Below are 57,671 nucleotides of genomic sequence, written 5' to 3'. Positions count from 1 at the left end.
GAAACTTTAAGCAGAGTGCGGGAAAAATTTGCAAAAGCTATCTGATTTCTTGATTTGAATCAAGCAGCCGGTATGGCACTGGTTCTTATTTTTGTTCAAAACAAATACAATGAAACAAAACGCGGTATCAATAAGGCCATTCATCGGTGCAAAGGATTTCGAAACTTCAAGAAGTTTCTATCGCGATTTGGGCTTTGAGGAAACGATCTTGACGCCTGCAATGTCCCTTTTCAGAATACAACAATTGGCTTTTTATCTTCAGGATGCTTTTGTGAAAGACTGGATAGATAATACTATGGTATTTTTAGAAGTTGAAAACGTGCAACAGTTCTGGAACGAATTATTAACCTTAAATTTAAAAGTTAAATATCCGGGAGCAAAACTTACCCCAATAAGGGTAGAACATTGGGGACGAGAATGTTTTTTGCATGATCCCTCCGGAGTACTTTGGCACTTTGGTGAATTTCACCAATCAAATTAGGCGCTCAAATGTCAGGTTAAATTTATCTACTTATATACTTATCAACCATCTATGAAAACTAACCGCAGAAACTTTATTATTGCAGCAACTGCAGCTACTGCCAGTACTACCCTACCCGCTATGGCTACCACTAAAAATACTTACCCGATTGTCCACCACGTTTTTTTCTGGTTGAAGAATTCGTCATCCACTGCAGACCGCGACAAACTGGTGGAAGGTGTTAAAACCCTTTCTAAAATAGAGACCATCCGGGAGTTGCAGGTAGGCATAGTTGCTGCCACGGAAAAGCGTGATGTTGTCGACCAAAGCTGGGCAGTATCTGAACTGATGTTTTTCGACAGTCTCGAAGCGCAGAAAACCTATCAGGATCATCCCGTACACCTGGAATTTATCAAAAACTACAGTCACCTTTGGGAGAAAGTGGTGGTATACGATATCCAAAATGTATGACAACCCTTACTTAGGCGAGCTGGCAATTAAAACTTTTCCTTCGGCGTAGCCAATGTTTCCTTGCAGATCGGCCCCCTCCACTATAACCGTATATTTATCTGGTGTGCCCGCAGCATAAAACGACACCTTTGCTTTGCCATTATAATCGGTGATGATATTGGGCTCCCAATGTATGGTAGAACGAAGGTCTGTAGCAAGTAGTGCGGGATTTTTAACAGGGTACCTCGGTTTATAAAACTGTTTTACCTGTGCAAATGGCATAGGCTTATACAAATAAGTTCCGACGGTAAATGGAATGATAGGTCCCTTTCCTGCTCTGGTAGTAATTTCTATAAATGGTATCTGATTTGATGGCAACAAAGAATGCAAATAAGTAACCTCATACTCGGCGGCATTTAAAAACACCTCTATTCCCAATACGTCTTCTGCGGTTTGAGACTGCAACCAACTGCGGTAATCTTCGAACAAAAGAGGCTGGTAAATAGCATTCAGGCTAACTCCGTCCACCACAACCATCGTCGGGCTATTATAGATCAGAAACCAGCGGAAGTTTGTTTTCAGTACTATTCCATCCATAAAACCGGGTATACGTTCTACAAATAAATCGTACAAAGTCTTTTTCCCGGCTTTCTCCATATCCTTCTGGTCGAAAGTATATCGTGCCCTTCCGGGTTGATACAGGCTACGGGACCCTTTGATTATTTTTGTAGCCTTGACCTTCACTTCTTTAAGCACGTTTGCGCCTTCGGGTATATGATCTTTTACCACCTGCTGCTGCTTGTTACTGTTCTGCACAAATCGGACTAATGTATTATCTGTATTCACATACCAAGGTAACCGTCGTACCGGATTTAAACTTACATCCGGTGCCTTAAATTCTTCCATTGCAATACCTACATTAAAGCTTTTACCCTTTTTGTTGCGCGCCTGGATATGATAGGCAAGTGTATCTGAAGAAGGCAGCGATGTAAAATAGAACTTTCCCTGGTCGTTTGTCAGGGTATCTCTGATCAGTGGGGGCTTGTTTGTAAACAACATCACCGGACTTTTAGCGACCGGCTTATTAAACATATTGGTCACCCTTCCTGCGATGGTGAAATCTGCTTCAGGCTGATAAAGCGGCTTATAAGCAGGGTTGAGCGCTTGTCCCCAGTTAAAACTGCTCCAGCCCTGCGTTAATAACAACAGATCTAACGCATTCCACATTTGAGGATCCGATGTCTGCCTATAACATCCCGGTTCTTCGATATTTCCCTTCACCCCACCCGCAATTAACAATTGCGTCCAGATATTCTCATTGGCTTTGTAATCAGTTTTCACAGTTGCATCCGCCGTTACCGCCATAGAAAAAGCTCCGCGCACAGGTTTACCATCTTTATCTTTTACCTGCAATACCATGCTTACACTATCGCCCGGATGATAGATCGCCGAACCATAGTCTAAAGTTAATTGCAGATCATCATGGTGATCTATAAAAGCAAGCCTGCTATTTAACAGGTTTCCCTTCCCGTTCAATAAAGTAAACTCCACAATGCCTGTAGGGAAAAGTGCTTTAGCAATAGGCTTTGCCATTGCGTTACCATTCAGGCTTAATTTTGCGGCATAATACACTTGCCCGCGGCTCCTTGCAATGAGCATGTAATCACCGGATAATTCAGGGCTGCAGTTTATTTTAACGTTGATTGAATCTGATAACGGATTGGCGATGCTTAAAGAAGTCCCGCTTTTTTGAACTTTTGGTAAGGCATAGCTCTTTTGCGTACCGTCTGGCATGGTGATGGTTACCGTGTAATTTTCATCTGCTGTTGGGTTGAGCGTAAAACTCCCCATTCCTTTGTAAGTGCTTACGAGGGAAGCTAGTATATTTTTTTTACTATCTGCTATCGTTCCATTAACAGCCACCCCTAATCCTTCCGCATTTAGCGCTTTAAAACCAATTCGCGTACGTAACCCGGCTACCAGCATCCCTCCTTCAGGCATAAACTGCAGATCCGCCACCTCATCCGTACTGAATCTAACGGGAACAGTGATACGACGCAGATTTCCTTTTAAAGTTTCAGCCCTTACATTCACCTCATTTGTATTCAGGGGTACAGGTATATTCATATCCAATGTACCGTCCAACCGGGTCATCATCTTTTCAGAAAAAAGCTGTTTTTTCCCGTTATATACTTTAATACGTAAATCCTGGTAAGAAACAGCTTCCTCATTAGGCTTTTTGAATTGCAGCGCTATTTTCAATTGTTCTTTGCCTGCCTCAGCAGAGGTATTGACGAACCAGCTATCCCTATTGGTATTACCGACGTAAAACGTCCGCGAAAAAAACTGGTTGTCGCCGAAATTGCGCATCCAGTTGGTGTAACATCTCAGTGTATAGTTACCATCAGCAAATTCAACATTATTTAAAGGTACAGCCGCTTGAGCGACCCCAGCATACAACCTCAGCATTAAACGTTTTACGACAATATTTGTATCATTCACAAACTCGAGATAAGCAATACCACTTTTTTCGGTTGCGCTTAAATAGTCAGTCAGCACATACGCTTTTAGCCATAAAGTATCACTTTGTGCATAATAAGATTTATCAGTATGAATATAAATGTGCTCGTTAGCTAACAGACTTTCATTCTTCTTCAGTGTGCCCAGCATAGTTTTAAGCCGTATCAGGGTACTATCCCGATCCTGGCTCTTTACAAAACAAGGTAATAGCAATAATACACATACCATGTAGGCAATTAGGCGGATTTTCATAGGGTTGATTGGTTAGGCAGCCAGATGGCAAAAACAATTGGTTATGTTTTTGATGAAGATAAAAAAATTTAATCAAACCGGCTTTTGCCTAACAGCTGAAGCGTATTTTTGACGCAAGGTTTTCCATGTTTTAGTAGCTTTGCAGCTTCTTATGAGTTTTGAAGCTATTACCACCTACGTTCAGCAGAATGCTGATATCGCCAAGATCATTTCCGCCTACCTCCCGTTGTCAGAAAGCCATAAAGCGTTAAGAGGCAAATGCCCGTTTCATAACGACCAGGGTAATTCATTAATGGTTTCGCCACAGAAAAATATTTTCAGGTGTTTTGGCTGCGGAAAAGATGGAGGTCCGGTTGAGTTCCTTTCAGAAATAGAACAAATGCCGCGTGCTGAAGTGGTGAAAAAACTTGCCGAAAAACTAAAATTTCAGCATACCAATATAACGGTATGACGAATCGTGTAAATCTGGTTGCCGATGGCCGGACGCGCGAGTATCTGATCTTTCAACCCGAAAACGATACGGAAGATCTGCTGCCAGTGATAGTTTCTTTGCATGGCACATTGGGAAGCGCTGCGCAGATGATGTCTTTTGCCGATTTCAGGCCATTGGCTGAAAAAGAGCCGTTTTTTATTGTTTGCCCTGAAGGTATTACCCAAACCTGGAACGACGGGCGCGCAACCAAAGCAAACCTGGCTGGTGTAGATGATGTCGCATTTATCAGCGAACTAATTGATCACCTTATCGCAACTTACCCTATAGATACTCGCCGCGTTTATATTACCGGCATGTCTAACGGCGGTTTCATGGCGAGCAGGCTGGCTTGCGAAATCCCAGAAAAAATAACGGCAATGGCTGCGGTCGCGGCAACGCTCGACAGGAACGCAGCAATCCATCAAATGACACCCTTACCGGTTTTGTATATCCATGGCACGCGCGATCCGATGGTGCCCTACAACGGCGGTCCAACAAAAGCAGCAGGGGGCGATGTTTACAGCCATCAGCAGATGATTGATATTTGGGTAAATGTTAATGCGTGCGATAGCCGCTCTACGCAAGAAATTACCGACCACGCGAAAGACAGTACCACTGTTACCGCTAAAATTTACACCAGCAGCTTAAATAAGATGCAGGTTTGCAGCTACACCATAAATAATGGTGGGCACACTTGGCCAAATGGCCCACAGTATGCCGATAAACACTTCATCGGGCTAGTATCGCACAACCTCGATGCCTGCCTCACCATCTGGAATTTCTTCAGGCGGTTTTCGCGATGAACCTATATGCTGCTTACAGTTCTATCAGGCACTTTGCAGCATCAGTAGTTCCTGCGCCTGTGCAGGGCTAAGCACCTGAAGGCTATTGGCGATAATTTCGGTAACATAACGCTTAATGTTTTGTTCATCTATGTATTTGCGGGTTTCCACCTTACCTTGTATATAAACCAGGTCGCCTTTTTTTAAAGCATACCTTTCATCGTTAACCCCCGCAGGCACTTTTACCTGGTGCCATTCATTGTGTTCCTGATTTTCGCCGTTCTTCTTGATAAATTCCTGTGTTACGAGTTGAAAACACTGCATTAACGGTTCATTGCTTGCAGAAGAGTTACAGGGTTCTTTGGCAATACGCCCCACTAAGATCACTTTGTTTACTCCCGAATTAGTTAGCATAAGTATGATGTTTAATAGATGTTTGATTGCTGTACAAGCTGTACGCCTGATATCCCATGTAGGTGAATTGCAGTACTTCTCTGAACAACCTATATCCCCGGGAAAACTAATCGCACAAACCTTACAGACTTTAATACGAAATTACTAAAGCTATTAAGTACCTCATACGTATTTATACGTGGAAACACACTGGGACTAATACGTGTTTTTATTTAATAGTTAAATTTTAATTTTTAAGAATAGAAATTTTGACGTTGCTTCTACTATCACCTGGCGTTTCAATTAGTTAACAAATTATTGGCATACCCTTTATGCCAAGTTAATCCTCTGGTAATAATTGCTTGGTAGATTTGTATATAAATAATTACCGATGCAGCCCGCAAGGAATTGCCCGAAGCACCTTAAATTATTAGCCTCACTTGCCCTGATCCTGTTCAGCTTAAAAGTCTACTCCCAGAATATTACCCTGCAAAATGCGTTCGCCCATAACGATTACTGGCACAAAAGACCCTTATTTGATGCGCTGGAAAATGGTTACAGTAATATTGAAGCAGACATCTACCTACGCAATAACAGGCTGATTGTCGCGCACCTGCTACCCATATTCCGAAAAAACAAAAACCTGGAAGATCTTTACCTGAAACCCTTATACGATTGCATTACCGGTGTCAGCAATAAAGCTGTATGCCCGCTCCAGCCGGTTACGCTAATGATCGACATTAAATCAGACGCAGAAAGCACCTATCTGGCCCTGGAACAATTATTAAAGAAATATAAATCTATCCTTTCCGGGTACGAAAACGGCGTGTACATACAGCGGCAGCTCACCATTGTAATCACCGGCCACAAGCCTTTACAATTGATGATGGCACAAAAAGAGCGATTGGCTTTTATAGACCAGGATCTGTTAAAAGTAAAAACAGATACCCTTGCTGCCTCCGTTTATCAGACGGCAAGCTGCCGCTACTCCCGCCTCCTAAACTGGAACGGTATCGGCGAGATTACGCCTTCAGAACGGCATCATCTTAAAACCTTTGTTTATGCAGCCCATCGGCAAGGCAAAAAAGTGCGGTTATGGGCTTCGCCGGAAGATCCGGTCGTATGGCAGGAACTATTGGATTGCGGTGTAGACCTGATTAATACGGATCGGATTGTAGAACTAAAAGATTTCCTCATCAGGAAGTTAAACTTAGCTAAACATCCGGTTAATGAAGCATTGACATTCAACCCTTTAACACAAAATTATTAACCATTCTAAAACTTAAACTTCATGTTAACTTCATACATGAGCTTTACCTTTAGCTAACAGCACCCCCTGCTGATCGTATGACTCCGGATATATCCGCGTGGGGCGCTGGGTTAAGTTGAAACTGTTGATGCTGAAGATATTATTTATTACCGGCTCGCTAAATCAAACTCAGCAAATGCATCAGATTGCTGAGGAGCTGCCGGAGTTTGACTGCTGGTTCAGCCAGTTGTTTTCGGATTCCCCTTTTGTTAATTTCCTGATCAGGAACACTACGCTTTTAGATGGCACAATACTCGCCGGGCAGTTCAGGAAAAACTCTGAGCAATACCTGCGAAAACACTACCTGCAGATTGATTACGGGGCACGCCTGAACAAGTACGACCTGGTGGTCTACTGTTCCGACCTGATCGTCCCACGCCGTATGCGCCAAACAAAGACCATCTGGGTGCAGGAAGGTATGGTTGACCGTTATACCCTCCTGAGCCGCGTCGTCAAGGCCCTGCATCTACCGCCATCATTACCGGGTAATACCTCGTTGAACGGCGCTTCAAATATCTGCGATATCTATTGTGCAGCATCAGAGGGCTATAAGCAATACTTCAGTAAAAGAGGGACTGATGCCAACCGGATTATGGTTACCGGTATGCCAAATTACGATAATCTGCAACAATACGAGGTAAATGATTTCCCGTATGAGGGTTATGTAATGGTTGCCACTACCGACATGCGTGAGACCTTCCGCTACGAAAACCGTCCCGCATTTATAAAAAAAGCGGTCGAGATAGCAAATGGTCGGCAACTGCTTTTCAAGCTTCATCCGAACGAGAACGTAGAAAGAGCTACCAGAGAGATCAAAAAATACGCACCTGCCGATACGCTGATCTTCCATCAGGGGAATACCAACGCCATGATTGCCAATTGCTGTGAGCTGATCACACAGTATTCTACGGTGGTGTATACGGGTATGGCGCTGGGTAAAAAAGTGCATTCCTGGTTTGATGTTGATGAACTGGACAAGCTTACGCCGCTGCAAAACGAAGGGACATCCGCAAAAAACATTGCCCATATCTGCCGGTCTTTCCTCAATTCGGGCATGGACCGCGATACCTTCCTGAGCTCTTTCAATTACGAGCCGCTGTATGCCCTGCACTACGAAGAAGTGATGTTTTGATATGGATAAGAAGCTATTAATTATCGTTCAGGCCAGGATGAGATCAACACGGCTTCCCGGTAAAGTGATGATGCCAATCCTGGGGCAAACATTGCTATCGCGGATGATTGAACGTCTGCAAATGGTTAAGCATAGGGCGACCATACTGGTGGCAACTTCGCTCGACCCGATGGATGATGCGATAGAGAACGAAACCGCACTATTGGGCCTACCCTGCTTCCGCGGAAGCGAAAACAACCTTCTGGAACGGCACTACCAGGCTGCCCTGCTGCACAAAGCACACGTTGTGCTTAAAATACCTTCCGATTGCCCGCTGATAGACCCTGCTGCCATAGACGAAGTATTAGGCTTTTACCTTGCCCATGCAGATAAATACGACTACGTGAGCAACCTGCATCCGGCTACCTGGCCCGATGGTAACGATGTGGAAGTGATGAGTATTGATTGCCTGGCAAAAGCCTATTGGGAAGCAGGAAAACCACTGGAATTAGAACATACCACACCTTATATATGGGAAAATCCGGATGATTTCAGGATCGGCAATGTGGTTTGGGAAACCGGGCTGGACTATTCGATGTCGCACCGATTTACCATAGACTATGAAGCCGATTATGAATTCATCAAACGTGTATTTGAAGAATTGTATCCCATAAACCCGCAATTCAGTTGTGGCGATATTTTAAACCTGCTTGAACAAAAACCTGAGATATACCAGATCAACGCTGCATACGCAGGGGTAAACTGGTACCGCAACCACCTTGACGAACTAAAGACCATTACCGCAGAACAAACCCGTGACGTTTCGACCGAAAACGGGAAGTCATAACCAAAAATTAAATGACAGTATCATCATTAGATTATAAAACATTAGAAGAACGGTCGCTGCGTGTGCGCGAACATGTGATCGGCCTTTCCACAAACGGGGGTTGCTTTATCGGCGCTTCCCTATCGGCTGTAGACCTTATCGTTTATCTCTACAGCGAGTTTCTGAACATCAACCAATCTAACTTGGCAGACCCCAACCGGGATTACCTGTTCCTTTCTAAGGGGCACGATGTACCCGCGCTTTACGGCACCTTTGTTGAACTGGGGTTGCTGGAAAAAACCAGGCTTCAGAATCACCTCTCTACCGAAGACCATATCTATTGGCACCCCAATACCAACATACCCGGGGTTGAATTTCATTCAGGTTCATTGGGTCACCTGCCATCAGTAGCTATCGGCGTTGCGATGGACCTCAAGATCTGCGGCAGCAGCAACAAGGTAGTATGCATCCTTGGTGATGGCGAACTGAACGAAGGTACGTGCTGGGAAGCTATCTTGGTTGCAAGTGCGCATAAACTGGATAACCTGATCTTTGTGGTCGACCGTAATTTCTTCCAGGCGAATGCCCGCACAGAAGAACTGATTCCGCTGGAACCCCTTGCAGATAAATTCCTGGCGTTTGGTGCCGCGGTAAAACGCGTGGACGGCCATAGCTTCACAGAACTGCATCAGGCATTTTCGGCCTACCCTTTCGAATCAGGGAAACCTAATGTGGTAATTGCCGATACCGTCCGTGGCAAAGGATTACCAAGTATACAGGAACGCGCCGACCGTTGGTTCTGCAACTTTTCTGCAGATGAAGTGGAGCAACTACTGCTTGAACTTCATGGCCAGCACCAAACCACATTAACATCAGAAACCCTAATTGTACGTTAACCATGACCTACGAAGAACTATTAACACAAACAGCGCTGGAGAACGAAAAGGTCATTGTGATGACGGCCGAAAACAGGGCGCTGATCCGCAACCTGCCTAACCTGTTAGGCAAGCGCTTTATAGATACCGGAATTACAGAACAAACGCTAATTGGTGCTGCGGCCGGTCTGGCGTTGCGTGGCAGAACTCCGGTAGTTCATGCCTTGGCTTCGTTTCTGACCATGCGTGCTTTTGAATTTTTCCGTACGGATGCGGGCATCGCTAACCTGCCCGTCAAACTAAGCGGTTTTATCCCCGGCTTTTTGTCTGATGCAAACGGCCCTACCCACCAGGCCATTGAAGATATTTCTTTAATGCGTGGCATTCCGAATGTAACTGTGTTCGCCCCGGCTGACGAAGACGACCTGGTGAAAATGCTGCCAACCATCTGGAATTCTGCCCAGCCTGCTTATACCCGTATCAATACCCGGCAGACAAATTTCGTTCACCAACCTTTTGAAATGGGTAAAGCCGAAGTAGTGTCTATCGGTACGGATGTTACCATACTTACCTACGGCCTGCTGTTTGAACAGGCGTTAGTCGCGGTAGATATCCTGAAAAAAGAAGGCCTTTCTACCGGACTGATCAATATGCGTAGTTTAAAACCGGTAGATGAACAGGCTATACTGGAAACGGCCGCTTTGTCTGATCTGGTGGTTACGCTTGAAGACCATTTTGTTACCGGCGGGCTTTACAGTATCGTTGCTGAAGTATTGTTGAAACACGCCAAAACAGCCAGGGTGATGCCGATGGCTTTAAAAGATAAATGGTTTAAACCTGCCCTGCTGCCACAGGTGTTGCAGCACGAAGGCTTTACCGGCAAACAGATTGCCGAAAATATCCTGGGGTACAAAACATCCTACACACAATCTCAAATATCACTTCCCGAATTCTCTGAATAACAATCCTGCTATGCCAAATCAAATAGATCTTCAAAATAACTATCCGGTTATCACCGAATCTGATAAACTTTACGAGCGCGCATTAAAAGTACAAAAGCCGGTAACACAAACCCTGGCTAAAGGGCCTGGACAGTTCACCAAAGGCGTTGCACCCAAATACCTGGTTAAAGGAAAAGGTGCACACGTGTGGGATGCAGACGGTAACGAATACATTGATTTCAACGCGGCCATCGGTCCGGTTTCATTAGGTTACGCCTACCCTGCCGTGGATGATGCGATACGACGCCAGTTGGAAGACGGCATTACCTTCTCGCTAATGCACCCGCTGGAGGTGGAACTTTCTGAGCTAATCTGCGAAGTTGTTCCAAATGCAGAAGCGGTTAAAATATCTAAAACCGGTGCTGATGTTTGTTCTGCTGCCATCCGCGTAGCCAGGGCGTTCACCGGCCGCGAAAAAGTATTTTGCTGCGGATACCACGGCTGGCACGATTGGTATATCGGTATCACCAGCCGGAACGCAGGCATTCCTGAAGCCATACAGGAAATGACTTATACCTTTGAGTATAACGACATCGAGTCTATCAAAGCCGCGCTGGATGAAACCGTAGCTGCGCTGATTCTTGAACCCTTTATCTTCGAAGCGCCAAAACCCGGCTTCCTGCAAGAATTGGCAGAAGTTTGTAAAGCCAATGGCACGCTGCTGATTTTTGATGAAATGTGGACTGGTTTCCGCATTGCGTTAGGCGGTGCGCAGGAATACTTTAATGTAAAGGCAGACCTGGCTGTATTTTCCAAAGCATGCGCTAACGGCATGCCTATCGCGCTGCTTACCGGCCGCGCGGATGTGATGGACTTATTTAACGCTGAAGTTTTCAGTTATACCACCTTTGGCGGCGAGGCGCTTTCATTAGCGGCTTGTATCGCTACCATCCACGAGTTGCGCGATAAAAACGTTCCGAAATATCTGGATGAAAAAGGCGCCCTGATGAAAGATGGTTACAATCAGTTGGCTGTTGAGCTGGGGGTAGACAATTACACCCGTTGCATTGGCTATAACTGCCGCAGCATGGTCACTTTCACACCAGAGGCCGGAAACGGGCTTGAAGTGAAAACTTTAATGCAACAGGAGATGATCAAACGCGGCGTACTATGGGCCGGTTTCCATAACATGTGCTTCAGCCATTCTGAAGAGGATATCAACTACACCCTATCTGCCTATCGCGAAGTATTACCGATTGTAAAAGAAGCTATCGAAAGCGGCGACTTAAAAAGTTATCTGAAAGGCGAAGTGCTTGAAGCCGTATTCAGAAAGGTAAGCAACTATAATATTAAACCTAAAACTGCAGCAATCTGATATGGAGCTGTTCTCTTTAAAAGGTAAAACAGCCATTGTAACGGGTGCCCTGGGCCTCATAGGCCGCAAGCATTGCGAGGCGCTTGCCCTTGCCGGGGCAAACGTGGTTGTTGCGGATACTAACGCAGAAAAGACGGCTGCTTTTGCTGCACAGCTTGGCGCACAGCACCTAGGTTTACCAATTGACGTAACCGATAAAGCATCTTTAGAAGCGGCATTACAGACGGTTTTAGCGCGCTACGAAAACATTGACATATTGGTTAATAACGCTGCCATTAATGATATGTTCGAGAACCCGGCGATGGCCAAAGAGCTTTCTGCTTTTGAAAACTATCCGCTGGAAGCTTTCCAGAAATCGCTGGATGTAAATGTAACCGGCGTTTTCTTATGCTCGCAGGTATTTGGCAGCCACATGGCGCAGAATGGTAGCGGAAGCATTATCAATATCGCTTCTACCTATGGTATGGTCGGCCCAGACCAAACCATCTACCGGAACGAATGCGGTGAACAGACCTTTTACAAATCTGCCGCCTACCCTGTCACCAAAGGTGCTATTATCAACTTCACCCGTTTTTTAGCAGCTTATTGGGGCGATAAAGGCATTAGGGTGAACACCCTTTCACCGGGCGGGGTAGAAAACGGACAAAACGAATTCTTTATACAAAATTATTCAGCAAAAACCTTATTAGGCCGCATGGCCGTCGCTTCCGATTATCAGGGGGCTTTAATATTCCTGGCCAGTGATGCTTCTGCATACATGACCGGGGCCAACCTGGTAGTAGACGGCGGCTGGACAGCCATTTAAAAAACACAACTATGAAAGAGATTTTATTGCAAAAAGCATCTCGCATTAAATTATTGATCACCGATTGCGACGGCGTACTTACAGACGGCGGCGTTTATTACGGCGAAAACGGCGAAGCGCAAAAGCGTTTCAACATTAAAGACGGGATGGGGGTAGAACGGCTGCGCAAACTTGCCGGTATTGATACCGCCATCATCACAGGCGAAAAATCGCCGTCGGTTGTTACCCGCGCAGAGAAACTGCAGATTACCGAGCTGCACCTTTTTGTAAAAGACAAACCACAGGTATTAAAAGAAATTATCGCGCGGTTAGCATTAAACGCCTCGGAAGTTGCGTACATCGGTGATGATTACAACGATGCAGAAATTATGAAACTGGTAGGCCTTACCGCCAGCCCCGCTGATGCTTTACCAGGCATTAAAGCACAGGCAGATTACGTTTGCCAGGCAAAAGGCGGCGAAGGCTGTTTCCGCGAATTTGCCGAACTGATTATCGAAGCAAAAACCGATGTGTCCATAGCTCCTGCTGCGGTTCGTTCCGAAGTAATTACCTTAAGCAACGGACGTAAAATTGGTAAAGGCGAACCTTGCTACATTATTGCCGAAATCGGCATTAACCATAACGGGTCTTTAGAAATTGCCAAACAACTAATCGATGAAGCAGTGGCTGCCAAAGCTGATGCAGTTAAATTTCAAAAACGCACACCGGAAATTTGCGTACCGAAAGACCAGTGGGAAATCATGCGTGATACCCCATGGGGACGCATGAGCTATATCGACTATAAGCGTAAAACCGAATTTGGTATTGCTGAGTACGCCGCGATAGACCAGTATTGTAAAAAAGTGGGCATCGATTGGTTTGTATCTACCTGGGATGTGCCGTCGGTAGATTTTATGGAGCAGTTTAATACCGTGATCTACAAACTCGCTTCTGCTTCGCTAACCGATTTCGACCTGATCGCCAGGATACTTCAGACAGGTCGTCCGCTAATGCTTTCTTCGGGCATGTCTACCATGAAGGAGATTGATCATGCGATTGCCTTTGTAAATAATTTTGACCCGGCTTACCCGCTGTTCCTGGCGCATTCTACTTCTGCCTATCCGTGTAAGCCAGAGGAATTGAACTTGAAAATGATCAACACCTTGTCTGAGAAATACAGCGGGATACCAATAGGTTATTCCGGCCACGAAACAGGGTTAGCCACCACGGTTGCTGCCACAGCAATGGGCGCTACCTTTGTAGAGCGCCATTTTACGCTGGACAGGGCCATGTGGGGATCAGACCATGCTGCTTCTGTCGAGCCACAAGGTTTGCAGCGACTGGTGCGCGATATCCGCGACGTAGAAACCGCCGCAGGTGACGGCATCAAAAAAGTTTATGAATCTGAGCTGGCGCCGATGAAACGCCTCCGGGTAAACATCAGCGAAGAATATAAAGATAAACAGTTAGCAAAATAATGCCGCACTGGGATGTTATTACAGTTACTACAGCGATCCTTTTTACCTGGATCGCTGTGATTATTACCTGGGAAAGGGTTGCTCCTTATCGTAAGGGCTTACCTTTTTTCAGAGAGGGTTTTTGGGTCGACCTGGTTTGGTATACGCTTATTCAAAGCTACTTTTTAAAGATCCTGATTTTTGATTACATCATTGCGCCGATCAATCGCAGTCATGACTGGTCGCAGATCCAATTTGTGAAGCATTGGCCGGTTGGGTGCCAGGTTTTATTTTTCCTGTTTACGCACGATCTGTATATCTATCTGTTTCATCGCTTTCAGCACGCCAATAAATATTTCTGGCGTATACACGAGGCGCACCATTCGGGCAAGCAGGTTGATTTTCTGGCCGGTTCCAGGTCACATATTCTGGAGATCATCATTAACCAGACCATCGAATTCGCCCCTATTATCATCCTTGGGGCTGACCCTGCAGTTATTCCGATAAAGGCCATGCTGGATGCCATGTTCGGTATGTTTATTCACGCAAATATCAAAGTGAACCTTGGTAAACTAAAATACATCATCAACACACCCGAACTGCATTTATGGCACCATGCCAATTATCAGGAGGTTTTTCATGCTAACTTCTCTACCAAGTTTGCTTTCTGGGATTACCTGTTCGGTACCGTTTATGATCCCGGTCATGCACCAGGCGACAAGCCGGAAAACTGGGGACTTTATTATGATTACCCTCGCGATTATTTTTTACAGCACGCCTTCTCAGTAAAACGCTTTGATGAACAAAAACTGCTGAAATATCCCTGGTTTAAATCTTATTATTTCCTGCGTCCGAATGTGCTGAAGACCCTTGGGACAAAGTATCGTAGAACTTTCAACAAACCATCTCCCCTTCCTCAAAAAGAGGAATTACAGGAGGAGATCACTTTATAACTTTTAAAAATTGGCCTGGATATTTATACTTATTGCAGCGGTATTTGAAACTGCATGGACATTCTCGCTAAAGCTAATGACCTTCAGCGAGTTGAAGACCTTACGCTTTAATAACTTCTACACCCCAAATTACGGATTGCCTATTCTGCTGCCGTTTCTTGGGTATATTGTTTTTGGTGTAGGAAACGTTTACTTTTTTTCACTCGCTACAAAAAGCGTGTCTACCGCAACTGCTTACGCTGTGTGGACCGGCATGACCCTGGTATTAATCAAACTTAGCGAAACCTTTTTTCTTAAACAGAAAACCACCTTATTAGAACTGTTATTTCTCTCACTGATCATGACGGGTATCCTCGGCCTTCGGTTTCTGACGGGGATGAAACAATAAAATTTCATGTATACAAAAAAGCGCTTCTATACCTGGTATAAAGCGCTTTACAATTATTGAACTGCTACTGTAGCTTAAAAGCAGCTTCCTGCATCTGTTGCGAACTGGTACCGATAAATATCTTGAAATCGCCGGGTTCTGTTGCGTAGCTCATATAATATCATCGAACTTCAACTCATCCAGGGTAATGTTAAAACTGATGGTTTTAGTTTCACCGTGCTGCAGATAAACTCTCTTCATACCTTTTAACTCTTTCAATGGCCGGGTTACCGAAGCTACCATATCGCGGACATAAAGCTGTCCAGTTTCTTCTCCCGCTTATTTTCGCGTATTTGTATAATTTGCAAAGAAAGACATTGCCTATCAGGAGTTGAAGCGGCACTTTGCTACTGGCTTAACTTCCGGTGGCATTGAAAGTGCAAATTAAACAGGCTTACTGCTCGATTACACTTGTAAACTTTAAGGAAGCTATAAGAAGGCGTATAAGGTTACTGATTATAATCTTGAGTATACTTTTTATAGCGGAGAGCAGCTAATAACTGCTCTCTGCTATGGGATAAATAGTCTTATTTGAGCTTTTCGAACCTGGATTCCTTAAGCTTTGAGAAATCTTTCTCGACACCTACCTGGAAAGACCATGCAAAGTCATATCTAACGTAGTTCTTGAATATAGCCGTATCGTTCAGACTGATATATTGGTCAGCACTGTAAAAGCTGTTATCAGTTTTAGCATTATCAGCGAGTGCATGGCAACTCATACAATTGGTTTGTATACCATATTTAAAATTAGGGTTTAACTGGTTGCTTAGGTTAAACGTAGCTGGTCCGAATCCCGCTTCCAGATAGGGATTATATGTAAAGATAGGGCTGGCTCCCTTATTGGTACCTCCACTAATTGGTTGATTAGGTTGAACCATGGCATAAGCGACTCCTACAGCGTAGTGCCGGGAAGCTCCCTTCAGTTGAGCCGGTCTTAACTTAGCAGCAACTGGTGAACTGGGCTCCAAAGGGTTATCAGGGTCTGGCGCCCAATAATAAGTTTCCCACGTCCAGTTATTAATTTCCTTTGTGGTTACGTGCATTGCAACCAGCAATGCAACATCCCCAGCTTTAGCGACAATACCTTGAACCCCTTGTTGCTGGTTCATATAAGCGGCCATATTAGAATCCAGCTTAAAATGAATAAAATCGTTAACACTACAGGTAGCAGCGAGAATTTGAGCTGCATTTGCGGTGGAATCTGCAGGTTTAAGGTGCCGACCTGAAGGAACAACCTTCCCGCTTAGGTCTACCCATACGTAATTGTTCCATGATTGTGGTGGAAAACCATTCGGGGTAGTCCGAGGTCCCGGCCATACCGGGATACGTACGGCTTTATCTCCCGGTTTTGCAATCAGGTACACGGGTTTAATCGTAAGTGCATTGGGCGGGAACTGAGGTATTGATCCGATATGATTCCGTTGAAGAGAATCAATAACTGAAGCTTTAAACAACGAATTAGAAACTACGTGACTGACGGCTTGCGGGTTATAAGCGACAGCAACCCATTGTATAAAGTTTGTGTCAACAAAAGGAATTGCTTTTAATTTTTTCGATGCAAATTTAATTGCATCAAAAAATTGCCTGGGTTTACTAAGCAGCACCGGGCTGGTATGGGTACGCATCCCCTTATTACTGGTTATATTATTGAAAATAAGATTTTGTATGCCCCCTATGCCCAGCCACGTTTGATAAACCAATAGACTATCGCTACCAAAAGTTTGCCCTGACTGAGCGGTAAGCCCGGCCCAAATACCCCAGGCATGGTTTAGCATGCTTACCGTATCTGGCGGTGTACCTTTCACCCAGTTATAAATTGTAGAGGAATCTTCCGGAAAGTTAAAACCCGGGACGATGTTCGTCGGAAGATCAACTGCAGTAATCGTGGTGTCGGTAGGTTGCTTTCCGGTTTGGCCTGTTTTGCACCTGGTAATTAATGCTATTGCACTCACTGCAATAAGCAAGCATAAAATTGTGATTAGCTTTTTCATGATAAGGATGAATTATGTGATAAATAGGAATGGATATTATTTTAAAAAATGCCTTATTTATAAATAAGCGCTTGTTTTCAAAAACACTATAGATGAGGCTACAAACAATGAAATTAGCGCAAAGGGGTGACGTTTCAATATATGAAACATAAAAATCCCATGTAAAAGCAAAAAATATCAGGAACAGCGAAATCCCACTGATTTCCATATGATTAGGTTTATAATATATGCAATATAAATAAATATTTTAAATAAAAATTATCTTATTTAAATATTACCACAGCATACTTTTATTCTTTACTAAATACCAGGAATGGTAGAACTGAAACTACATAGGTAAATAATTAAAAAGCGTTTCCATACTAAGCATAGAGACACCTTTTTATTACTAACAGGAAGTTAAATAGCATCGATAAACCTTGTCTGTCAGGGCAAATAACCGCTTACGTTCTTCATTATCCACACTTATATCGGTCGACAAGTGTTTCAATTGCCAGGTATACCAGCTAATCGACTCCGCCTTGTCGATTAGCGCGTTGTAATATCCCTCATTTACACCGCGAGTAAGGTTCTGAACTAAAAAATCGCCCAGTTTGGTATCGATATCCTTTCTTAAGTTGTCGTAAAATCCTTTGTAATAAAGCATGATGTCTGTCAGCAAAAACGGTGATATGATTAAACTTGCGCCGAACATTATCGCCGAGAACTTTTCGAATTCTTCAATAGCGGAAACACTTTCTGATCGAGCCCGACTTAAGTGGCTGTTAATTAGATGTTTACTACATAAAACTGGCCGGCTGTGAGGTCCATTACGGTAACCTCTGTACTTTTTACAGCATTATCTGCGCCAACCACATAAACAAAGTGCTTGCCCTGCAGCTCATATACAGATTTTTGAGGGATCAGAACGGCATCTTTTACCAATTGAGGTATCCTAACCAATGCACTGCTGCCACTATGCAATAAGCCGGAAGGGTTGGCGAAACCCGCTCTGAAACTGGCAGATCCTGTTTCTGTATTTAGTAATCCGCTTACGGTTTCTAACCTCCCTTTTTCCGGGTAGCTGCTGCCGTCTGAAAGGATTAGCGCTACAGCGGGCGTATTACCCAGTTTTTCGGCCATAGTATTGCCTTTTATGTTGCGGCTGAAATCAAGCAGCTGCTTTTCATTCAGCGAGAAATAAGCATATACCTTTCCGATATTGGATATGGTAGTTAACGGTTGTGTACTGGTACTGCTTACCAGGCTACCGATTTTGTACGGAATTGTTCCTGCGACACCATTCACCGGGCTGGTGATCATGGTATAAGCCAGGTTTGTTTTTGCTGTTGCCAAAGTTGCCTGTGCCTGTACCAAGGCGGCCTTTTTGATTTGCAGATTATCTTCGTCTGATTGCAGTTCGTAATTACTGATAATGCCTTTGTCTACAAGTGGTTTGGTTTTTTCTACTTGTAATTGAGCGCTATTCAGATCTGCCTTTGCGCTGTTAACCGCTGCTGCTGCATTGTTAACGTCATGTTGGTATTGTGGGGCGCTGATTGTGAAAAGCAGCTGTCCTTTTTTAACGGTTGCCCCCTCATCAATATAGATCTTTTCCACAAAGCCGTCTATTTTCGGACGGATGTCGATGTTTTGTTCGCCCTGTAAAGTTGCCGGATAATCTGTATTTAACGTTGCGGTATGCGTGGTTGCCGTAAAAACCGGGTAAGGTTGAGGCTCTTGCGGACCCATCGCCCCGGGAAAACCGCCCGGCCCCTGCCCGGGATGCCCCCCGCAGGTATACAGTGCAAGAACGGCTATGGTGATCGCTGTTGTCGGCACAGCGGTTTTTCTTATTCTGCTAAGTGAATACATGACAGTGTTTAATTTGATGTTGAAATAATAATCGTTTAGAATACTTTTCAAAAGTAAACACTGTTTACCAATAAGGTCATCACTGTTGACTATATTTACAACTTAATGACAAGTTGAAACAGCGATTGTCGTTACATGATATTTGTTTGCTTTTGCTTCAATAGCGAGCGGCAGTAGTGCGGTAACCTTTAAAAAAATTACTTTTGGATATGGATTACAACAATGCGGATTTTAAAGGGAAGCAGGAAAATAATATTTTCAGGATACTTTACATCTTTAAAAGATCCCTTGATGAATGGGGGGAAAAAAATGTGAATACGCTACGCGAACCTGAATTTCACATTACGTATATGCCCTTTTTTATGAATATTGATGTTTCCGGCATTTCTAATAACGAACTGGCTGCAAGAATGGGCGTTACCAAGCAGGGAGCCAGCAGGATAGTGAAGGGACTGATTTCATGTGGTTTAGTTACAGCTAAAAAAAGTAAAACAGACCGGCGTTCTTCTATGCTTTACCTTACAGAAAAGGGTAAACAGTTTCAGGCAGATGCCATTAACAAATTCGATGGTTTAATAAACGGCTACATTGAAATGGCCGGTGAGAAAAAATATAAAACCACGATAGAAACTTTGCTCAAGCTGATTGCGTACCACGATATTCACAATCATTAATATGTGATCCCCTTAAAGCGCTTAAATATTCAGTTGAAGTGATTGGCTTCTCTAAAGTACAGATCGCCTGTTCAAATCGCTCTCAAATTTTAACTTATAGAAACGTTTAAGTTATTTTACGTTTCAGCATCTTGCAGTTTCCACGCCATATCTTCCGTCTCTAAATAAGTAAAGAGATACATTTGCTTGGATCCCCTCGTGTGACTACAGGTTAATATTGTGCGTATTTTTATTCTCGCACATCACGAAAGTACTGTGCGTACTGCCGATGCTTTTTACAGAACCTAATTTATTGAAAACAAAGTCCTGGTAGTGTTTCATATCCTTAGCATATACTTTCAGCAGGAAATCATAATCGCCGGAAATATTATAACATTCAACCACCTCATTCAACTGCATAACGTCGCTTACAAATGCACTTCCGATGCTCCTATCGTGTTGCTTCAGCTTGATGTTACAAAAAACAATCAGGCCATAATTCAATTTCTCCGCATCCAGCACTGCAATATATTTTTTAATAAAGCCACCGGCCTCCAATCTTTTTAAGCGCTCAAATACCGGCGATGGTGACAGATTGACCTTTGCAGCCAGGTCTTTGGTAGAAATATTGGAATTCTCGCTTAATAAGCGCAATAATTGCAGATCTATAGGATCAAGTAGCTCAGCCATGGAATAATACACTTTTGAAAGGGTTCAAAACAAGTTTACAAAGTTGATTTTTCTTTCGAAGTCATCAAATATATTTTTTTACACTAAAAAACAGCATCGATGCAAGTGATTAAACCTTAATCTATAAATTTGTTCCGAATAAATTATTTGAGTAATTATCAAACCGTAAATGGTTTTTCCGTCAACGCTGACGAGAAATTAAAAGGGAATCGTGTGTAAATCACGAACTGTCGCGCAACTGTAAGTAACACTCAAGGTTTCTGCCGATGATGTCCACTGTTTATAAAAAGAATGGGAAGGACGGCAGGAATGTTACAAGTCAGGATACCTGCCTCTTTACGGATAGACAATGCTTTCGCGTAATAAAGCAACAGGTCTGATCTGATGTAACCCCTATGGCGTCTAACGCCTTCCTGCCTCAGTGTGCCCTTTCTGCTTTACGTTAGCAAGCTTGTCGCAAGCATTTAATCATTTTTTCATCAAAATCACTAAAGAAATGCTAACGCAAAACCTCGGCTACCCGCGCATTGGTGGTCAAAGACAATTAAAAAGAGCCTGTGAAAGCTATTGGGCAGGCAAGATCGATCTGAAGGAACTGAACCAGGTCGCACAAAAGATCAAACAAGAAAACTGGCAGACCCAACTGGATGCAGGTATCGACTTAATCCCCTGCAATGACTTTAGCTTTTATGACCAGGTACTGGATATGAGCCTGATGCTGGGCGTTATCCCTAAGCGCTACGCTCCCGTACTATCGGATGTGAAAGGCAACTGCGAGATCGACCTGTATTTCGCCATGGCTCGCGGCTATCAGAAAGACGGCCTGGATATTACTGCAATGGAAATGACTAAATGGCTGGATACCAACTACCACTATATCGTACCTGAATTTACGGCCAAACAGGAGTTCCGATTATTTTCTGAAAAAGTATTTGCCGAGTATAATGCTGCCAAACAACTGCTTGGCGAAAAAGCAAAACCCGTGCTGGTTGGCCCGGTAAGCTACCTGTTGATGGGTAAAGAAAAAGAGGAGGGTTTTGAGCGTATCGACCTTGTAAAACAACTGGTACCTGTATATGTTGAAATCATTAACCGCCTGAAACAGCAAGGCGCCACCTGGATACAACTGGATGAACCAACATTGGCGCTTGACCTTTCTAAAAAAGAAAAAGAAGCGTTTGATTTTGCTTACAGGGCCATCGTTAACCGCGTGAGCGGCGTGAAATTACTGGTAGCTACCTATTTTGAAAGTCTTTTGGATAATACACATCTGGCTATAGGCTTGCCGGTAGCCGGCCTGCACATCGACTTGGTACGTGCACCGGAGCAACTGGATGAAGTACTGGCTTTATTTCCAACTAACCTGACCCTATCATTAGGTGTGGTGGACGGACGTAACGTGTGGAAGAATGATTATGAAAAGTCCCTTGCCCTGGTCAACAAAGCAGCCGGGAAATTAGGTAATAACCGCGTAATAATTGCACCGTCTTGCTCTTTATTGCATAGCCCCCTCGATCTAGATGGTGAAACAGCCATCGACCCGGAAATCAAAAACTGGATGGCATTTGCCAAACAGAAATTAAACGAGGTTGCCGAACTAAAGCAGATCGTTGAAGGCAATAACAAACTGCTAGCGATCAACAAAGCAGCTATTGAAAGCCGGCGTAATTCAACTAAGGTACATAAACAGGAAGTGAAACACCGCGTTGCCGCAATCACGGAAGAATACGCCACACGCAAAAGTGTCTTCCATGTACGCCAGAAACTGCATCGCGAACGTTTTAATTTACCATCATTTCCCACAACAACTATCGGTTCATTCCCACAAACAGAAGACATCCGGGCTTTACGCGCAAAATTCAAAAAGGGCGACCTGACACTGGAGCAGTATGAGCAAGCAATAGAAAAAGCCACCATCGACGTCATCAGATGGCAGGAAGAAACCGGCCTGGACGTACTGGTACATGGTGAATTCGAGCGTAACGACATGGTAGAGTATTTCGGTGAACAACTGGATGGCTTCCTTTTCACCAGGAACGGTTGGGTACAAAGCTATGGCAGCCGTTGTGTAAAGCCGCCGGTGATCTTCGGTGACGTAAGCCGTCCCGCAGATATGACCTTGCGTTGGATCACTTTCGCCGCAAAGCAAACCAACAAGCCGATGAAAGGCATGCTGACCGGCCCGGTAACCATTCTGCAATGGTCTTTCGTTCGCGATGACCAACCGCGAGATGTTACAACTAACCAAATTGCCTTAGCCATTCGTGATGAAGTGGTGGCTTTGGAAAAAGCAGGCATCGGTATAATCCAGATCGATGAGGCTGCGATCAGAGAAGGTTTGCCATTACGTAAGGCCAAGCACCCGCATTATTTGAATTGGGCGGTAAAAGCATTCCGCGTAACCGCCGGTGGCGTGCAGGATAAAACCCAGATCCATACCCACATGTGCTACAGCGAGTTCAATAACATTATAGAGAACATTGCCGCGATGGACGCCGATGTGATTACCATTGAAACCTCCCGCTCGCAAATGGAGCTGTTGCATGCCTTTGCACATTTTGAATACCCGAACGAGATCGGCCCGGGAGTATATGATATTCACTCGCCGCGCGTACCCACCACCGCGGAGATGGTATCCTTATTGACCAAAGCAGCAGACTTGCTTCCGGCGCAGAACCTATGGGTAAACCCGGACTGCGGACTAAAAACCCGTAAATGGCCGGAAACGAAAGCCGCCATCGAAAACATGGTGGCAGCCGCCAGGGAGGCACGCGAAAAGATCAGTTTGGAAGGCGTTAGCTAAACATCCTAAAAATGATTTTGACACTGCGGGCAGACACCCGCAGTGTTTTTCTGACATAAAAGAGACCAATGAATAGTTATACTGGTTGCATACAGACCAGTAGCAGTAGTAAAATGATCATCATTTTCATTGTACGGCGGTATACTAACTATTAAAAATAACGGGCTACTAAAAAGCATCCTAACGTAAAAATTAAACTTTAAGGAACGCCTTGATTATCGATCCTTTATTTTTGCACCATGGTAGCCTTCATCAATGAGTACACTAATTGAACTGGTGCAAGCATACGGACTAGGGATCATCTTCCTTATTACGCTTTTGCAGAGCGTAGGCTTACCCATTCCGGCATTTGCGATTCTTATTGTTACGGCAGCCGTTACCCCTATTGATAGCATTCATATCATTTCACTCACACTAACCGCTACGTCCGGATCTTTAATCGGAGACATTACTTTATATTTTTTAGGTAAAAGAATAGGCACGGGTATTCTGGGAAAATTGTGCAGGATCTCGCTTTCGCCTGACTCATGCGTTAAAAGCAGCGGAGACATTTTTAACCGTTATGGTCCGCCTGCCTTAACAGTTGTCAAATTCATTCCCGGGCTTTCTACATTAGCCCCGGTAGTGGCTGGTGTTTATGCAATGCCAATATTTTCATTCATAGCTTTCTCATTGATTGCAGGGATGATTTATAGTATAGCGGCTATTGGTTTAGGCGTTTTATTTCGTTTCCAGATCAGCAGCTTAATAGCTACACTAACCCAATTCGGTAAACTTGGTATTTTAATCGTTATTATCTCCTTCGCTATCTACCTGTTTACGAAATGGTTGCAACGGTACCTCCTTATCCACCAATTTAAAAATGATCGCGTGACGGTCAATGACCTGCTTGTGTTGATACAGGAAACGTCAGGCCCTGTAATTTTTGACGCACGGCCGGCAGACCAGCGGATACGAAACGGGTTCATTCCCGGTTCAATACACGTAAGTGATAGTAATTTAAATGAAATCGCTAATCTTTATTCTGCCCATGAAGAGATAGTTATCTATTGTTCTTGTCCTAATGAGATTACAGCAGCCAAGTATGCAAAAAAATTGCAAAAAACAGGCTTAAAACGAATACGACCGCTATTAGGAGGGCTTGATGAGTGGGCTAAAGCCGGCGGAAAAATAGCATTCAACCAGAATTAAACCCAGATCATCAGTCAGTTGATTAGGCATTAGGTACAAAGGCGATGGAATGCATCAATTGATCTGGAGCATGCTGAAACTTTCGCAATCGCTCTACCCCTTTTCTTTTGCCCCTTTTTCTGACTTTCACCCGACCATGAGCGTCTCATGGATGTGTACTTTTGCCGCATCATGCAACCTGTTTTCAATCACAAAGATCAGCGGATACCTACAATCCTGGCCTTTGCTTTATTACCTTTATCCGGTTTCGCGACCGATATATACATCCCCTCTCTACCCAGCATGGGCAGCGACTTACACGCCACGAGTTTACAGGTGCAGTTGACCCTTACGTTGTTTTTGGTCAGCTACGGCGTTTCGCAACTCTTCTTAGGCAGTGTGCTGGATGCGTATGGACGTTACCGGCTCAGCTTTATTTCATTGCTGGTATTTATCGCTGCAAGCGTCCTGATCGCTGTTATCCCGAATATCTACATGATCTATGTCCTGCGGATCGTCCAGGGCATCACGGTAGCGATTATTGTGATCGCTAAACGCGCTTATTTTGTAGATGTTTATGAGGGTGATCGGCTACAGCATTACTTGAGTATGTTTACCATCATCTGGTCGGCCGGGCCTATCGTGGCGCCTTTCCTGGGTGGCTATTTCCAGCATTATTTTGGCTGGCAGTCCAACTTCTTGTTTCTTGCCGGCCTGGCTGCAGTGATCGCCGTGCTGGAATACCTTTACAGCGGTGAAACGATCCGTCACCGCACCGAATTTAAGCTAAAGACCATTGCAGGGCTCTATGTGGAGATGATTAAGACGACCACCTTTAGTCTCGGCATCCTCATGCTCTGCTTTGCCTATTCCATGGTGATCATGTATAACATGACCGGCCCATTTATTATTGAGCACCACTTTGAGCTGACACCGGTGATTGCCGGCTATTGCTCACTCATCCTGGGCCTGGCCTGGATGCTGGGCGGATTTATCGGACGCGCGCTGATCAACCGTCCTTTTTTCAGCAAATTACTGGTGAGTGTTATACTACAGCTCATGGTAGTGGCTTTGATGATCCTAAGCAGTTATTATTTTGCGAACATTTATGTCATGGTGTTTTTCGCGTTCCTGATCCATGTCGGCGCGGGATTCACTTATAATAATTACTTCGCCTATTGCCTGGGTCGTTTTCCCAAAAATGCAGGCATGTCAGGCGGACTGACAGGCGGACTGGTCTATGTGATCCTTTCGCTGCTCACTTATCTTGTAGTAGCCGCTATCCCGGCTAAAAACATGGCTCATCTCAGCTATAGTTACTTGGTCTTTATCGCGTGCTCTCTGATTGTGATGCTACTACTTTTTAATCTGAACCGACAACCGGCCAATTAAGTATCAAGGAGTAGCTTGTTTCATCCATACATTAAATCTTGGGGCAGACAGGATTAAATTTCAAAACGTCTATGAATGTCTGATAATGCTCCAGAGATGAAGACGACGAAAAATAAATAGCAGGAACCACTGCGGTCAATGCTTTCCTGCAGGCTCCTTACTTTTCTGCCTGAGCACTTCCCCCGCCCTAAGCATCTCACTGGTAATAGAACGGGTATAATTCTGGATCTCCTGCTGAAAGGCAGCCACTGAGGCACCGGAGCGTATTTCCTCTAATCGTTTTTCCCAACTACCGGTTAGTTCTGCTTGGGCGATCTGCTGATCTTTTACAACACCATAAACAGACAGCCCCGTGGCGGTAGGTACCAGGTTCTTTTTTTCACGAATGATATAATTACGTTTGATGAGCGTCTCAATTATAGAAGCCCTGGTTGCGGGTGTACCTAAGCCACTGTCTTTCATGGCATAGCGCAACTCATCGTCTTCAATTTCTTTACCTGCCGTCTCCAGGGCTTTTAATAACGAAGCTTCATTGTACAATGCTTTTGGCTTGGTTTGCTTATCCAATACTGCTTTGTTTGTTATCGGCAGGTTTTCACCCTTCACTACTTTGGGCAAGGCTGCATTCTCCTCGTCTTTTTTTTCTTCGTCCTTGTCATTAAATACCGCGCGCCAGCCAGGTACGGCTACTACGGTACCGCTTGCCGTAAAATCCTCGCCGGATTTAACTGTGATCTTCGTGATCTCTTTCACACACTCCCCGTGGAATGCCTCCAGCATCCTGCCGACCACCATGTCGTAGATGGCCTGCTGATCGGTGGAAAGCGTATAAGCACGTTCACCTGTCGGTAAAATCGCATGGTGATCCGTCACTTTTTTCGCGTTCACACTGCGTTTGTTTAATTTGCTTTCTGTCAGGATCGTTGCCTGTTTGCCAAACAAGGCATGACCGGTAAAACCGGCGATCAACTGCGGAACGGTGGCAAAAACATCATCGCCGATGTAGCGGCTACCGGTACGGGGGTAAGTCACCAGTTTATTCTCATACAGATGCTGCAAAATTCCCAGGGTCTGGTCGGCCGTAAAGCCCTTTCGTTTATTCGCCTCCTGCTGCAAACTGCTCAAATCATGTAATAGTGGAGGCGGCTCTTTACGGGGTTTGGCCTCTACACTCAGGATATTTCCCCCATTTGCAAATCCGGCAGCAACGTCTTCTACCCGCTCCAGCACCTGCTCCGCTTCTGCCCGGTTTTTATAACTTTTGACAGAGATCGCACGGAACAGTTGTCCATCTTTGTCAACTTGTATAGCGACCTGGTAATACAGTTCCGGAACGAAATTTTTATTTTCTAAGTAACGGGCACAGATCATGGCCAGTGTCGGTGTTTGCACCCTGCCTAAAGAAAGAACAGACCGGGTACAGGAGGCAAGGCTCAGCGCCTGCGTCGCATTCATACCAACCAGCCAATCCGATTGTGAGCGGCAATGCGCGGAATTAAAAAGTGTGTCATAATCGCCGCCTGGCTTCAAATTACGAAAACCTTCTTTAATAGCTTCATCAGTTTGCGAGGAGATCCAGAGCCGCTTAAACGGTTTCTTACATTTCAAGTAGTAATAAATATACCGGAAAATCAGTTCGCCTTCCCGCCCGGCATCCGTCGCCACAATAATCTCCGTAGCTTCGTCAAACAATTTCTTGATAACATCCAATTGCTTTTTTGCAGCCGGATCGTCTACCACACCCTCCTTACTGCTAACCTTGCGAATACAGAGCTTAAACTTTTGGGGAAGCATCGGCAGGTTTTGGACACTCCAACGGTAATACCCATATTCCTGTGGTGGCGCCAATTGCAGCAGATGACCGAAAGCCCAGGTAAACGTATAGCCTTTTCCCTCGATATAGCCCTCCCGTTTTGTATTCGCCCCAAATACTTTGGCAATTTCACGGGCCACGGAGGGCTTTTCTGCAATAATGACTTTCATTGAAATATACTACTGGGCTCCTGTTATTAGGGCTGCGAAAATAGGGAATCCTGCGGGAGCGGCCAACCCTTGTGGAAACTTGGGATACGAAGGAACGCTTTGAAGTCAACCTTAGGTTTACATCTAAAAGCTGCGGAACCTGTTGAAGCTACTTTTTAATCGAGCTGAGGGTTTAATAACCAATTTTTCCAATCCGTAATTTGGTATTGGTAAAAGTTGGTGCCGTATCGGCTATTAACTTCTTTCCAATCGTTTTTCTCCAGGATAAATTCCGGCGCAGGAAGTTTTTCAACTGCTGCAGCCAGGCAATAAAAATAGTTTCTTGTAGGATGCGCCGGAGATACGCCATTCAGTATCGGGATATGCGCTTTCGAATTTATAACCGCTTCCGTCAAGCCGACACAATCCTTCAGGTGGATAAGATTCACAGGCGCCAGCCCATTTGGAATTTGCTTTTTACCCGAAAGAAAACGCCCCGGCATACGACCAGGTCCAACAAGGCCCCCAAACCGTAATATAGTCACCTCAAACCGGGTCTCTGCTAAAAACAATGCTTCTGCAGCCGATAATAAACGGGCAGATTCGGTATTCGGTTGCGGTAAACTTTGTTCATCCACTACCGTTCCGGGCTCTCCGTAAATACTGATCGAGCTAATAAAAAGAACTTTCTTTATGAGCGAGGTTCTTACCTGTTGTATTAAGCCTTCTATTTCTAAAAGATAGTTTGGTCTCTTCGCCAGGTTAACATTACAGGCGATGACGAGTATGTCACAATCGAAGAAAGGATCAGCCTTCGGGGTTTCACTTATTTTTTGGAGATCAACAAGAAATGGTTGAATACCGTACTCACTCAGAAGATTTAGCTTTTCAGTTTTGGTTACCGAACCCTTCACAACATCGCCTTGAACCAGCAATGACTTCGCTAAAGCTAGTCCGTACCATCCGCAGCCTAAGATGCTCACTACTCTTTTCATAATTACCACCGGAGTATTAACGTGCTAATGTACGAAATGCCTTTGCACCAACTACTTTCCCGATACATTATAAAAGTATCCGTCGCTGTTAACAGTTTAACTTTACTGTCTTTTCTTAGCGGAGATGCTTTGAAATTCGAAATCAAAATATAAGTCTTTGAAGCGAACTTCCAATGCAGTAACGATTGTTATGCTTAAAGTGTTGGCCATTTTCATAATAGAAAAAGCTTGATTACTTACCGATACAGAACTTAGAAAATATGTTCTCCAGAAGGTCGTCGGTGGTCACGCTGCCTGTTATTTCGCCGAGGTAGTGTAATGCTTGTTTAATGTCGATCGCCAGAAAATCTGAGGTGATAGGGTTGTCAATACCGTTCAGCACCCTGCTTAGTGCCTCTTCTGTTTTTTGAAGGGCTTCCAAATGCCGGATGTTGGTAACCATGATCTCGTTACCTGCCAGTTGGCCTTTAATTGCGGTATGATAGATCTTATGCTTTAGCTCTTCTATACGTTCTTTTTGTTTGGCAGAGATGAACAACGTACTTTCTGTATTTGGTAACGCCGCGATCTGTTCTGGATCCAACAGATCAATCTTATTCGCCACTACCAACATTGGTACGCCGGGTTTTTTCAGGCTTTCTAAATCAGTATTCAAATCGGCAATTGAAATTTCGGAGGCATCAAAAACATAAATCAACAAAGCCGACTGACTGATTTTCTCCATCGTCTTTTGAACGCCAATGGCTTCGATGGTGTCTGTCGCTTCGCGTATCCCCGCAGTATCTATCAACCGGAAATTAACACCGTTGATATTCAATACCTCCTCAATGGTATCGCGCGTTGTACCAGCGATGTGGCTAACGATCGCCCTTTCCTCATTTAACAGCGCATTCAGCAATGTCGATTTTCCGGCATTTGGCCGGCCGGCAATAACTGTATTAATTCCTTGTTTAATGGCGTTCCCCAACTCAAAGGATTCTATCAAGCGACTAAGAACACCAAGAATAGTTAAAATCAGCTGCTTTAATTGGTCGCGATTGGCAAACTCTACATCTTCTTCAGAAAAATCAAGTTCGAGTTCGATCAACGAAGCAAAGTTGACCAGCTGTTCGCGAAGGGCATTTAATTGATTGCTAAAGCCGCCCCGCAATTGCTGCATTGCCGCTTGCTGAGAAGCTTTTGAATTAGAAGCGATCAGGTCGGCAACAGCCTCTGCCTGCGAAAGATCCAGTTGCCCGTTAAGGAAAGCCCGTAGGGTAAACTCGCCCGGCTGGGCGGCGCGGGCACCATTTTTAATCAGCAATTTGATCACCGATTCAATAATAAATGCCGAACCGTGGCAAGAAAGCTCTACCACGTTTTCTTTGGTATACGAATGTGGCGCAAAAAACAACGAAACCAGCACCTCGTCAAGAATCACATCTCCGTCGGCGATCCGGCCAAAGTGTATGGTATGCGAGGCCTGACGGGTAAGATCCTTTCCTTTAAAAATCTTTTGCGCAATGGTTACTGCCTCAGGGCCAGACAGGCGGATTACGCCAATAGCGCCAATACCGTTAGGGGTTGCTAAAGCAACAATCGTATCGTTGGTCTGATATATCACGCGGCAAAGTTCGGCATTATTCAGACAACCTATGTCAACGGCATTTCTTTTTTAGGAAGGGACGATGATCTATGGAATCAGGCCACTAATTTATCGTTACAACCCAAAGCCAAACTTCTCTTCTATCCCCAAACCAAACAGGGCGAAATCATACTTTATCGGGTCGGCCGGATCGAATTCTTTCAAATGAGTTGTCAATTCAACTGCGGTTTGCCAATCTGTTTGTTTACGGGTAATCAATTTTAAGTTTCTTGCTACCCGATCCACATGCAGGTCACAGGGACAAACCAGATCAGCCGGACTCATTCTGTTCCATATCCCAAAGTCGACTCCGCAGTTGTCTTTACGAACCATCCAGCGGAGAAACATATTCAGACGTTTACAGGTGGATTTTTGTGAGGGCGAAGAAATATGCTTTTTAGTTCGGTGCGGATAATCCGGCAAGGAGAAAAAATAGCTTCTAAAGTGATTAAGCGAAGCCTCTACCCCCCACCCCCTTAAAGACGGAGTTATCATGTCCTCCTTTTCTCCCTTAAGAGAGTTAGTGGGTAAAAAGGCATCTTCCAGGCTGTCGAACCTTTCGTAATGATGTCTGAAAAAGGTAATAAAGTAAAGTGTATCGATGTCGTTAAAAGTGCGGTGCTTAAAATTCAGCAGCTTTTTCAAATCATGTTCCTGATGGTTGATGATAAAATCATAAGGCGCACCATCCATCAGGTTAATCAGTTCACGGCATTTTTTGATGATCGTTACGCGCTGTCCCCAGGCTAAAATTGCCGCCCAAAAACCCATAATCTCGATATCCTGCTTTTGAGCGAAGCTATGCGGGATAACTATGGGGTCATTCTCGATAAACTCCGGGCGGTTGTATTGCGCAACTTTAGCATCGAGAAAGGCCTTGAGATCGTGTACCATAATGTTAGAAACAAGAATCAAGAGCCAAGAAACAAGACACTATCCTTAACCAAATCCTGGCTCTTGATTCTATATTAGCTCAATGCGTTCTTTAGGTCTTCCAACAGATCCTCGATATCCTCTACCCCTACGCTTAAGCGTAACAGGTTATCTACCACACCTGCTGCTTCGCGGGTTTCTTTTGGTATAGAAGCATGCGTCATGGTAGCCGGGTGGTTAATCAGCGATTCTACCCCTCCTAATGATTCTGCCAGCGTGAAAACTTTAAAGTTTGAAGCGATCCGGAAGGTCTCCTGCAGGTCTGCTCCCTTTAATACGATAGAGATCATTCCGCCGAAATCACGCATTTGATTAGCCGCAATGTGGTGGTTAGGATGATCTGTGAAACCAGGCCAGAAAATACGTTCTACTTTGGGGTGATCTTTTAAAAATTCTGCCACTGCCCTACCGTTCTCGCAATGTGCTTTCATGCGCAGGTGCAGCGTTTTTATCCCGCGCAAAACAAAAAAGCTATCCATTGGGCCGGGTGTGGCACCACAAGAATTGTAGATAAACCAAAGACGCTTGTACAGGTCTTCGTCGTTCATCATTAAGGCACCCATTACCACATCTGAGTGACCACCGATATACTTAGTAACCGAATGCATGACGATATCAGCACCAAAATCAATTGGGTTTTGCAGGTATGGCGATGCGAAGGTATTATCTACCACCAGCATTAGGTTCTTGGCCTTTACTATTTTAGAAATGGCTGCAATATCAACCACCTGCATAGTAGGGTTGGTCGGCGTTTCAATCCAAACCATTTTGGTATTTTCATTAACGTATTCGTTAATAATCTCCGGATCGTGCAGGTTTAAAAAGTGAAACTTAATACCGTAGTTAGCAAATATTTTGGTGAAGATACGGTAAGAGCCGCCGTAAAGGTCGTTCCCGGTAATCACTTCGTCGCCGGGCTTCAGCAACTTCATTACGGCATCCGTTGCCCCCATACCGCTCGAGAAAGCAAGACCAAATTTTGCATTTTCCAACGCCGCCAGACAGTCTTCCAGCGCCTTACGGGTTGGGTTGGTACCACGCGAATACTCGTAACCCTGGTTATCTCCAGGCGCTTTTTGCCAATAGGTTGACGTTTGGTAAATCGGTGTCATTACTGCACCGGTAGATGGGTCAGGATGCTGACCAGCATGTATAGCTTTAGTTGCGAATTTCATTCAATGCCTCTCCCCAACCCCTCTCCGGTAGAGAGGGGCTAGTAAATTTCATTATATCAAAGTCCTCCCTACCGGGGAGGATTTAGGTGGGGCTACTTAATACGCCCTCGCGAATAATACCCGCTCTTTAGACGGTCTACCAGTTAAGATACACTTACCTTCTTCCTGTGGGTTATTCAATGGTATACAACGTATAGTAGCCTTGGTTTCGTCTTTAATGCGCTGCTCTGTTTCCGGCGTTCCATCCCAGTGGGCAGCAATAAAGCCTGGTTTCTCGTCCAGCAGACGTTTAAACTCTTCATAGTCGTCAACCTTGGTAATGTTTTCTTCCCTGAATTTGAACGCCTTATCAAAAATATTCTGCTGAATTTCTTCCAGCAAGCCTTCAATTTTAGCTGCAAGTCCTTCCTGCGTTGTCGTCTCTTTGGTTTTGGTATCCCGACGAGCCAGTTCTACAGTTCCGTTCTGCATATCGCGGCTACCGATAGCTACACGAAGCGGCACACCTTTCAGCTCATACTCGGCAAATTTAAAGCCCGGGCGTTGCGTGTCGCGGTCGTCAAATTTGATGCTGATGCCTTTTGCCTTTAACTCTGCGCTTAAACTGTTTACATAATTGCGGATATTATCCAGTTCTTCCTGGTGCTTGTAGATCGGCACAACCACCACCTGGATCGGCGCTAATTTTGGAGGGAGCACTAAACCGGCATCATCAGAGTGGGACATGATCAGCGCGCCCATCAGGCGAGTAGAAACGCCCCACGAGGTAGCCCAAACATAATCCTGCTTATTCTCTTTATCAGAAAATTTAACGTCGAACGCCTTCGCAAAGTTCTGACCTAAAAAGTGCGATGTACCAGCTTGTAAGGCTTTACCATCCTGCATCAGCGCCTCAATACAATAAGTATCCAAAGCACCTGCAAAACGCTCACTAGGGGTTTTACGGCCTTTCACAACCGGTACAGCCAGCCAGTTCTCCACAAAATCTGCATAAACTTCCAGCATTTGCTCTGCTTCTGCAATCGCCTCTTCTGAAGTAGCGTGCGCGGTATGGCCTTCCTGCCATAAAAATTCGCTGGTACGCAAGAACAACCTGGTGCGCATTTCCCAGCGTACAACGTTGGCCCATTGGTTAACCAGGATAGGCAAATCGCGGTATGACTGGATCCAGCCTTTGTAAGTATTCCAGATGATGGTTTCAGAAGTTGGGCGAACAATCAGTTCTTCTTCTAATTTTGCTTCTTCATCAACAATAATATTACCTTCACCATCGTTTTTCAACCTGTAGTGAGTAACAACTGCACATTCTTTAGCAAAACCATCTACGTGGCTGGCTTCTTTTGAAAAAAAAGATTTTGGTATGAACAACGGGAAGTAAGCATTGCTATGGCCGGTATCTTTAAACATTTTGTCTAAAACGGTCTGCATTTTTTCCCAGATTGAGTAGCCGTAAGGCTTAATTATCATACAGCCTCTCACGGGGGAATATTCAGCTAAATCAGCTTTTATTACTAACTCATTAAACCATTGTGAATAATCTTCGTCTTTACTAATGATCCCCTTGCTCATAAATATATTGTGGAATGAAATTTGACTATTGAAATACGTAGTTTTGCCGTCAAATTTATAAATTTAAACCTTTATATGAACTTGAACTTTAAACTTCTCAGAAAATGAAACGCAATATAATCGGGGCTGCAGTGCTGCTTTCTGCCCTGGCACTGGCTTCATGTTCCACTCAGAAAATGGCATCAACTGCGGTAGCAGATGATGATGTGTATTACACCAAGGCCAAGGCAGGCGATGAGCCGGTGTATACAGCGCAAGCGCCAGGTTACCGTCAGGATGTGTACAATAACTACACCGATGACGATTACTACTACTATGACAGCTACGCATCGCGCATCAATCGCTTCAGCTATTACTCGCCATTTAATTTTTACGACGATTACTATTACGGCTATTCACCATACTCGGCAGCCTATAATTACGGCTGGAATGGTTATGCCTACAGCGGGTTTGGTTTAGGTTTCGGCTTAAGCTACGGCTGGGGAAGCCCATATTACGGGTATGGCTACAGCCCTTATGGCTATGGTTATTATTCGCCTTACTCCTACTGGGGTGTAGGTTATGGTGGTGGCTATCCGTTCTGGGGCGTTTATTCTGCCTATGGAAATGGCTACCGTGGTACACCTCGTCCATACCGCGGATCAGGCACACCTAATGGCGCGTTTGCTACCCGTGGTACAGGCAATATTGGATACAACGGCGCTTACCCTAACAGCGGGTACTATCCGGGTAGAAGTGTGAACTCTGGCCGTACGCAAACAAACGGCTATGGCGGTAACAATGGTAACTATGGCCAAAGCAGACCTTCACGCCCAGCAAGGAATGATTACCCAACCTATCAGCCGCAGCCATCGCCAAGAAGTACTAATTCTGCGCCAAGCTATAGCGGTGGTGGCAGCAGTAGTAGCGGTAGCAGCAGCGGCGGTGGCGGTGCTCGTCCGGGAAGACCATAATTTTTTGACAAAAGCCTATCATTAATGAATATAAGACATTTACTTGCTACCGCAGCTATAGTAGCAGCGGCCCAAACAACTTATGCGCAGTATGCGCAGGATGCCGTAAGGTTCTCTTCCTTCAACACAGGCTCAACAGCACGTATTAAAGGTATCGGAAACGCGGGTACAGCCATCGGCGGGGATCTGAGCTCCATCAGCGGTAACCCTGCGGGGACAGGTTTCTTTACCCACTCTGAGTTAAGCATCACGCCAGAGTATAATGGCTCTAATGTAAACGCCGGTTACTTCGGTAGTGCTAATACGGCCAATAAAAGCGCGTTGAACTTGAACAATGCTTCGGTATTGTTCTATTCTAAACTGAACAGCGCCCGTGGTGCAGACAAAACCCAGGGCTGGTTAAGTTTAAACTTTGGTATTGCTTATGCCAGAACTAATAATTTTTACCAGAACACGTACTACAACGGCCAGAATAACCAAAACAATATTGCGCAATACTATGCAGCGCAGGCCAATCAATTTGGGGTAAATGGCGGGCTAGCGGGCTGGGCGTATGATCAAAATTTGATTGACTTTTATAATAGCGCCAATGCATACAAAAGCAACGTAGTAAGCGGAACCGTTGGCCAAAGCAGAAATGTGGTTTCTACCGGCGGTCAATCAGAAATTAACCTGTCTTTAGGTACTAACTACAGCAATAAGCTTTACTTGGGTTTAGGTATGGGCATCGCGAGCATCCGTTACAATATGCAAAGTGCATTTGTAGAAACCGGAACAGCTTCGGTATTCGAAAATAACAATACCACTACTGCAAACCGGGCCTACAACTCTACCTTTAGCCAGGACCAGCAATCACGCGGTACTGGTGTAAACCTAAAACTGGGTTTTATTTACAAACCTGTTGAGGCTGTTCGTATCGGTGGTAGCTTAACTACCCCAACCTGGTACAAGGTTGACGATAATTATAATGAAGGTCTAAGAACTACGCTAAACAACGGTTTCAGCGGAAGCAACGGCGATAATTATCCATATACCTATAATTTCCGCACGCCGCTTAAACTGGCCGGTGGTATCGCCTTCTTTTTGGGCAAATATGGTTTCATAACAGGTGATGTGGAATACCAGGATTACTCAAGCATCCACCTGGATTACGACACTGATCAGCAGGACAATAACGACATTAAACGTTTATACCGTTCTGTGGTTAATGCCCGTGTAGGTGCTGAATTAAAACTTGATCAGCTTTATTTCCGTGGCGGTTACGGTACACAGGGTAACCCAATGAAATCAGAAAGCGGCAACATGAATACTGCAACCGCAGGTATTGGTTACCGTTTCGGAAGCTACTTTATTGATGCGGCTTACAGCCATATCACCAATAATAGCACCGTTTATCCACCTTATGATTTAACAACCAACTATGGCGCTTCGATGAAGAGTACTTACGACAACGTATTCCTTACCCTGGGATTGCGTTTCTAAAGAAAGATCCTCAGCTTTCGAATAATAAAACAAGGAAGCCTTTGCAATTGCAAAGGCTTCCTTGTTTTTAAGCCTATTAGAATTTTCAATTTAACTGACGCAACAATAATCAGAATAAGCTTATTCTTTCAAACAACAATAACAACTTACTCACTTTCAACACAAAAATCATAATTTTCCCACGACAGTTTAATAATTTAGCCGAACCGTAACGTTATCCTAACTTAACTGTAAAACTGTGCATTTAACCAATTCGCAACCTGCTGAGATGAAGGAATATCAGGGAAACAACAACGCCGAAAACCAGGCAGATAAACTCGAGAAATTCTTTGAACTATCGCCGGCGTTGATTTGCATTGCCGGTTATGATGGTTATTTTAAACGGATAAACCCGAGTGTAAGCAGAACTTTAGGTTACAGTACAGAAGAGCTTTTCTCGCGCCCGATTAACGATTTTGTTCATCCGGATGATCGCGATCTTACCACAAGCAAGAGAGAGTCGCTTTACAATAATGCTCCGTTGCTGAATTTCGAAAACAGGTACCTTACCAAAAACAACGAGACAGTGTGGCTCAGCTGGACTTCAATGCCCATTGAAAGTGACAAAGTGGTTTTTGCAGTAGCAAAAGACATTACCTTTCAAAAGAAGATAGAAGAACAGCGAAACGAACAAATTGCTACGCTGACCCATGTTAACAACGAATTGAAACAGCTTACGTATACCACCTCACATGATCTTCGGGCACCGGTGAATAACCTTTTGTCTGTTTTCAGCTACCTGGATACGTCTAAGATTGAGGATGAACAAACGCTGGAAATTATACAAATGCTGCGCGATGCAACAGCTAACTTAAAATCCACACTCGATAATTACCTGGACACCTTCACCCTGAAAAAAGAGTTTGGCATTAAGGTGGAATCCCTCAATCTCTACGATGCTGTAGAAAGGGTTTTGATATCCCTGCAATCGCTGATAGATACTATGAGGGTGAAGATCCAACTTGATTTTTCGGCCTTTCAAAACATAGATTTTAACCGAACTTACCTGGAAAGTATCTTGCTAAACCTGATCACGAATTCCATTAAATATGCAAAACCCAATGCTGCGCCGGTCATAAAAATTAGTACACGATTGAACGGGGAACGCAAGCAATTGATCTTCCGCGACGAGGGCATTGGATTTGACATGGACAATGTAAAAGACAAGGTATTTGGGCTGAACCAGCGCTTTTCCGAACATTCGGACAGCAAGGGAATTGGCCTGTATCTCATCTACAACCATGTTACTGCTTTGGGCGGGCAAATCAGTCTTGATAGTAAGATCAATGAAGGGGCTTGTTTTGCCATAACATTTAAAGCCTAGCAGCTTACGTTGATAAAATAATCTTTTGTTTGAGGATTAAAGATCATTTTCACCTGATTAAAACAGTTACAACATCGCTCAAACCCATCCTCGATAACGACTTTTACAAGTTCGCGATAGCGCCTACCTGCAATGGCATTATTTTGAATAGTTAGTATCTTACGGCGATGAAAATATTCCAAACACATCTTCAACTACCGCAAAAAAGAAGAGGATTTCATTTGATCACTTCAGAGATACTTCGCGCATTGCCGGAAATAAGTCAGATCAACACGGGTATTTGCCAGGTTTTCATACAGCATACCTCTGCTTCCCTAACCATCAATGAAAATGCCGACCCCACCGTAAGGCTCGATTTTGAAATGTGGTTTAATAAAGCGGTGCGTGAAAACGACCCGGACTATCAGCATGATTATGAAGGTGCCGACGATATGCCTGCGCATCTCAAATCATCGCTGTTGGGTGCATCTGTCACTATCCCCATCACCAACGGAAGGCCGGCGCTTGGCACCTGGCAGGGAATTTATTTGTGCGAGCACCGCGACTACGGCGGCAGCAGAAAACTGGTAGTGACAGCTTGGGGTGAATAATTATTGAAAATCATCTTCCGGCAGATGATCATCATCTTCCGGGTCAGGTTCGCCAAGGTCATCCCCTACTCGTATTTCGTGCAGGTCGTCCTCGTCGTTCATCTCGTCATCGAAATTTTCGTCCTCTTCATCCGCACCCGGGTCAAAATCCAGATCATCATCATCTTCATCTGCACCGGGATCGAAACCCAGATCGTCATCTTCCAGCGGATCTATCGCACGAAAACTGGTCTTTTGCGGTTCAACAGCAAATAAAAAGTTGTTGTACCATTCTGTTTCACAAAGTATCATGGCGGGGGCGTTTTAGTTTCGAAGTTGTTACCCTAAAACAAACAGGTACTTATACGTAATGTTTCCCCTAAGTTAACAAAAATCAATTTAATTGAACATTAAGCTTTTGTTAATGATCCGGGTGGTTACCATTGCCGATAGGCGCATTTCCCGAAGGCGTATTTTGCTGATGATCGCTGCAATAACGCCAGCCTATCAGCATAATTATCAGTAATATAAATAAGTAAATATAGGTTCTGTACCCCGGGCTTCTCATACGCACTTTTAAAGCTTCGTAGCAAATGGTGTGCTTTCTTTCGCGCAGTTGTAATTTTACTTGGTAAAATATGTATTACATGGCAAATAACATGGCTGGCTAAACAAAGCAAAGCCTGCCGGGTTAACACTTGTGAGAGGTAAAAACATGCGTCTATACGTGTGATGTTATAACACCAAAATTTGTTTTTATCGTGAATAGCGACAATACGAAATAATAAAAATGGTTTTGGGTATTAAAACCCCAAATATGCGTTTTAAACACAATTGAATTGTAAAAATTACGGTTTACATATTCAAGCTATTCAATTATTTTGGTAAATATGCAAAAGAATTGAATGGTCTACATTCTTTAGAAATAATGGGTACATCAACAACTTTAAATCAAAAAGCAGACGTAGTATTAATCGGTGCAGGGATCATGAGCGCTACACTTGGTGTGATGTTAAAAGCATTACAGCCAGATCTTACGATCGAAATTTTTGAAAGGCTTGATGAAATTGCAGCAGAAAGTTCTGACGCCATGAATAACGCAGGTACAGGGCACTCTGCATTTTGCGAACTGAACTATACCCCCCAGTTAAATGACGGAACGGTTGATATCTCAAAGGCGGTAAAAATCGCAGAACAATTTGAGGTTTCGAAAGAATTCTGGTCGTTTTTAGTTGAAAAAGGATTTGTACAATCTCCTAAAGATTTTATCAATAGTGTGCCACACATGAGTTTTGTTTGGGGCGATGAAAATGTAAGCTATCTGAAAAAACGCTATGAGGCTTTAAGCAAGCACCATATGTTTAAAGAGATGCTGTACAGCGAAGATAAGACCGTTCTGCAGCAGTGGATTCCGCTGGTGATGGAAGGTCGCGATGCAGGCGAAAAGGTATCTGCCACTAAAATGGATCTGGGTACAGATGTTAACTTCGGCGCGTTGAGTAATCACCTTTTTGATTACCTGAAAAAGCAGCCGGGCGTAAATATGCACATGGCCCATGATGTGATTGATATTAAACGCCGTGGCGACGAGTGGGCTGTTAGCGTAAAAAGCTTAAAAACCCGCGAACGTACACGTGTTAAAGCAAAATTTGTATTTATCGGGGCCGGAGGTGGTGCATTGCACCTGCTGCAACAATCCGGGATACCTGAAAGTAAAGGCTTCGGCGGGTTCCCCGTTAGCGGGCAATGGTTGGTATGCCATGATCCGGAAGTGATTAAGAAACATGATGCTAAAGTTTATGGTAAAGCCTCGGTAGGTTCTCCACCAATGTCTGTACCTCACCTGGATACCCGTATGATCAATGGCAAGCGTGCTTTGCTGTTCGGACCGTATGCCGGTTTTTCGACACGTTTTCTGAAGAAAGGATCACTGCTGGATCTGTTCACCTCTATAAAATTAAACAATATCATTCCCCTGCTTTCTGCCGGAAAAGATAATATTCCATTGACCAGGTACCTCATCGGGCAGGTTATGCAATCGCCCGAGGATCGCTTGAAAGCTTTGCGCGATTATTATCCTAACGCAAAAGCCGAAGACTGGAAGCTGGAAATAGCCGGTCAGCGTGTGCAGGTGATCAAAGCTGATCCTAAACGTGGTGGTGTGCTGGAATTTGGTACCGAAGTGGTTACCGCTGCCGATGGAAGCATTGCTGCCTTACTTGGTGCATCGCCGGGTGCATCTACATCGGTGTCTATTATGGTACACCTGATTGAGCGTTGCTTTAAGGCAAAAATGAAGACCGACGATTGGCAAGCGAAGCTTAAAGAGATGATCCCTTCTTACGGGCAATCTTTAGCTAAAGACGCCGCCTTAGCCAACGCTACACGCGAAAGAACAACTAAGGTTCTCGAACTGGCCTAATCAGCTCTTGATATTCAGTCTGGTTTGTATAAACGCAGGCTGAATATCATTTTATAATAACCACCCTATTACCCCTGATTTACCTTTTTTAAAATGTATCTTTTTAAAATAAGATACGTATAAGAGGTGTTTTTGTGGAAAATTTTCATGTAAACCTGATTAATAAAGGCCTATATTGCCGACCAACGGAGGTGATAAGCGCTTTTTAATTGTAATAACAATAAAAACATTAATTTACGCCGTTCAATTTAAAAATTATAAACACATGCAAAAATTCGAAGAGTTAAAACAACTGATCAGTGAGACTGAGAAAGATGTAGCAGCATTTTACGAAAAAGGAAATAAAGCTGCCGGTACCCGCGTAAGAAATGCTTTCCAAAAAGCTAAAGTTCTGGCAAGCGACATCCGTAAAGAAGTTACAGAAAAGAAAAACGCAAAATAAGTTTGTGTTTTTTCACTATAAAAACCCTGCCCGTAAGGCGGGGTTTTTAGTTTTAAAGCCTCGCATGATTAAGGCAAAAGAAAAAGGGTGCCTGCATTCGCAAACACCCTTCTTTAGATCTGATTTTACTGTTTTTGTTTTTATTGTGCAACCTGCATTGGATTTACACCGGTAGACTGGCCGCGTGCAGCACCGCCCGTACGTTGCTTAAATAACTGGAATTTTGACGGTTCAGGCAATTGCCCCCAATAGTTGTTGGTTTCGTCGATGTCCGAAGTTTCCCTCATCGGGTCTAACTTAATTGAAGCAACCTCTTTGTCCAGGCTGTAAAACTTAGTTACCCGCTTTTCATTCAACCGCCAGATTTGCGCAGGGATACGATCCGTTTTTTTAGACCCATCCTTAAACGTAAACTCTACGATAATTGGCATTACCAGCCCGCCTTTATTAGAGAAAGCCAGTTCATAGAAGAATTTATTGGCATACTTAGCCTTCTCAGCCTCGGTCATTGGCTCAACAGACTCACCTGCCTGACGGCCCTTCATCAGTTCCGCGTATTTTCCTTCGTTCACTTTAACCAAACCACGGTCATATTTCCAGTAGAAATCTTGCGTTTCAGGGTCCTGGTCTGTATAGAACTTAATATTTTCTGCTCTGTTTCTTGCTTTTGAAATATCATCCGCAACCACTATAGGTGCAGGTACTTTGTCATTAGCGGATGAAGTACTTGTTCTCGATTGCTTATCAGAAAAATTAGGAACAGCAACTTTTACAGAATCAAGCGAAATATCACAAGGATTAGTGCTGTAGAACCATCCGCGCCAGAACCAATCCAGATCCTCTCCGCTGGCATCTTCCATGGTACGGAAGAAATCTGCAGGAGTAGGATGCTTGAAAGCCCAACGGCGTGCATATTCTTTAAATGCGTAATCGAACAATTCGCGGCCCATAATCGTCTCACGTAAAATATTCAAACCTGTCGCCGGTTTTGAGTAGGCATTCGGACCAAACTGAACGATGTTTTCAGAGTTGGTCATGATCGGCTCCAGCTGATCTTTAGGCAGCTTCATGTAGTCAACAATGGCGTAAGCAGGTCCGCGTTTGCTCGGGAACTTGTTATCCCATAAGCTTTCGGTTAAATATTGTACAAAGGTATTCAAGCCTTCATCCATCCAGGTCCACTGGCGCTCGTCGCTGTTAACGATCATCGGGAAGAAATTGTGTCCTACCTCGTGGATAATCACGCCGATCATGCCGTTCTTAGTGGTTTCGCTGTAGGTACCATCCTTTTCAGTACGGCCGTTGTTAAAGCAGATCATCGGGTATTCCATACCATTTGAAGCTTCCACACTTTGCGCAACCGGGTACGGATAATCAAATGTAAAATGCGAGTAGCTTTTTACGGTGTGTGCTACTACCCTGGTAGAATAGCGGCTCCATAAGTTATAGGCTTCTTTGCCGTAGAAAGACATACACATCACGGTCTTTGAACCCAACTTGGCACCCATGGCATCCCAAACAAATTTACGTGACGATGTCCAGGCGAAATCCCTTACGTTTTGCGCAGCAAACACCCAGGTCTTAGTAGCAGTAGCAGGCGTCTTCTCCGCCGCTTTTGCCTCGGCAAGATTAACCACCTCTACAGGCACTGCTGATGTTCTAGCTTTATTGAATCTGGCCAGGCGTTCTGGTGAAAGTACTGCCGCGTAGTTGATACACTCGCCGGTACCGCCTACCACGTGATCTGAAGGAACAGTGATCTGAACCTTAAAATTACCGAAGGTTAAAGCAAACTCTCCGCGACCGGCGAACTGGTGGTTCTGCCATCCCTGGAAATCACTGTACACACACATGCGCGGGTACCATTGCGCCATAGTGAATACATAGTTACCGTCCTCTGGAAAGTACTCGTAACCGCCACGACCACCAAATACCATACGATCGGAAATTTTATAATGCCAATCTACATTAAAGACGAACTGCTGGCCACTTTTCAAAGGTGCAGGCAGATCGATACGCATCATGGTTTTATTGATCACATAGTGCAGTTTCTTGCCTGTAGCATCGGTCAGTTTGGTAATTACATCACCATAGCCGTTATCTACCTCGCTGTTATTGCGTGCCTCTGTACGGTCCAGGTTTTGAACAGACATTCCCGGTCCCATATTTGAGCTGCTTTGATAATTAGCGTTATTAACCGAGCTATGCTGGTTTTCGTCCAGCTGAATCCAAAGGTAAGTAAGCGGGTCCGGCGAATTATTAAAATAAGTGATGGTTTCACTGCCGATAAGCGTCTGCGTCTTCTCGTTCAGGCTACATTTAATGTTGTAATCCGCCCGTTGTTGCCAGTATTTTACTCCCGGCGCACCGCTTGCCGTACGCTGTTCGTTAGGTGTACTAAGAATGGTTCCCAGTTGCTCGAACTTATTCCCGTGGTTACTCCCCGGGTTATTCTGGATGTCCTGGGCCCTGGCGCTGAAAAGAATAAGGCAACTAAAGCCTGTTACAGAAAGTAGTTTTTTTATCATCGTTATTATTAGTTCGTTCAGTTAGTTATCGGCAATCTTTCCAGTGCCATTTTTAGCGCAAGTGCAAATATACCGGCCGAAATAAAGAAAACCCAATCGCGTCGGTTTACGCGTATAAACTGCAAAACCGCAGCTGCGACGGTTAGGATAATGATCACCACAAAAATCTGCCCCGCTTCCAGCCCGCAATTAAAACCAAATAAGCCCCATCCAATGCTTTGATCTTTCGCCAGCATGATACGTATCGCATTGGCGAACCCCATGCCGTGTATCAGCCCAAAGCCAAGCGCGTAGTAGTAGTTCAGGTTTACCTTGATGCGCCTGCCGTTGATTTGCCCGAGATTACTGATAGCGGTAATAAAAATAGTACAAGGAATTAAAAATTCCACCCATTTACTCGAAAACCTGATCACATCCAATACACTCAGTGCCAAAGTGAGCGAATGGCCTATGGTAAATGCAGTAACCAGTATTAAAACACGTTTGATATCCGTCCACACAAAAACAGCGGTTAACGCCAGGATAAAAAGCTGATGATCTAATGCATCCGCGCTGATGATGTGTTTCCAGCCTAAAGAAAAATAAAAAAGAAAATCCTGCATTTAGCGTTAAGCATCAAAAAAAGGTAATTTAGGCAAAAAATCAGGATTGGATATGAAGAGATGTTATTTTTTGTTGCTGTTAATCGCAATTGTTACAATTTCCAGTTCCTGGACAATGCCCGGCATAAGTATTGTTTCACGGCGACACCCTCTTCACGTGGCTACGGTAGAACTGAATTATAATAACACAGACCAAAAACTAGAGGCTACCTGCACGCTGTTCGCAGACGATTTTGAACAGGCGCTGGAAAAGCAGTTTCACCGCAAGGCAGACCTGAATAAAAAAGAGTTACATCAGCAAATGGACGAAATGGTAAGCGCTTACATCCAAAGCAACCTTAACGTAAACCTGAATAATAAAAAAGTAATACTCCATTACCTTGGGTTTGAAAACGAACGGGAAGCGATCAACGTTTACCTGGAGTCTGACAAGTTACCCATGCCCTCAGTTATTGAAAGTAATACCTCACTACTCTATAACCTTTACGACGATCAGATGGTGATTGTGCACATAACAGCTAAAGGTGTAAGAAAAAGTTCGAGGGTAAATTATCCGGACAGAATTATCAAACAAAGCTTCTGAGCGATCACTTGATAAAGAGGAAAGCGTCGAATTTAAATTAAGTTGTAGCTACTTTATTAAAATACAATCAAATTCATTCAGATTTTCGATTATTATTCAACTTATTTAACAAAAATTCCAATTTCCAACTTAATTACTACAAAAAACAATCATAAAAAGGCAATTGACCACCAAAAACGCCATAAAATTGCATTAAAATTTAATTTTTTGTAATTATTGGTATTTTTTTACTGAATTTTGAGCCAGTAAAATAAAAATTGCAGTAGAAATACACCCCTATGAAGAAATCATCCCTACCGTGTGATCTGAACTCCTGTTTTCTTTGCCAGAATTGTTTACCCGAATGGCATCCTGCAATTGCAGCCAACAAAAAAAACTTTAAAGTAAAAAAGGGTGAGGTGATCTTTCGGGAGGGCGATCCGGTAACAGGCTTATATTTTGTTTACCAGGGAAATGTAAAGGTTTTTAAACGTTGGGGTGCAGAAAAAGAGCTCATCATCCGTTTTGCTAATAAAGGCGCCATTTTCGGACACCGCGGTATGGGAAAAGACGCGCACTACCCGGTATCGGCCTCTGCATTGGAAGACAGCATTGTTTGTTTTATTGATATGCCCTTTTTTGATGCTACACTAAAAGTAAACAGCGCTTTCACTTATCAACTGCTGATGTTCTTTGCCGATGAACTAAAAGAATCGGAACGTAAAATGAGAAACCTGGCTCATATGTCTGTAAAAGGACGCGTTGCCGGGGCTTTACTTGCGCTGGAAAATCAGTTTGGAAGAACTGCCGAAGGTTTCATCAACGTAGACTTAAGCAGACAGGACCTTGCCTCTTATGCAGGCGCCACCTACGAAACCGTATTCAGGATGATGAACGAGCTGATCCAGAGCAACCTCATCAGCGTAGCCGGAAAAAGCATCTCTATTACCAGTAAAGAAGGGCTGCAACAATTAACCAGCGAAGAATCACCAGCCTAACGGGTAAAGTAATTAGGCGATAAGGCTTTATATCTCATCGCCGGGCAATCCTGCTATCAGATCAACTGCATCGCTGGCTAAAAGAGTTTCCTCCAGGTAAGGAATGGTTACGGTAAAGCGTGTACCTTTTCCAAGCACGCTTTCCACCACTATACTACCCGAATGCTGTGCTACAAAATCCCGAACCAGTATTAAACCCAAACCGGTACCTAATTCATTATTGGTACCATTATTAACTGCTGCTGTACGGCTGAACAACCCCTCCTGCAATTCTGGCGACATCCCAATACCGGTGTCCTGCACATGAATCTCAACAAAGTCCCTGCCTGCCTGCGCAGTTAGCTTTACACTACCTCCGTTTGGCGTGAATTTAATGGCATTGGTAACCAGGTTTTGTATAATAGACCTTAGCATGAAGGTGTCTGCGCGGAGGAAAATATCCGTCGCCACCTTGTTCTCTATCCTTATGTTTTTTTGGAGGGCATTAGGTTTTACCAGTTCAAGCGAATCATCTATACCTTTGCTTAGCCGGATCCGCTGCGGATTGAAATTGGTTTTTTCGTGCTGCTCCTTGGCCCATTCTACCACTTCGTTCAACTGCGTCAAAATGCGTTTTGATGTTCTTAAGATGATACCCGATAGCTGCTTGAGCTGTTTATTGCTCAGGTGCTCCGGATCATCATTCAGCTTAGCAGAAGAGGTGAGTAAAGCGGTAAGCGGGTTACGTAAATCGTGAGAAATGACGGACAAGAACTTATCCTTTGAAAGGTTCAGACTTTTCAATTCCTCGTTCAGCTTTTCCAGTTCCAGCGTACGCTCCCTTACCCGGTTTTCCAACTCCTGATTCAACTTCATCAGGTCGTGGTTAATCACACGCAGCTCTTCTTCTTGCTTTTGAAGCAGCAGGTTTTTCTTATACAATTCAGCAAATACCGCAACCTTGGAGCGAAGCACCTCGGGGTTGACCGGCTTACGGATATAATCTACCGCGCCGGTTTGATATCCTTTAAAAACGGCATCCTCCTCGTAATCCTTCCCGGTAATGAAGATGATGGGGATATGTTTTAGCTTATCACGCTGATAGATCAGTTCGGCGGTTTCATAACCGTCCATGATCGGCATCTTTACATCCAGCAATATCAATGTGAAATCGTCCTCTTTTAACAATATCTTCAGCGCTTCCTTGCCAGATCTTGCCTTAAAGAAAGTATATCCGCTCTTTTCGAGGACGATCTCCATTGACATTAAGTTATCCTCACTGTCATCAACCAAAAGGATTTTAACAGCAGAATTTAAATCCATTCTTCAAATATTAGGTATGTAGATGCCATTACTATTGTTGCAACCAAACCCGCATCAGCGAAAGTAGTTGATCTGTCTTCACGGGCTTGGTGATATAATCAGAAGCCCCGGAAGCGATACATTTTTGCCTGTCGCCAATCATTGCTTTTGCGGTTACCGCTATAATTGGTAGATTTTTGTTCTTATTTTCTTTCCGGATCCACTGTATGGTCTCATAGCCGTCCATTTCCGGCATCATGATGTCCATTAATACAATATCGATATCCTTATCGTTATTGAGTATTTCCAGCGCTTCGCGGCCGCTTTCTGCGGTAATACAATTTAGTTTAGAACGCTCGAACGCCGCAGTTAGTGCAAAAAGGTTACGAACGTCGTCATCCACGATCAGCACTTTTTTGTTATCCAGGATATCGTCCGCGCCATGTGCTTTCTCCAACAGCTGCGCTTTATCATTACTAAGTGTACTGATATTCACGTGCAACAGCTTGGACACTTCTTCCAACAACAACCCTCGCGATTCGGCAGTTCTCGACACTACTTTGTGGTTAAGCCGCTTCAATTGCAACAGTTCATGCTCAGAAATTTCGCTATCAGCATATAATATCACCGGGATATCCAGGTTTTTCTGTTGGTTCAGGAAGTTAAGCAGCGGCTTGGCATCGCTGATATTGTAATCTAAAACGATACACTCATAGACAGACTCTTTTAATAGCGCGATAGCACTCTTACCTGTATCAGCAGTTACGGCGTTCACTTCTTCTGCAGAAAGCAGCTCAGCCAAAGCGGTTCGTTCCTGTTCGTCCCCCTCTACAATCAACAGGTTTTTAGTGGCTCTTTCATTAAAGCTGATGATACCCGATATCAATTCATCCAGCGATTTGTTCGACAGCGGCTTCAGGTGAAAACTCTTTGCTCCCCGTTTAAATGCCAGCGCCTTGTTGTCCTCTCCCGAAATCAGATGTACCGGTATATGACGCAAGTTCAGATCGCGCTTCAACATTTTCAGAACCTTCCAACCGTTCGACTCAGGCAGGTTAACGTCTAATGTAATTGCAACGGGATGATAGGTCTGGATCGCTTCAAAAATATCTACATACGTTGAAGCAACAACAGCTTTTAAGCCGAAATCGTGCACCTTATCGATCATAATCTTGGTAAAACGAAGATCATCCTCAATTACCAGGATCACTTTATCATGCTGTTGGATGTTGTGGCGGTCATCATCGATCACCTTTTCTTCTGCATCTGTACTTAGCATTGCCTTATTTGCCTGTGCGGCATAAGCGGCATTGGTTGCTACTACGGTGACGTTGCCATCTGCTGTTTTGCTTGAATCTTTGTATTTGAACGGCAGGAATAGTGTGAACACGCTACCCTTACCCAATTCACTTTCAACGGTAATGGTACCGCCGAGTAGCTCCGCAAAACCTTTGCTAATTGACAGACCGAGACCTGTACCGCCGTATTTACGGCTGGTAGAACCTTCCGCCTGTTGGAAAGCTTCAAAAATGAGGCTTTGTGTGTTTTTTGGAATACCGATACCTGTATCTTCAATTGAAAACGCAATCACACTATCCACATCCTTGATCGGATTTTCGGGTTGATTATTAGCACGTTGGATTTTCAATTTCACTTCACCTTTCTCGGTGAACTTAAAGGCATTGGAAAGCAAGTTCTTCAATATCTGGTTCAAACGCTGAATGTCGGTTTCCATCATTTCCGGCAATTCTTCGTCTATCTCTATCTCGAAGTTCAGGTTCTTTGTTTCTGAAATTGGCTTGAACGTTGTTTCCACAAAAGAAGCTATCTCGCGGAAGCTCACAGGCATAATGTCGGCGAAAATCACCCCTGATTCTATCTTAGACAGATCGAGAATATCATTGATCAGTTGGATCAGGTCATCACCGCAGGAGTGGATCGTTCTTGCATACCTGATCTGTTTCTCGGTAAGGTTACCTTCGTGGTTTTCGAACAGTTGTTGCGCCAGGATCAACAGCGAATTCAGGGGCGTACGCAACTCGTGCGACATGTTGGCCAAGAACTCCGATTTATACTTCGAAGTTAGCGTTAACTGCTCTGCTTTTTCTTCCAGGGAACGACGGGCCTCTTCCACCTCTTTGTTAATCTGCTCTACCTCTTCCTTCTGTTTCTCCAGCAGTTGAGCTTTATCATGCAATTCCTCATTCGCACGGCGAAGCTCCTCCTGTTGTGCACGTAAATCGCCGGATAGTGATTGTGACTGTTTCAGCAGCTCTTCTGTACGGGTATTGGTTTCGATGTTGTTTAGTACGATACCGATAGATTCCGTCAATTGATCGAGGAAGTCTAAGTGGGTACGGCTAAAGTGTTCAAAAGAACCCAGCTCGATCACCGCCTTTACGTTATTCTCAAACAATACCGGCAGGATAACCAAATCCAGCGGTGGCGCATCGCCGATACCGGAACTGATACGTAAATATTCGCCGGGAATGTTTTTAAGCAAAATGCGCTCCTTGTCGGTGGCACACTGCCCTACCAAACCCTCGTTAAGCGAGAATTCTTTATTTATTGTTCTGCGGCTGCGTGGTGCATAACCTGCAAACAGCTTTAATGTTGGCTCGTCGTTGCCTTCATCGGGCTGCTCTAAAATGTAGAACGCGCCGTAAGGGGCATTTACTAATTGCGCCAACTCGGAAAGGATCTTATTTGCTACCGCATTTCTATCGCGCTGGCCTTGAAGCATCTGCGCGAACTTAGCCAAATTGGATTTCAGCCAGTCCTGCTCGCGGTTCTCTGTAGTGGTATCCTTCAGGTTGGCAATCATCTGGTTGATGGTATCCTTCAGTGCTTCCACCTCACCCCGCGCATCTACACGGATGGTCCGGGTTAAGTCGCCTTTTGTTACCGCAGATGCTACCTCGGCAATGGCACGTACCTGTGTGGTTAAGTTCTCCGCCAGCTGGTTTACGTTCTTGGTCAAATCCAGCCAGGTACCAGATGCACCCGGCACGTTCGCCTGTCCACCCAGTTTACCTTCCACACCCACCTCACGGGCTACAGTAGTTACCTGGTCCGCAAATACCGCCAGGGTGTCAATCATGTTATTGATAGTTTCCGTTAACTAGTAAACCTCACCCTGCGCACTGATAGACAGTGTTTGTTTAAGGTTACCATTCGCTACCGAAGTTACTACCTTGGCAATACCACGCACTTGCGAGGTAAGGTTAGATGCCATGTTGTTTACGGAATCCGTTAAATCTTTCCAGGTACCCGCAACACCCGGTACGAAAGCCTGGCCGCCTAAACGGCCTTCGATACCTACCTCACGTGCCACGCGTGTTACTTCGGATGCAAATGCGTTCAGCTGATCCACCATCGTATTAATGGTATTCTTCAACTCAAGAATCTCGCCCCGCACGTCTACGGTGATCTTCCGCGACAAGTCGCCGTTTGCTACCGCTGTGGTTACGTCGGCTATGTTACGCACCTGGCCGGTAAGGTTACCCGCCATCTGGTTTACGGAGTCGGTCAGCTCTTTCCAGGTACCTGCAACTCCAGGCACCTTCGCCTGGCCGCCGAGCTTACCTTCAGTACCTACTTCGAGCGCCACACGCGTTACTTCGGATGCAAAACCATTCAGCTGATCCACCATCGTGTTAATGGTATTCTTCAGCTCCAAAATCTCGCCGCGGGCTTCGATAGTAATCTTACGAGACAAGTCGCCCGTTGCCACCGCCGTAGTTACGTCGGCAATGTTACGCACCTGCAGGGTAAGGTTACTACCCATTTTATTTACGGAGTCTGTCAGGTCTTTCCAAACCCCACCGACACCTTTTACTTTCGCCTGGCCGCCGAGTTTACCTTCGGTACCTACTTCGAGCGCCACACGCGTTACTTCGGATGCGAATGCGTTCAACTGTTCCACCATCGTATTGATGGTTTCTTTTAGCTCCAAAATCTCGCCTTCAACCTGTACGGTAATCTTTTTAGACAAGTCGCCATTTGCTACAGCCGTAGTCACCGCCGCAATGTTACGTACCTGGGCAGTAAGGTTACCCGCCATCTGGTTTACGGAGTCGGTTAAGTCCTTCCAGGTTCCTGCTACGCCCGGCACGAATGCCTGGCCGCCCAGCCGCCCTTCTGTACCCACCTCACGCGCCAGTCTGGTTACCTCATTACCGAACGAGTTCAGCTGATCCACCATGGTATTAATGGTGTTCTTCAGCTCCAGGATCTCGCCGTTGGCCGCAACCGTGATCTTACGGGAAAGGTCACCCTTTGCTACCGCTGTGGTTACGTCGGCTATATTCCGTACCTGTAAGGTCAGGTTACTACCCATTTTATTTACGGAGTCGGTTAAGTCTTTCCAAACGCCGCCGACGCCCTTTACTTTAGCCTGGCCACCCAGCTTACCCTCCGTACCTACTTCGAGCGCCACACGCGTTACTTCGGATGCGAACGAGTTCAGCTGCTCCACCATCGTATTAATGGTATTTTTCAGCTCGAGGATCTCGCCCTGCACGTCTACAGTAATCTTCCGCGACAAGTCACCATTTGCTACCGCTGTGGTTACGTCGGCAATGTTACGTACTTGCGAAGTAAGGTTACCTGCCATCTGGTTCACGGAGTCGGTCAGCTCTTTCCAGGTTCCTGCAACGCCCGGCACCTTCGCCTGTCCACCCAGCTTACCTTCGGTACCTACTTCGAGCGCCACGCGCGTTACTTCTGATGCGAAACCATTTAGCTGATCCACCATCGTATTGATGGTATTTTTCAGCTCCAGGATCTCGCCTTTTACGTCTACAGTAATGTGGCGTGATAAGTCGCCCTTTGCTACCGCGGTGGTAACCTCGGCAATGTTACGTACCTGGGCCGTCAGGTTACCCGCCATCTGGTTCACGGAGTCCGTTAAATCCTTCCAGGTACCGGCAATGCCCGGCACTTTAGCCTGTCCGCCTAATTTACCTTCTGTACCTACTTCGAGCGCCACGCGCGTTACTTCTGATGAGAAAGAGTTCAGCTGATCCACCATGGTATTGATCGTGTTCTTCAGCTCCAAAATTTCACCTTTGGCTTCTACTGTAATCTTACGCGATAAGTCGCCTTTTGCTACGGCTGTTGTCACCTCGGCGATGTTACGCATTTGGGTAGTTAAGTTACCCGCCATCTGGTTTACCGAATCGGTAAGTGCTTCCCACACACCCGCTACACCCTTTACCTTGGCCTGTTCACCCAATTTCCCTTCAGAACCTACCTGGGTTGCCACACGCGTTACTTCGGATGAGAATAACCGCAACTGCGACACCATTTGGTTAGCTTCTTTTGCAATTGTTAGGAACTCCCCTTTCAAAGGCTGGCCATTAATTTCAAGCGGCACCTGTTTAGAAAGGTCACCTTTGGCAATAGAGGTGATCATGCCGGCAATTTCAGTAGTTGGATAGGTTAAGTCTGTAATCAGGTTATTCAATGCATTCACCCCAACCTCCCATTCGCCTTTAGCATCGGGGATAGAAACACGCTTTGAAAGGTTACCGCGTTTACCTATTATTTTTTCAGCCGTACATATTTCGGTCACGATACGCTCATTCATGTCAATGATATCATTCACAAGCTCGCATATTCTTCCGGCAATGCCGGCTTGCTGCACCGTCATACGTACGTTTAGTCTGCCGTTTTTTACCTGTGATAATACCTTCAGAAGTTCTTTGAGATCAAGGGCATCATCGCCCATAGGAATAGCCTTTGCAGGCTTTTCCTTTACAGGAATGCTGATCAGTTCGTTATTCATAGGAATGCTTTGAGTAGAGGGGCTAAATGTAAAATTATTTCAATAATTATTTATCAAATTAAATTTATAGTTACTACTTAATTTTTCTGGTTAAATTTTATCAATTAATTCAATCAGACATCTACGGATGTAGTGGTGAGGCTTTTATCGTGGATCGGAAAAAACAGTAGTTAAAACATGCCGGATATTGATGTATAAACAAATGCTCAACAAGTTTTACCCTCATAGCAAACGCAATAGTATTTGTGAAGAAAAGCCGTTATAAAATAATATGTAATACTATCCTGCTTTTGATTTGTTTGCTTAAGAAGTTAAATTATTTTAAAAATTTTGCAGCTGAAAAAACACCGTCCGCGACTCCGTCATTTTAAGCAACATTAATGCGTATAACTTAAACCCATTTTAGCTATCTTCATCAAAATTTTACACCTATGGAACAAATGACAACCCTTGCAGAAGTGATCAACAACTTACGGGAACAAGGCTACACCGAAGATTTTAATCTGCAACCAAATGCGCTGCATTCAGCGGCAACCGATATCGTTTTACATCCGGAAGATTTTGTTATTGACCGCCATTACAGATTTGAAGGCCCCTCTGACCCTGATGAAGAGGCTGTTGTTTATGCCATATCTTCTACAGACGGAAAAGTAAAAGGCGTTTTGGTAAACAGCTATGGCGTTTACAGCGATGATACCACCGACGAATTAGTAAAGAAGTTGAAGGAACGAAAAGACACGTATTGAGGTGTACCACTTAATCTTTTAAAGAAGTGAGTAAGATTTTGATGTTATCAATTAAAATTTTGATGCTATCTTTTTATCTGTTGAAGGAAGAGCAAATTCTACCGATAACAAAAACGGATTATGAAAAAGGAATAAAGCCCCAAAAAATAATTTATAACAAACACATTGTTAAAAAAGGAATCATTTTAAAATACTGTAAGTTTTGTAAACCATTTAAAGATAACGCTAATCCTGATGATTTTTTTGAATATGAATATCAAGGGGAATTTTTAACTGTCGGTCTATCTGTTATAAAGAAGGTCTATTATAACGACGAAGAGTATCTTATAGTAAATAAAAAAACTTGTTCGGTTAGTACAATTCCTGGTAAACCTTTCTTATTTGATTCCTTTATTATTTGTGCCAATGATGGACAGACTACAGATAAAAAATACTTTATCGAGATCTGGCAGTTCCGTTCTAACAAGCTATACAAACTAGAAAGAATCTATTTAAAAGAACAAACTGAACCCATCAATTTTCATCTTCTTAAAAATCGTATAATAGCGTTTAAAAACATCAATGGCCTGTATTTCAAACTAAATCGTTCTTGTTATCATTAGCCATAGTTCTTTATGTACCGCTTTTAAGGTAAACTATGAATTTTTGTATCAAAATTTCTGATCGGTTCTGGTTTTCTTTGGGTAAAAAGGGCTAAACCCACTTCTGTTATACCTAATACCATGTGCGGCAGATAAACATTATCATTAAAATGAAACAACCAGGGAGAAGCCGCAAGTAAAACGCCGATCAGCCCGTCTATCATCAAATGAGCAGACATGGGTATTGCGCGTTTTGCCCTGTCTTCATAATCGGTAAAAAAAGATATTACCAGTAATAAAAACCCGACCGTAACCACACACCATCTGGCCGCTTTCGCATGCTCAAAACCGAACAGCCAGGGTGACGAGAATAATAGCACACCCATAGCATAGTCCAGAATGACATGCAATCTCCTGCTGATCATCCTCATCCCTTCAGATTCTAATTTGATTAGTGCTTAGCGTTACCAAAGCACATGCCAAATTAATAAAAAGATAAATAAATTTCTATAAGATTAATTTTTTATTCTTTCCGGTGGAAGCGGTATGAAATCTGTTTCACCAGGCACCGGTGAGAACTGTTGGTTACGCCAGCGTTCTTTTGCGGCATCGATCAGCGCCTGATCAGTCGCTACGAAGTTCCAGTAAATGAAGCGCTCTTCCGGGAACGGCTCACCGCCAAAAAAGTAGATGGCAGAGTTTTCTGTTAAAGTGATTTCGCACAACTTGTTATTCTTTATCACCAGCAGCTCTTTTGGGCCGAATGTTTCTCCTTCTGCTTCTATAGCACCGTCCAAAATATAGATCCCGCATTCGCCATATAGCTTGTCGGCTATTTTCAATTTCTGCCGTGCAGTATTCTTAACTTGCAAAAAATATAGTGGACTATACACGGGCACGGGAGAGGTTTTGCCCATCGCCGTACCAGCCACAAGGGTATAAGAAATTCGCTCCTCAGTCCACTGTGGCAGATCTGCCGCGTCCGCATGGTAAAAGGTAGGGTCCATTTGCTCCAGCTCTTTAGGCAATGCCACCCAGATCTGCAGCCCATGCATGGTTTTATCTGTTTCGCGGAAACGTTCAGGGGTACGTTCAGAATGTGCGAGCCCCTTCCCTGCCGTCATCCAGTTCACCTGGCCCGGCGTTATCTCTATAGCCGTACCCAATCCATCGCGGTGCATCATGCTGCCCTCGAACAGGTAGGTTAAGGTAGACAACCCGATGTGCGGGTGTGGTGCGATATCAATATTTTCCCCCGGGCTCATTTTTGCCGGCCCCATATGATCTATGAAAATGAAAGGCCCGACCATCCGTTTGCTGTGAAACGGCAATAGCCGGCCAACCATAAAATTACCGATATCGCGCGGACGTTCTTCAATAATCAGGTCGATGTTAGACATATTCCTTTAGTTTTTTCTGTTTGTTTTAATAAACGCAGCCACCTCCGCCATAGGCGCTACCCAAATTTCCTTTTGATGATCTTTTAAGTAATGCAGCAATTGGCTATGTGCTTTCAGGTCTACGTTCAGGCTATGCCCACCGCCTACCCCATGGAACAAAAATACCAGCAAGGTATGTGTTTCCATTGCCTTCGTCACCAAGCCAATCATATATGCTGCATCTTGCCCATTAATGGCGTAAGCGTTAATATTTGTTAAATCCACCTCGTCTATCCTGGGCATGCCCGGCATTACGCCGCGGGCGCCAATAAAATCGTTCTTCAACTGATCATAGAAAAACACGTCGCCTATTTTAAGGTCGCCGCATGGATAGGCAAATGTACGCTGTTCTTTCCCGTCAATCGCTTTTAGCAGTACATTGTTCATCCGGATCTCGCTTACCTCGCGCTCTACGCTATATTTACTCAAGTCATGCTCGCCCTTGGCAAAATCACGACCGGGCAAAGTAGCATCACACGGATGGAACAAAGCATGATTACCGAGCTCATGCACTTCCTTGGCCGCTTTGCGCCACTCAGCCATGCGCTTGTTCACTACCGGTGATGAACCTATTAAATAAAATGTTCCTTTCAGTTTTACGGAATCCAACGCCGGGACAACATTATCAAGATCAACGTCAATGGCGTCATCATAGGTAAGCACCACCGCACACTGTTTGTTGTTCCATAAGCCCCTTGGCTGGGCAAACAGACAGGTGGTTATGGCAAGTGCAGTAATAACTAACGGAACTGCTTTTTTAAGGAATGTCTTCATCCGGCGATGTTTTGGTGCATTAAATATAGTATTTTCGAAGCTCAATTTTCCGGCTTTTGCATGAAGTTCATCCTATCCAAAGTATTGTTGTTTTTCTTATTTCCCCTCACGTGGATCGGTGTTCTGTTTATCATTGCGTTGTTCGTGAAAAATGTAAAGATCAAACAGCGATTGTTGATTGCTACGCTGATTCTGTTCTGTTTCTTTTCTATTCCGTTGATCCTGAGTATTTATGCCAATTGTTGGGATTACCCGGAAACACACTTAAATAACAGTAAAAAGTACAGCTGCGCAATTGTACTGGGCGGCTTTTCCAGTTCGGATAATAATGAACAAGGCTATTTCAACGGCTCGGCAGACCGGTACATACAGGGCGTGCAATTGTATGAAAGTAAAAAAGCATCTCATATTTTAATTAGCAGCGGAAGCGGCGACCTTTTACCCGGCGAGTTTAGAGAGGCGGATTGGGTAAATACGCAATTAAAAACAATGAATATCCCGGACAGCAGCGTCCTGATAGAAAACCGGTCGAGGAATATCATCGAAAATGCCCTTTTCACCAGGAAGCTTTTGCAGGAAAAACATCTGTCGCCGTCCTATCTGCTGGTTACGTCTGCATTTCACATGCGGCGGTCTATGCTGATTTTTAAAAAAGCAGGACTTGAAGTAATCCCTTATCCATGCAACTATCTGGCGGGAAGAGAGAAGCATAAATTTGATCTGTTTATCCCTGCTGCTTACACGCTGTACACCTGGCAACTTTATACCAAAGAATTAGTCGGATATGTTGTTGCAGCAATAAGTAAGTTCTAAAACAAGAAGAAGCCGTCTCATAAGTCAATTATGAGGCGGTTTTTTTATTTAAAGAGATTTTGACGGGTTTATTAGGAAAGCTGTATGGTGTCAGCTTACTTTAAGTTTTTTTGTTGGTTTGGGTGTTTTT

The 57,671-nt window shown here is 44.3% G+C and carries 51 protein-coding genes, 1 pseudogene and 1 riboswitch (1 of these 53 running past the window's edge); of the genes and pseudogenes, 30 read left to right on the top strand and 22 right to left on the bottom strand.

Features of this window, described 5'->3' with window-relative positions; translation table 11 throughout:
- The 3 genes from MUY27_RS17425 to MUY27_RS17415 all read left to right on the top strand — a co-directional run.
- A protein-coding gene (locus tag MUY27_RS17425; RefSeq protein WP_245132175.1) for a Crp/Fnr family transcriptional regulator crosses the window boundary here: on the top strand, nucleotides 1-45 show its 3' portion. Its footprint begins 516 nt before the window's first position; 45 of the gene's 561 nt are visible here — the last part of the coding sequence; its start codon lies beyond the left edge, outside the window; its stop codon occupies nucleotides 43-45.
- Nucleotides 46-109: 64 nt separating this feature from the next.
- The gene (locus tag MUY27_RS17420; protein ID WP_245132173.1) at nucleotides 110-481 is read left to right on the top strand and encodes a VOC family protein; all 372 of its coding nucleotides are present in this window, start codon (nucleotides 110-112) and stop codon (nucleotides 479-481) included.
- 51 nt (nucleotides 482-532) lie between these two features.
- The gene (locus MUY27_RS17415) at nucleotides 533-931 is read left to right on the top strand and encodes a Dabb family protein (protein ID WP_245132171.1); all 399 of its coding nucleotides are present in this window, start codon (nucleotides 533-535) and stop codon (nucleotides 929-931) included.
- 6 nt (nucleotides 932-937) lie between these two features.
- Here the strand turns inward: MUY27_RS17415 and MUY27_RS17410 are convergent, their stop codons facing one another.
- Nucleotides 938-3,682 (bottom strand): carboxypeptidase-like regulatory domain-containing protein, encoded by a 2,745-nt coding sequence (locus MUY27_RS17410; protein ID WP_245132169.1) that lies wholly within the window; start codon nucleotides 3,680-3,682, stop codon nucleotides 938-940.
- A 151-nt stretch (nucleotides 3,683-3,833) separates the two neighbouring features.
- Between MUY27_RS17410 and MUY27_RS17405 the strand changes: the two genes are divergently transcribed.
- Both MUY27_RS17405 and MUY27_RS17400 read left to right on the top strand, forming a co-directional pair.
- Nucleotides 3,834-4,133, top strand: coding sequence for a CHC2 zinc finger domain-containing protein (locus MUY27_RS17405; RefSeq protein WP_245132167.1), 300 nt, complete (start codon nucleotides 3,834-3,836; stop codon nucleotides 4,131-4,133).
- Nucleotides 4,130-4,957: an extracellular catalytic domain type 1 short-chain-length polyhydroxyalkanoate depolymerase gene (locus MUY27_RS17400; protein WP_245132165.1), complete on the top strand. Its 828-nt coding sequence runs from the start codon at nucleotides 4,130-4,132 to the stop codon at nucleotides 4,955-4,957. Before MUY27_RS17405 ends, MUY27_RS17400 begins: the two co-directional genes overlap by 4 nt.
- A gap of 24 nt (nucleotides 4,958-4,981) precedes the next feature.
- Here MUY27_RS17400 and MUY27_RS17395 read toward each other — a convergent pair whose 3' ends face one another.
- The gene (locus tag MUY27_RS17395; RefSeq protein ID WP_245132162.1) at nucleotides 4,982-5,350 is read right to left on the bottom strand and encodes a single-stranded DNA-binding protein; all 369 of its coding nucleotides are present in this window, start codon (nucleotides 5,348-5,350) and stop codon (nucleotides 4,982-4,984) included.
- 370 nt (nucleotides 5,351-5,720) lie between these two features.
- Between MUY27_RS17395 and MUY27_RS17390 the strand changes: the two genes are divergently transcribed.
- The 10 genes from MUY27_RS17390 (at nucleotide 5,721) to MUY27_RS17345 (ending at nucleotide 15,348) form a co-directional block, all read left to right on the top strand.
- The gene (locus tag MUY27_RS17390) at nucleotides 5,721-6,599 is read left to right on the top strand and encodes a phosphatidylinositol-specific phospholipase C/glycerophosphodiester phosphodiesterase family protein (protein WP_245132158.1); all 879 of its coding nucleotides are present in this window, start codon (nucleotides 5,721-5,723) and stop codon (nucleotides 6,597-6,599) included.
- A gap of 127 nt (nucleotides 6,600-6,726) precedes the next feature.
- On the top strand, nucleotides 6,727-7,770 hold the full coding sequence (locus MUY27_RS17385) for a UDP-N-acetyl glucosamine 2-epimerase (protein ID WP_245132156.1): 1,044 nt from the start codon (nucleotides 6,727-6,729) through the stop codon (nucleotides 7,768-7,770).
- 1 nt (nucleotide 7,771) lies between these two features.
- A complete protein-coding gene (locus MUY27_RS17380) occupies nucleotides 7,772-8,596 on the top strand; it encodes a glycosyltransferase family protein (RefSeq protein WP_262918351.1) in 825 nt (274 codons plus the stop codon).
- 11 nt (nucleotides 8,597-8,607) lie between these two features.
- Nucleotides 8,608-9,471, top strand: a complete 864-nt coding sequence (locus MUY27_RS17375) for a transketolase (RefSeq protein ID WP_245132152.1) — start codon at nucleotides 8,608-8,610, stop codon at nucleotides 9,469-9,471.
- 2 nt (nucleotides 9,472-9,473) lie between these two features.
- Nucleotides 9,474-10,412, top strand: a complete 939-nt coding sequence (locus MUY27_RS17370; RefSeq protein ID WP_245132151.1) for a transketolase family protein — start codon at nucleotides 9,474-9,476, stop codon at nucleotides 10,410-10,412.
- A 10-nt stretch (nucleotides 10,413-10,422) separates the two neighbouring features.
- Nucleotides 10,423-11,766, top strand: coding sequence for an aminotransferase class III-fold pyridoxal phosphate-dependent enzyme (locus MUY27_RS17365; RefSeq protein ID WP_245132148.1), 1,344 nt, complete (start codon nucleotides 10,423-10,425; stop codon nucleotides 11,764-11,766).
- A gap of 1 nt (nucleotide 11,767) precedes the next feature.
- Complete coding sequence (locus MUY27_RS17360) at nucleotides 11,768-12,571, top strand: SDR family oxidoreductase (RefSeq protein ID WP_245132146.1); 804 nt, start codon at nucleotides 11,768-11,770, stop codon at nucleotides 12,569-12,571.
- A gap of 11 nt (nucleotides 12,572-12,582) precedes the next feature.
- A complete protein-coding gene (locus MUY27_RS17355; protein ID WP_245132144.1) occupies nucleotides 12,583-14,028 on the top strand; it encodes an HAD-IIIA family hydrolase in 1,446 nt (481 codons plus the stop codon).
- A complete protein-coding gene (locus MUY27_RS17350; protein WP_245132142.1) occupies nucleotides 14,028-14,960 on the top strand; it encodes a sterol desaturase family protein in 933 nt (310 codons plus the stop codon). Before MUY27_RS17355 ends, MUY27_RS17350 begins: the two co-directional genes overlap by 1 nt.
- 10 nt (nucleotides 14,961-14,970) lie before the next feature.
- Nucleotides 14,971-15,348 (top strand): DMT family transporter, encoded by a 378-nt coding sequence (locus tag MUY27_RS17345; RefSeq protein ID WP_245132141.1) that lies wholly within the window; start codon nucleotides 14,971-14,973, stop codon nucleotides 15,346-15,348.
- A 150-nt stretch (nucleotides 15,349-15,498) separates the two neighbouring features.
- On the opposite strand, the pseudogene MUY27_RS17340 reads toward MUY27_RS17345, so the two are convergent.
- From MUY27_RS17340 to MUY27_RS17325, 4 genes and pseudogenes are all read right to left on the bottom strand, one after another.
- A pseudogene (locus MUY27_RS17340) lies at nucleotides 15,499-15,645 on the bottom strand (fibronectin type III-like domain-contianing protein); the annotation flags it as partial.
- 269 nt (nucleotides 15,646-15,914) lie between these two features.
- A complete protein-coding gene (locus MUY27_RS17335) occupies nucleotides 15,915-17,378 on the bottom strand; it encodes a hypothetical protein (protein ID WP_245132135.1) in 1,464 nt (487 codons plus the stop codon).
- A gap of 388 nt (nucleotides 17,379-17,766) precedes the next feature.
- On the bottom strand, nucleotides 17,767-18,024 hold the full coding sequence (locus MUY27_RS17330) for a hypothetical protein (protein WP_245132132.1): 258 nt from the start codon (nucleotides 18,022-18,024) through the stop codon (nucleotides 17,767-17,769).
- Nucleotides 18,025-18,146: 122 nt separating this feature from the next.
- Entirely contained in the window at nucleotides 18,147-19,232 is a 1,086-nt protein-coding gene (locus MUY27_RS17325; protein WP_245132130.1) for an efflux RND transporter periplasmic adaptor subunit, read from the bottom strand.
- 209 nt (nucleotides 19,233-19,441) lie between these two features.
- On the opposite strand from MUY27_RS17325, the gene MUY27_RS17320 reads away from it, so the two are divergent.
- The gene (locus MUY27_RS17320) at nucleotides 19,442-19,906 is read left to right on the top strand and encodes a MarR family winged helix-turn-helix transcriptional regulator (protein ID WP_245132128.1); all 465 of its coding nucleotides are present in this window, start codon (nucleotides 19,442-19,444) and stop codon (nucleotides 19,904-19,906) included.
- Between the two features lie 204 nt (nucleotides 19,907-20,110).
- On the opposite strand, the gene MUY27_RS17315 is transcribed toward MUY27_RS17320, so the two are convergent.
- The gene (locus MUY27_RS17315; RefSeq protein WP_245132126.1) at nucleotides 20,111-20,575 is read right to left on the bottom strand and encodes an Lrp/AsnC family transcriptional regulator; all 465 of its coding nucleotides are present in this window, start codon (nucleotides 20,573-20,575) and stop codon (nucleotides 20,111-20,113) included.
- A 153-nt stretch (nucleotides 20,576-20,728) separates the two neighbouring features.
- Nucleotides 20,729-20,926, top strand: a riboswitch (cobalamin riboswitch).
- Between the two features lie 145 nt (nucleotides 20,927-21,071).
- Between MUY27_RS17315 and metE the strand changes: the two genes are divergently transcribed.
- The 3 genes from metE (at nucleotide 21,072) to MUY27_RS17300 (ending at nucleotide 25,940) form a co-directional block, all read left to right on the top strand.
- Nucleotides 21,072-23,378 (top strand): 5-methyltetrahydropteroyltriglutamate--homocysteine S-methyltransferase, encoded by a 2,307-nt coding sequence (gene metE / locus MUY27_RS17310; RefSeq protein ID WP_245132124.1) that lies wholly within the window; start codon nucleotides 21,072-21,074, stop codon nucleotides 23,376-23,378.
- A 255-nt stretch (nucleotides 23,379-23,633) separates the two neighbouring features.
- The gene (locus MUY27_RS17305) at nucleotides 23,634-24,569 is read left to right on the top strand and encodes a rhodanese-like domain-containing protein (RefSeq protein ID WP_245132121.1); all 936 of its coding nucleotides are present in this window, start codon (nucleotides 23,634-23,636) and stop codon (nucleotides 24,567-24,569) included.
- Between the two features lie 282 nt (nucleotides 24,570-24,851).
- Complete coding sequence (locus MUY27_RS17300) at nucleotides 24,852-25,940, top strand: MFS transporter (RefSeq protein ID WP_420846910.1); 1,089 nt, start codon at nucleotides 24,852-24,854, stop codon at nucleotides 25,938-25,940.
- 135 nt (nucleotides 25,941-26,075) lie between these two features.
- Here the strand turns inward: MUY27_RS17300 and MUY27_RS17295 are convergent, their stop codons facing one another.
- The 6 genes from MUY27_RS17295 to proS all read right to left on the bottom strand — a co-directional run bounded on the left by MUY27_RS17295 (nucleotide 26,076) and on the right by proS (nucleotide 34,198).
- Complete coding sequence (locus MUY27_RS17295; RefSeq protein WP_245132118.1) at nucleotides 26,076-27,923, bottom strand: DNA topoisomerase 3; 1,848 nt, start codon at nucleotides 27,921-27,923, stop codon at nucleotides 26,076-26,078.
- Between the two features lie 155 nt (nucleotides 27,924-28,078).
- Complete coding sequence (locus MUY27_RS17290; RefSeq protein ID WP_245132116.1) at nucleotides 28,079-28,897, bottom strand: Rossmann-fold NAD(P)-binding domain-containing protein; 819 nt, start codon at nucleotides 28,895-28,897, stop codon at nucleotides 28,079-28,081.
- 232 nt (nucleotides 28,898-29,129) lie between these two features.
- Nucleotides 29,130-30,500 (bottom strand): tRNA uridine-5-carboxymethylaminomethyl(34) synthesis GTPase MnmE, encoded by a 1,371-nt coding sequence (mnmE, locus tag MUY27_RS17285; protein ID WP_245132113.1) that lies wholly within the window; start codon nucleotides 30,498-30,500, stop codon nucleotides 29,130-29,132.
- A 96-nt stretch (nucleotides 30,501-30,596) separates the two neighbouring features.
- Nucleotides 30,597-31,415 (bottom strand): TIGR02757 family protein, encoded by an 819-nt coding sequence (locus tag MUY27_RS17280; protein WP_245132111.1) that lies wholly within the window; start codon nucleotides 31,413-31,415, stop codon nucleotides 30,597-30,599.
- 74 nt (nucleotides 31,416-31,489) lie between these two features.
- The gene (locus MUY27_RS17275) at nucleotides 31,490-32,629 is read right to left on the bottom strand and encodes a cystathionine gamma-synthase (protein WP_245132110.1); all 1,140 of its coding nucleotides are present in this window, start codon (nucleotides 32,627-32,629) and stop codon (nucleotides 31,490-31,492) included.
- Nucleotides 32,630-32,725: 96 nt separating this feature from the next.
- Complete coding sequence (proS, locus tag MUY27_RS17270; protein ID WP_245132108.1) at nucleotides 32,726-34,198, bottom strand: proline--tRNA ligase; 1,473 nt, start codon at nucleotides 34,196-34,198, stop codon at nucleotides 32,726-32,728.
- Nucleotides 34,199-34,302: 104 nt separating this feature from the next.
- On the opposite strand from proS, the gene MUY27_RS17265 reads away from it, so the two are divergent.
- From MUY27_RS17265 to MUY27_RS17250, 4 genes are all read left to right on the top strand, one after another.
- A complete protein-coding gene (locus MUY27_RS17265; protein WP_245132107.1) occupies nucleotides 34,303-35,151 on the top strand; it encodes a hypothetical protein in 849 nt (282 codons plus the stop codon).
- A 24-nt stretch (nucleotides 35,152-35,175) separates the two neighbouring features.
- Nucleotides 35,176-36,633 (top strand): OmpP1/FadL family transporter, encoded by a 1,458-nt coding sequence (locus MUY27_RS17260; RefSeq protein ID WP_245132105.1) that lies wholly within the window; start codon nucleotides 35,176-35,178, stop codon nucleotides 36,631-36,633.
- A 238-nt stretch (nucleotides 36,634-36,871) separates the two neighbouring features.
- Nucleotides 36,872-37,996 carry a PAS domain-containing sensor histidine kinase gene (locus MUY27_RS17255; RefSeq protein WP_245132103.1) on the top strand — a complete coding sequence of 375 codons (1,125 nt, stop codon included), beginning with the start codon at nucleotides 36,872-36,874 and terminating at the stop codon, nucleotides 37,994-37,996.
- Between the two features lie 167 nt (nucleotides 37,997-38,163).
- Complete coding sequence (locus MUY27_RS17250; RefSeq protein ID WP_245132101.1) at nucleotides 38,164-38,586, top strand: secondary thiamine-phosphate synthase enzyme YjbQ; 423 nt, start codon at nucleotides 38,164-38,166, stop codon at nucleotides 38,584-38,586.
- Here the strand turns inward: MUY27_RS17250 and MUY27_RS17245 are convergent, their stop codons facing one another.
- A complete protein-coding gene (locus MUY27_RS17245; protein WP_245132100.1) occupies nucleotides 38,587-38,877 on the bottom strand; it encodes a hypothetical protein in 291 nt (96 codons plus the stop codon).
- A 616-nt stretch (nucleotides 38,878-39,493) separates the two neighbouring features.
- Here MUY27_RS17245 and MUY27_RS17240 point away from each other — a divergent pair.
- Both MUY27_RS17240 and MUY27_RS17235 read left to right on the top strand, forming a co-directional pair.
- Nucleotides 39,494-40,987 carry a malate:quinone oxidoreductase gene (locus tag MUY27_RS17240; RefSeq protein ID WP_245132099.1) on the top strand — a complete coding sequence of 498 codons (1,494 nt, stop codon included), beginning with the start codon at nucleotides 39,494-39,496 and terminating at the stop codon, nucleotides 40,985-40,987.
- A 265-nt stretch (nucleotides 40,988-41,252) separates the two neighbouring features.
- A complete protein-coding gene (locus MUY27_RS17235) occupies nucleotides 41,253-41,429 on the top strand; it encodes a histone H1 (RefSeq protein WP_245132098.1) in 177 nt (58 codons plus the stop codon).
- A 140-nt stretch (nucleotides 41,430-41,569) separates the two neighbouring features.
- Here the strand turns inward: MUY27_RS17235 and MUY27_RS17230 are convergent, their stop codons facing one another.
- Together MUY27_RS17230 and MUY27_RS17225 are read right to left on the bottom strand one after the other, a co-directional pair.
- Nucleotides 41,570-43,957, bottom strand: a complete 2,388-nt coding sequence (locus MUY27_RS17230; protein WP_245132096.1) for a M1 family metallopeptidase — start codon at nucleotides 43,955-43,957, stop codon at nucleotides 41,570-41,572.
- A 17-nt stretch (nucleotides 43,958-43,974) separates the two neighbouring features.
- A complete protein-coding gene (locus MUY27_RS17225) occupies nucleotides 43,975-44,559 on the bottom strand; it encodes a HupE/UreJ family protein (RefSeq protein WP_245132094.1) in 585 nt (194 codons plus the stop codon).
- A gap of 115 nt (nucleotides 44,560-44,674) precedes the next feature.
- Between MUY27_RS17225 and MUY27_RS17220 the strand changes: the two genes are divergently transcribed.
- A complete protein-coding gene (locus MUY27_RS17220) occupies nucleotides 44,675-45,142 on the top strand; it encodes a DUF6702 family protein (protein WP_245132092.1) in 468 nt (155 codons plus the stop codon).
- Between the two features lie 278 nt (nucleotides 45,143-45,420).
- Nucleotides 45,421-46,119, top strand: coding sequence for a Crp/Fnr family transcriptional regulator (locus tag MUY27_RS17215; RefSeq protein WP_245132090.1), 699 nt, complete (start codon nucleotides 45,421-45,423; stop codon nucleotides 46,117-46,119).
- A gap of 27 nt (nucleotides 46,120-46,146) precedes the next feature.
- Here MUY27_RS17215 and MUY27_RS17210 read toward each other — a convergent pair whose 3' ends face one another.
- Genes MUY27_RS17210 through MUY27_RS17200 form a run of 3 tightly spaced genes read right to left on the bottom strand, consistent with a single transcriptional unit; the run spans nucleotide 46,147 to nucleotide 53,188 of the window.
- On the bottom strand, nucleotides 46,147-47,421 hold the full coding sequence (locus MUY27_RS17210; RefSeq protein ID WP_245132089.1) for a hybrid sensor histidine kinase/response regulator: 1,275 nt from the start codon (nucleotides 47,419-47,421) through the stop codon (nucleotides 46,147-46,149).
- A gap of 31 nt (nucleotides 47,422-47,452) precedes the next feature.
- Nucleotides 47,453-50,500 carry a response regulator gene (locus tag MUY27_RS17205; protein WP_245132086.1) on the bottom strand — a complete coding sequence of 1,016 codons (3,048 nt, stop codon included), beginning with the start codon at nucleotides 50,498-50,500 and terminating at the stop codon, nucleotides 47,453-47,455.
- Nucleotides 50,501-50,521: 21 nt separating this feature from the next.
- Complete coding sequence (locus tag MUY27_RS17200; protein WP_245132085.1) at nucleotides 50,522-53,188, bottom strand: HAMP domain-containing protein; 2,667 nt, start codon at nucleotides 53,186-53,188, stop codon at nucleotides 50,522-50,524.
- Between the two features lie 431 nt (nucleotides 53,189-53,619).
- On the opposite strand from MUY27_RS17200, the gene MUY27_RS17195 reads away from it, so the two are divergent.
- Nucleotides 53,620-53,934 carry a phosphoribosylpyrophosphate synthetase gene (locus MUY27_RS17195; protein WP_245132084.1) on the top strand — a complete coding sequence of 105 codons (315 nt, stop codon included), beginning with the start codon at nucleotides 53,620-53,622 and terminating at the stop codon, nucleotides 53,932-53,934.
- A 26-nt stretch (nucleotides 53,935-53,960) separates the two neighbouring features.
- Nucleotides 53,961-54,536: a hypothetical protein gene (locus MUY27_RS17190; protein ID WP_245132083.1), complete on the top strand. Its 576-nt coding sequence runs from the start codon at nucleotides 53,961-53,963 to the stop codon at nucleotides 54,534-54,536.
- A 23-nt stretch (nucleotides 54,537-54,559) separates the two neighbouring features.
- On the opposite strand, the gene MUY27_RS17185 is transcribed toward MUY27_RS17190, so the two are convergent.
- From MUY27_RS17185 to MUY27_RS17175, 3 genes are all read right to left on the bottom strand, one after another.
- Nucleotides 54,560-54,946 (bottom strand): SPW repeat domain-containing protein, encoded by a 387-nt coding sequence (locus MUY27_RS17185; protein ID WP_245132082.1) that lies wholly within the window; start codon nucleotides 54,944-54,946, stop codon nucleotides 54,560-54,562.
- Nucleotides 54,947-55,030: 84 nt separating this feature from the next.
- Nucleotides 55,031-55,915 (bottom strand): pirin family protein, encoded by an 885-nt coding sequence (locus MUY27_RS17180; RefSeq protein ID WP_245132081.1) that lies wholly within the window; start codon nucleotides 55,913-55,915, stop codon nucleotides 55,031-55,033.
- 6 nt (nucleotides 55,916-55,921) lie between these two features.
- A complete protein-coding gene (locus MUY27_RS17175; RefSeq protein ID WP_245132080.1) occupies nucleotides 55,922-56,728 on the bottom strand; it encodes a polysaccharide deacetylase family protein in 807 nt (268 codons plus the stop codon).
- Between the two features lie 60 nt (nucleotides 56,729-56,788).
- Here MUY27_RS17175 and MUY27_RS17170 point away from each other — a divergent pair, with 60 nt between their 5' ends.
- A complete protein-coding gene (locus MUY27_RS17170) occupies nucleotides 56,789-57,541 on the top strand; it encodes a YdcF family protein (protein WP_245132079.1) in 753 nt (250 codons plus the stop codon).
- Nucleotides 57,542-57,671 lie beyond the last annotated feature (130 nt).

It is taken from the genome of Mucilaginibacter straminoryzae (genome assembly GCF_022953055.1).
Classification (GTDB): domain Bacteria; phylum Bacteroidota; class Bacteroidia; order Sphingobacteriales; family Sphingobacteriaceae; genus Mucilaginibacter; species Mucilaginibacter straminoryzae.
This window is presented reverse-complemented; position numbering and strand designations above follow the sequence as displayed.

Excerpts from the sequence above, each read along its gene's own strand:
- MUY27_RS17420 (WP_245132173.1), top strand. The coding sequence starts at position 110 with ATGAAACAAAACGCGGTATCAATAAGGCCATTCATCGGTGCAAAGGAT.
- MUY27_RS17415 (WP_245132171.1), top strand. The coding sequence starts at position 533 with ATGAAAACTAACCGCAGAAACTTTATTATTGCAGCAACTGCAGCTACT.
- MUY27_RS17410 (WP_245132169.1), bottom strand. The coding sequence starts at position 3,682 with ATGAAAATCCGCCTAATTGCCTACATGGTATGTGTATTATTGCTATTA.
- MUY27_RS17405 (WP_245132167.1), top strand. The coding sequence starts at position 3,834 with ATGAGTTTTGAAGCTATTACCACCTACGTTCAGCAGAATGCTGATATC.
- MUY27_RS17400 (WP_245132165.1), top strand. The coding sequence starts at position 4,130 with ATGACGAATCGTGTAAATCTGGTTGCCGATGGCCGGACGCGCGAGTAT.
- MUY27_RS17395 (WP_245132162.1), bottom strand. The coding sequence starts at position 5,350 with ATGCTAACTAATTCGGGAGTAAACAAAGTGATCTTAGTGGGGCGTATT.
- MUY27_RS17390 (WP_245132158.1), top strand. The coding sequence starts at position 5,721 with ATGCAGCCCGCAAGGAATTGCCCGAAGCACCTTAAATTATTAGCCTCA.
- MUY27_RS17385 (WP_245132156.1), top strand. The coding sequence starts at position 6,727 with ATGCTGAAGATATTATTTATTACCGGCTCGCTAAATCAAACTCAGCAA.
- MUY27_RS17380 (WP_262918351.1), top strand. The coding sequence starts at position 7,772 with ATGGATAAGAAGCTATTAATTATCGTTCAGGCCAGGATGAGATCAACA.
- MUY27_RS17375 (WP_245132152.1), top strand. The coding sequence starts at position 8,608 with ATGACAGTATCATCATTAGATTATAAAACATTAGAAGAACGGTCGCTG.
- MUY27_RS17370 (WP_245132151.1), top strand. The coding sequence starts at position 9,474 with ATGACCTACGAAGAACTATTAACACAAACAGCGCTGGAGAACGAAAAG.
- MUY27_RS17365 (WP_245132148.1), top strand. The coding sequence starts at position 10,423 with ATGCCAAATCAAATAGATCTTCAAAATAACTATCCGGTTATCACCGAA.
- MUY27_RS17360 (WP_245132146.1), top strand. The coding sequence starts at position 11,768 with ATGGAGCTGTTCTCTTTAAAAGGTAAAACAGCCATTGTAACGGGTGCC.
- MUY27_RS17355 (WP_245132144.1), top strand. The coding sequence starts at position 12,583 with ATGAAAGAGATTTTATTGCAAAAAGCATCTCGCATTAAATTATTGATC.
- MUY27_RS17350 (WP_245132142.1), top strand. The coding sequence starts at position 14,028 with ATGCCGCACTGGGATGTTATTACAGTTACTACAGCGATCCTTTTTACC.
- MUY27_RS17335 (WP_245132135.1), bottom strand. The coding sequence starts at position 17,378 with ATGAAAAAGCTAATCACAATTTTATGCTTGCTTATTGCAGTGAGTGCA.
- MUY27_RS17330 (WP_245132132.1), bottom strand. The coding sequence starts at position 18,024 with ATGCTTTATTACAAAGGATTTTACGACAACTTAAGAAAGGATATCGAT.
- MUY27_RS17325 (WP_245132130.1), bottom strand. The coding sequence starts at position 19,232 with ATGTATTCACTTAGCAGAATAAGAAAAACCGCTGTGCCGACAACAGCG.
- MUY27_RS17320 (WP_245132128.1), top strand. The coding sequence starts at position 19,442 with ATGGATTACAACAATGCGGATTTTAAAGGGAAGCAGGAAAATAATATT.
- MUY27_RS17315 (WP_245132126.1), bottom strand. The coding sequence starts at position 20,575 with ATGGCTGAGCTACTTGATCCTATAGATCTGCAATTATTGCGCTTATTA.
- metE (WP_245132124.1), top strand. The coding sequence starts at position 21,072 with ATGCTAACGCAAAACCTCGGCTACCCGCGCATTGGTGGTCAAAGACAA.
- MUY27_RS17305 (WP_245132121.1), top strand. The coding sequence starts at position 23,634 with ATGAGTACACTAATTGAACTGGTGCAAGCATACGGACTAGGGATCATC.
- MUY27_RS17300 (WP_420846910.1), top strand. The coding sequence starts at position 24,852 with ATGGGCAGCGACTTACACGCCACGAGTTTACAGGTGCAGTTGACCCTT.
- MUY27_RS17295 (WP_245132118.1), bottom strand. The coding sequence starts at position 27,923 with ATGAAAGTCATTATTGCAGAAAAGCCCTCCGTGGCCCGTGAAATTGCC.
- MUY27_RS17290 (WP_245132116.1), bottom strand. The coding sequence starts at position 28,897 with ATGAAAAGAGTAGTGAGCATCTTAGGCTGCGGATGGTACGGACTAGCT.
- MUY27_RS17280 (WP_245132111.1), bottom strand. The coding sequence starts at position 31,415 with ATGGTACACGATCTCAAGGCCTTTCTCGATGCTAAAGTTGCGCAATAC.
- MUY27_RS17275 (WP_245132110.1), bottom strand. The coding sequence starts at position 32,629 with ATGAAATTCGCAACTAAAGCTATACATGCTGGTCAGCATCCTGACCCA.
- proS (WP_245132108.1), bottom strand. The coding sequence starts at position 34,198 with ATGAGCAAGGGGATCATTAGTAAAGACGAAGATTATTCACAATGGTTT.
- MUY27_RS17265 (WP_245132107.1), top strand. The coding sequence starts at position 34,303 with ATGAAACGCAATATAATCGGGGCTGCAGTGCTGCTTTCTGCCCTGGCA.
- MUY27_RS17260 (WP_245132105.1), top strand. The coding sequence starts at position 35,176 with ATGAATATAAGACATTTACTTGCTACCGCAGCTATAGTAGCAGCGGCC.
- MUY27_RS17250 (WP_245132101.1), top strand. The coding sequence starts at position 38,164 with ATGAAAATATTCCAAACACATCTTCAACTACCGCAAAAAAGAAGAGGA.
- MUY27_RS17245 (WP_245132100.1), bottom strand. The coding sequence starts at position 38,877 with ATGATACTTTGTGAAACAGAATGGTACAACAACTTTTTATTTGCTGTT.
- MUY27_RS17240 (WP_245132099.1), top strand. The coding sequence starts at position 39,494 with ATGGGTACATCAACAACTTTAAATCAAAAAGCAGACGTAGTATTAATC.
- MUY27_RS17235 (WP_245132098.1), top strand. The coding sequence starts at position 41,253 with ATGCAAAAATTCGAAGAGTTAAAACAACTGATCAGTGAGACTGAGAAA.
- MUY27_RS17230 (WP_245132096.1), bottom strand. The coding sequence starts at position 43,957 with ATGATAAAAAAACTACTTTCTGTAACAGGCTTTAGTTGCCTTATTCTT.
- MUY27_RS17225 (WP_245132094.1), bottom strand. The coding sequence starts at position 44,559 with ATGCAGGATTTTCTTTTTTATTTTTCTTTAGGCTGGAAACACATCATC.
- MUY27_RS17220 (WP_245132092.1), top strand. The coding sequence starts at position 44,675 with ATGCCCGGCATAAGTATTGTTTCACGGCGACACCCTCTTCACGTGGCT.
- MUY27_RS17215 (WP_245132090.1), top strand. The coding sequence starts at position 45,421 with ATGAAGAAATCATCCCTACCGTGTGATCTGAACTCCTGTTTTCTTTGC.
- MUY27_RS17210 (WP_245132089.1), bottom strand. The coding sequence starts at position 47,421 with ATGGATTTAAATTCTGCTGTTAAAATCCTTTTGGTTGATGACAGTGAG.
- MUY27_RS17205 (WP_245132086.1), bottom strand. The coding sequence starts at position 50,500 with ATGATTGACACCCTGGCGGTATTTGCGGACCAGGTAACTACTGTAGCC.
- MUY27_RS17200 (WP_245132085.1), bottom strand. The coding sequence starts at position 53,188 with ATGAATAACGAACTGATCAGCATTCCTGTAAAGGAAAAGCCTGCAAAG.
- MUY27_RS17195 (WP_245132084.1), top strand. The coding sequence starts at position 53,620 with ATGGAACAAATGACAACCCTTGCAGAAGTGATCAACAACTTACGGGAA.
- MUY27_RS17185 (WP_245132082.1), bottom strand. The coding sequence starts at position 54,946 with ATGAGGATGATCAGCAGGAGATTGCATGTCATTCTGGACTATGCTATG.
- MUY27_RS17180 (WP_245132081.1), bottom strand. The coding sequence starts at position 55,915 with ATGTCTAACATCGACCTGATTATTGAAGAACGTCCGCGCGATATCGGT.
- MUY27_RS17175 (WP_245132080.1), bottom strand. The coding sequence starts at position 56,728 with ATGAAGACATTCCTTAAAAAAGCAGTTCCGTTAGTTATTACTGCACTT.
- MUY27_RS17170 (WP_245132079.1), top strand. The coding sequence starts at position 56,789 with ATGAAGTTCATCCTATCCAAAGTATTGTTGTTTTTCTTATTTCCCCTC.